The organism is Marinilactibacillus sp. 15R (genome assembly GCF_001895285.1).
In the GTDB taxonomy this organism is placed as follows: Bacteria; Bacillota; Bacilli; order Lactobacillales; family Carnobacteriaceae_A; genus Marinilactibacillus; species Marinilactibacillus piezotolerans.
This window is the reverse complement of record NZ_CP017761.1, coordinates 1,095,757-1,153,427: the sequence shown is the minus strand read 5'-3', so window position 1 is coordinate 1,153,427 and position 57,671 is coordinate 1,095,757. Positions and strand designations below refer to the sequence as shown.

Genomic DNA, 57,671 nt, shown 5'->3' with positions numbered 1-57,671 from the left:
CCAAAATTGAATTATTAAAAAATCAGATTTTATGTAGTGCTAAAAAATAGTACAAATCTATCTGAGAAGGTATCTATGATGTTCATAAATTTAATCTTTCAAATACTCTGTAAAAAGAATATAATTTAAAACTGTCAAAAAATAATCAAAATTTTTGTTGACAGTGTATTACTTCTCTTGCTATAGTAATGACCAACAGGAAACATTAAATATAAATGCGTGAAAGATAAGTACATTTTGGAAGTCTTCATAGAGAGCCCAGTCTGGTGAAAAAGGGTAAGATGAAAAATCTGGAAAATGGTCTTTTAAAACTTGAAAATGATTTAACTTTCTAAGTTAACGTGGAATGAACGAGTTCTCTGGAATAAGTTCATTACGGCTGCACCCGTTACAGTGCCACAGTATTAAACACAATGATGGTGTCGTACTGTTTGAGGCAATGAGAAGCAATTCCGTTGTAAATCAAGGTGGTAACACGAATTTGACTATTTCGTCCTTGAAGGAGATTCGCAAAAAGCGAATTTCTTTCAAGGACTTTTTTTATATGTAAAATCATATCAAACACTATAGAGATGAGTAAATGTCCTAGCGTAATAACAGAGAGCCTGCAGTCGCTGAAAGCAGGTTTACCCAAAGACATTGAATATGGTCTCTTCCCTGCTGATTCCTTTCAGTCAGTTGTCATAGTGGGATACCGAGTCTATTAAGATAAGGCTATCACGGCTGCATCCGTTATCTTGCACGAGTATAAATCTTTTGTACTTAGTGAGGTAAGATTCGTGAGGATCTTACAAACAAAGGTGGTAACACGACAACATTCGTCCTTTGATTAAACAGCATCAAGCTATTCAGTTAGCGATACGCTGTTTAATCAAAGGACGTTTTTTTATTTCCGTTTATTAGCGATATAGAATACTAGGAGGACAATACATGATAGAGCTTAAAAATATCGATGTTCAATTCAAAACCGAAAATAAAGAAATCCACGCAGTACGAGATGTCTCGATCCAGATCGATAAAGGAGACATATTTGGAATTGTCGGTTATTCCGGAGCAGGAAAAAGTACGCTGGTTAGAACAATCAACTTACTGCAACGTCCTACAAACGGCAGCGTTCGTGTAGGTGAGAAACAATTATTGAATTTAAATCCAAAAGAACTGCGCCAGGCTCGCAAGAAAATTGGAATGATCTTCCAGCACTTCAACTTAATGAACGCTCGGACAGTTGCTGGAAACGTCCTTTACGCTTTGCGTTCAAGTCAATTATCTGAAGATGCAAAAAATAAAAAAGTAGCAGAGCTTTTGGACCTTGTAGGATTAGCAGATAAACATGACGTCTATCCTTCTCAACTTTCTGGTGGGCAGAAACAACGGGTTGGGATTGCCAGATCATTGGCAAATGATCCAGAAGTACTCCTGTGCGATGAAGCAACCAGTGCTTTGGATCCAAAAACAACTCTTTCTATTTTGGAGTTATTAAAAGATTTAAATGAAAAGCTTAACCTGACTATTGTTATTATTACTCATGAGATGGAAGTTATCAAAGAGATCTGCAAAAAAGTAGCGGTCATGGAAGACGGCTCAGTCGTTGAACAAGGTGATGTCGTTTCAATCTTTACAGATCCAAAAAATCCACTTACCCAAGAGTTTATCAATACAGCAACCCATATTGATCAAGCTTTAGAAAAACTAGCTAAACATCCATCCTTACTCAACTTAGATCAAGAAGATACCATCGCCCGGCTATCTTTTGTTGGAGAAAGTACAAACGAACCGCTGATATCCAGTCTATATTCTAAATTTGCAGTTTCAACAAATATTCTTTACGGAAATATTGAAATTCTGCATGATACTCCGATTGGGAATCTGATCGTTGTCTTAAGTGGATCCCCTTCTCAGCAACAACAAGCGATCCGTTTTTTAGAGTCCCAAAACGTAGCAGTGCAACAGCTGGAACACATTCATGTAGACCAGAAAGCAAAAGTAGTTCCTATAAATCAGGAATATGTCATTTAATAAAAGTCTGATAAAAAAGGAGAAAAACTATGAATGGATTAACTGATTTTATTGAAAGTATTGCACCAAACGTTTGGGAAATTCGAGAACGAGTTCTTGAAAGTACTTGGGAAACTATCTATATGATACTCGTTTCTGCTCTTATTGCCGGAATCATTGGAATTATAATCGGAGTCATTTTAGTCATTACAAATAAAAACGGGATAAAAGAAAATGTTGTTTTCTACACCCACTCAGAACGGTTGATCAACACTTTTCGTTCAGTGCCTTTTATTATCCTGCTCGCCCTAATAGCACCTTTCACAAGGCTTGTTGTTGGCACAACAATAGGAACGACTGCTGCAATAGTTCCTATTATTGTAGGGATTATCCCATTCTACTCTCGTCAAGTCGAAAATGCTTTGCTGGAAGTGGATCCAGGGATTGTAGAAGCTGCACAAGCAATGGGTTCATCTCCTCTTGAAATTATATTTGGTGTTTATTTAAAAGAAGGACTTCCTTCTCTTGTCCGTGTATCTGCTGTTTCCATTATCAACCTTATTGGACTGACCACAATGGCTGGAGTTGTTGGTGGTGGCGGTTTAGGAGATCTGGCTATCGCTAGAGGGTACAACCGATTCCAAATGGATGTTACAATCGTCTCCACTCTCTTGATTATGGTTATTGTTTTTATTACTCAGTGGATCGGACGTATATTAATCAAGAGAACATCTCATTAATCAAAAAAAAATTAGAATTGGGGAAATAAAATGAAAAAGAAATTATTAGCATTATTCAGTATTGTATTTACAGTTATTCTGGCAGCATGCGGTAACGACGGTGAAACCGTTCGTTTAGGAGTTGTTGGAGAAAACAATGAGCCTTGGGAACACGTGCGTGATGTAGTAGCGGAAGAAGGAATTGATTTAGAAATCGTTACTTTCTCAGATTATCAAACACCAAACACAGCATTAGCTGAAGGTGATTTGGATCTAAATGCATTTCAGACTGTAATCTTTTTAGATTCCTTTAATGAAGATACCGGATATGATTTAACGCCAATCGCAGATACTACTTTAAATCCTTTAGGAATATACTCTGAACAAGTAGAAGAGGTAACGGACATTCAAGAAGGCGACACGATTACTATCCCAAACGATGCATCAAATGAAGGTCGTGCACTGATTCTGCTTCAATCAGCAGGATTGATTGAAGTCGACCCAGAAAAAGGTAACTACCCTCTTATTGAAGATATCACAAGTAATCCATTGAACTTGGACATTGTGGCAATTGCCAGTAATCAGACGGCACGTTCATTGAGCGATACGACAGCTGCCGTAATCAATGTTGGAATGGCTGTTGACGCTGGCTATATCCCATCAGAGGACGCTATTTTCCTGGAATCAGCTGAAGGAGATACCGAACCGTATATCAACGCAATCGTTGCACGACCTGATGAAACAGAAAATGAAACTTATCAAAAAATCGTCGAAGCTTATCAGACAGACGAAGTGAAAGAAATTATTGCAGAAACAACTCAAAATTCTTCCATTCCTGTTTGGTAATAGAGATAATGATTAAGACCACTTAGCTATGATTTCTAAGTGGTCTTTTATGTATAGATTAAGATAACGTTTAACGATATTAAAGAGCAAACGATTAGTGGTTTGCTCTTTAATTTGCAGAAATTATGCTATATATTTTCTTCATATCTCTTTAACAATTGTTGATAATGAAGGTAAAGCAAAGAAAAGCGGTTGTTACTTTTCTCATTCCACGGTTTAGGCTTACCGCAGAAGTGTAAAATAACCGTATTTTCTGCTACCCAATGTATATTGTAAGCACCAAAACTTCTAGTAAAATAGGCACTACTTTGTCTAGTATCATAATTCCATATTTCTTCAGGAATTTCTTTTGTAAATTCCCCATAAAGATAGTTCATCACATCTTGATCAGGAAGCAGTAAATAATCACTATATTTTCTAATTGTATCGTAAATATCTTCTATTTGAATTTTATTTCTTGCTTGTTTTACATCTATTACCATAATTCCTGAATTAAAATAACCATGACTGATTCCCAGTCGAATATTGTTGATCCCCTTAGTAATATTGGTCAATCCGGAATGTGTCGCAGCAGCCAGTATATTCCCCTCAAGATCCAAATCCCACAGTTCTTGAATCGGGTTGATAATTAAAGTGTCAGGGTCTAAATAAATAACTCTTTTTACATTATCAGGCAATAAACTTCCACAAGCCAAGCGGTAATACATTTCTTTTGGGTAACGCTCAGCTGTGGGCGCGTCAGCAAATAGGTCCAGAGGCACTTTAATGACATTCAATTCCATTCCATAAAATTTTAATAAAGTCTGTAATGCTTGTAGTTTTTCTGAAGAAATTCTTTCATGTATTAGCCAAATTCTAAAATCTATTTGCATATTATTTTGGTGTAATGAAGTTAGCATTACCTTTAAGGGGTCTAAATAATTTTCATCCAACGTGACAAGAATGTCTATTTTTTCTTCCAAGCTAAGTAACCTCTTCCTGTTATAAGATAATTTTTAGTATGTATCAAAATCTTAGGTATCTACTATTTAAAGATATTGAAATATAATCACACTTTCTAGAAACTGTTGAATCCGGGTAAAAACAGTCATTTTTCATAATCTAACTCAGGAATTTTTTGCAATAAGCACTTCTAAAAAGCACCTGTCTCCAAGCATGTTCAGCTGTACTTTCTTGTCGACCAGATTGTGTCCAATCCGTTCTTGTAACGGACTTTATTTCTTTAATAAAACCAAGATACTGGTTTATTTCTGTCACTTTCATACTCCTTTCTGAAACTAATACTTATCACCTCCAAACGAAATCTTCCGCTTTTATCCGTTTAATTATGTATGTATTTGAAACTCCCGTGAACCTATTAAGCATTTTCCAGGTACATCACTAAAATCAAATATACTTTTATACTGAATATTCTTTTATATAAATCGACTACGCTTTTCAGATATTATCTTCATTTTAACTCACTTCAAGTTTTTATGAAAACTGAATAGCTATCGTTTTCCTTTCACCTTCATAAAATACATTCCCCTATTTAGTTCTATCTAAACCATAGAGAATAGTAATAAACTCCTCACCACTATATTCCTTGTCGTTCTCCTTCGATATATGCAGGTATTTATTCATTTGAGAATTGGATAGCAATAGATTGCATTTCACCTTTATAGTTGATATCTGAAAAACTTATCGAACTAAGATCCTTATTCTCATAGGTATCGCCATCAATCTTAAATTCCGTGGCACCTCCTTTAATATAGTCTATTAATGCAACAGCTTCTTCATTAATAATGACATACTCTTCTGGAAAATTATCTTTATAAAACAACGTAGTTTCTATATTCTTCATTTTCATCCCTCCAAAATTTTTTATACACTATTTAAAAAAATGGTTCCCTGTAGGCAAAATCATTATATTTCTAACTACTTTCAAAGTTAAAAGCAGTTAGAAAAAGAGCAGAATAACTATCTGCTCTTTTGTTTATTACTTATTCTAATTTAATAGTAAATTTTTAAACTGGTCAAAAAGTCTCTATATCTTAACGCATAACTGATCCGCCTGATAGGATGATATTTTCTCCTATGATGTTTTCAGCTGCATCAGATAATAGATAAGCAATGGTGTTCGCAACTTCTTCTGCATTTGTAATACGTCCAGTGGGTAGTTTCTCGCTTTCGATTTTAAACTGTTCTTCGAAACTATGACCTTCTCGTTCGCCTTTAGAACGGATCCCGTTTCTTCCCATTTCCGTATCTACATACCCAGGGCAGACACCGTTGACTCGCACATTATGTTCAATCGCTTCCAGTGCAAATGACTGGGTGAATCCATTAAGTGCAAATTTAGATCCCGTATACGCCGTTCCGCCATAGGTTCCTCTTATGCCAGAAAGAGAAGAAACATTCACGATGGATCCTTTTTTATCTTTTTTCATTGTTTTATAGATTCTTTGAGTCAAAAGAATCGGCACAGTGTGATTTAAATACATCACGCGTTCCAGCTCTTCTTGTGTCAACTCTTCTAGAATCCCTCCGCCAATCATACCCGCTGAGTTCACTAATAAGGAAACTGATCCAAATTTTTCTTCTGCCGCTTGCACTAAATTTTCTCTATCAGATGTATCGGTCAAGTCAGCAACATACCGCATAACTTTTGCATTCGGCGTCTTACTTTCGATTTCTTCTTTCAGTTCGTTTAGTACTTGTTCTTTTCTACCTGTGATGGTGACATCTGCACCCATAGAAGCTAGTACTTTCGCTGTCTCACGACCAATCCCGCCGGTTGCCCCTGTAACTAACGCATGCTGCCCTTTAAAAACATCAGATGAAAAAATAGACATAATCTTCCTCCTACAGTGTTTGATTTAGTAATCATTTATACTTAAATTGTGGCATAAAACAAGTCTATTATCTAATATTATGTATCATCCTATGTATTCAATCGTTCAAATCACTTAAACAATTCTTCCCGTCAGGTACCAATTTTACTCAAAGCGAAAAAAGGAGAGGTTCGCTCTAAGACCGAACCTCTCCTATGTTTTTTGAGTAATTGACACTATTATTGATACAACGATGCTCCGTTTGTACCAATTACATCTTTATACCAGTAGAACGATTTTTTCTTGATTCTATCGTACGTTCCTTTACCGTAGTCATCAATATCTACGTAAATAAATCCATATCGTTTTTCCATTTGACTCGTTGAGGCACTAATAAAGTCTGTACATCCCCAAGATGTGTACCCCATGATCTCTACCCCATCTTTAATCGCTTCGTTCATCGCTTTAAAGTGAGATTGGAAGTAGCCGATTCGGTAGTCATCTTGTATTGAACCATCTTCTTCGACAGTATCTTTTGCACCAATTCCATTTTCAACAATAAATAACGGAATACGGTAACGATCATATAAATCTACTAATGATATTCGAAGCCCTCTTGGGTCAATTTGCCAGCCCCAATCTGATGTCTCCAAGTAAGGATTCTTAACACCAGTCGTTAAATTCCCGCCAACTTTTTCACGCTCATCTGCGTGGACAGAAGCAACCATAGACATATAGTAGCTGAATGATAAGAAATCTACCGTATGATTTTTTATGATTTCCTCGTCACCTTCAGCGAAAGTAATGTTAAAGCCTTTTTCTTCCCACTCATTTTTTATAAATGTAGGATACTCACCGAAGACTTGAACGTCAGCATAAAACGAATTTTCTCTGTTTTCTTTTTGAGCCAGCAACACATCTTCAGGATTACAGGTTTCAGGATATGTCATTCGCTTCGTTAACATAGCACCTACTTGACCATTTGGTTGAACTATATGGATATATTCTGTGATCAGTGAACTCGCAACAAATTGATGATGAAGTGCTTGATAGATTGCTTCTTCTGCTTTTTGTTTATTGTCATATTTATCTTCCAGCACTCCAACTGTTGTAAATGGATGACGGAATACACTATCAATTTCATTGAACGTCAACCAATATTTTACTAGGTCTTTATATTCATCTACGACAATTTTAGAGAAATGAACAAAGCTATCTACCACTTCGCGTCCTACCCAACCATCGTATTCATTGACTAGATAGAGTGGCATTTCGTAGTGAGACAGCGTCACTAATGGTTCGATATCCAGTCGATTCATTTCTTCTAGAACATTTCTGTAGAAATCTAGTCCCTTTTGATTTGGCTTTTCTTCAATTCCGTTTGGAAAAATCCTTGTCCATCCTATTGAAATTCGTAACGTTTTAAAGCCCATTTCTTTAAACAAGGCAAGATCTTCTTTATAACGATGATAGAAGTCGTTTCCTCGTCTTTTCGGATAATATACTATATCATCTGTCCGCATCGCTTCTTTTACATCTTCAGAACTGACGTGCCACTGGCTGATATAATCTTCTTTTGAAATATCTGGCTTGAACTTCGCCACATCGGCGACAGACATACCTTTTCCATCAACATCCCAAGCCCCTTCTGCTTGGTTTGCTGCCAGCGCACCTCCCCATAAGAATCCTTCAGGAAAATAACTTTTCATCTCATTAATTCTCTCCTTATACTTCTCTTATTCCTTTTTAGTCAAATGAGTATAGTCTAAATTCTCACCGTTTGTTTTAATAATTTGTCTATAATAGTCATAACTCTTTTTCTTGCGACGTTCTTTTGTTCCTGATCCATCGTTATGTTTATCGACATAGACAAATCCATATCTTTTTTTCATTTCTCCTGTTCCCGCTGAAACGATATCAATCGGTCCCCACCACGTGTAACCAAGAATTGTACAGCCATCTTTAATCGCTTCTTTCATCATTTCAACATGGTCTTTCAAGTAACCCATTCTTTCCGTATCTTCAATCGAACCATCTTCTTGAACTTCATCAACCACACCAATACCATTTTCTACAATAAATAATGGTTTTTGGTAACGATCAGTCAATTCGTTACAGACATATCTAAGTGCGAGTGGATCGATTGGCCATCCCCATTTCGTTTCTTTCAAATACGGATTTTTCTTGCCTAAGATCCCTCCGGTATTTCCAAGAATCTTCATACCTGCCTCATGCAAAGAACTTCTATAAAAACTGAATCCTAGATAGTCACAAGTCCCTTGCTTGATGAATTCAAAATCCTCAGGTTCGGTATCTAATTCTATATTATTCTCATTTTTAATTCGCTCAAAGTAAGCTGGATAGGTTCCTCTAAGCTGAACATCACTATAGAACAAAGATCTTCTACGTAATTCATTCGCTTCAAAAACATCTTCCGGGTTACAGGTAGCTGGGTAGATTGGACTCAAAGAAAGCATACAGCCCACCTGATTCGCTTCATCTATTTCATGTCCAATCAATACTGCTTTAGCACTGGCTACAAACATGTTATGACTTGCCTGATAAATTGCTTGTAATGGATGTTCTGTATCTTCTGTTATCTGGATTCCTGCTCCAAGCAAAGGTAACGTATGTGCATGATTGATTTCGTTGAAGGTCATCCAATAGCGAACGAGTCCCTTATATCTTTCAAAAACTATTCGACAATATTTTTCAAAAAAATGAATCAACTTTCGATTCTTCCATCCTCCATATGCCTTCACTAAATGCAACGGAGTCTCAAAATGCGAGAGCGTGATGATAGGTTCCATTCCGTATTCCTTTAGTGTCTTAAACATCCCTTCATAGAAAGCGAGCCCTTCCTCGTTCGGCTCTAATTCATCTCCATTAGGGAAAATTCTTGTCCACGCAATAGACGTTCGAAAGCATTTCAAACCCATACCTGCTAAAAGTTGAATATCTTCTTTGTACGTATGATAAAAATTAATTGCTTCATGACTAGGATAAAAGACCCCCTCTTTTACCTCTAAAGATAGATTATCGAAGCGGTTGGGTCCTACTGGAAGAATATCCGTCACGCTTAGCCCTTTTCCACCCTCAAGATAAGCACCTTCTGCTTGATTGGCAGCAATGGCGCCTCCCCATAGAAATTCTTTTGGAAATACAGTCACGTTTACACTCCTTTACCTACTAAATCTATGACAACATCTTGATCAGTTGCTGTAATCGGCGCCATAATATTAATTTCTTTCACCAGATCCATATTTGTAATACAGACCATCACAGTTGGATCATATCCTTTTTGTTTAATTAAATCTAAATCAAATTCAACTAGTACCTGTCCTTTTTTCACTTTGTCTCCTTGCTTCACTTTCGTCTCGAAGCCTTCTCCATTTAGAGAAACCGTATCTATCCCAATATGAATCAGGCACTCATAGCCACCTGTCGTCTTGATACCAACGGCATGTCCTGTAGGGAAGACCGTTTCAATTACCCCATCTGCCGGTGCTTTAACCGTTCCATTATCTGGTATAATCCCAACACCATCTCCCATTGCTTTCTGAGAAAAGACGGGGTCATTTACTTCGCTAATAGGAATCACTTTTCCAGAGACAGGTGCTGAGATTGAATGATCATCAGTCTGTCCATTTGTCTTCTTAGTTACTGGTTCTCTATCCGTATCTTCTTTGAATCCTAGAATATATGTTAGTATAGCTGATCCGATGAAGGCACCTGTAATACCAATCAAATAATAGATAAATGTTGGTCCGGCAAATGCTGGAAACGTGGTGATGGCAGGGAAAACATAGACACTAGCTGTTGTCCCCATTGCCCCTATAAATGCTCCGGCAATACCTCCTGCGATTGTCTGCGCAATTAGGGGACGTTTGAACTTAACGGATAACCCATAAACGATCGGTTCTGTAATACCTCCAAGTAAAGCTGGCATCATAGAAGAAATTGCTAAGGCTTTAGTATCTTTATTTTTACTTCTCATGAATACACCTAAAGCTACCCCCGCACTTGCGAACGTTGCTGCAGCTACCATAGGACGAATTGGATCTTCTCCATATAAAGCGATGTTGTTCAACATAATTGGCACGATTCCCCAATGTACGCCTGTCATGACTAAGAAAGTCCATCCAGCTCCAAGAATTGCTCCAGCTAGTAGGCCACTTCTTGCGCTGGCAAAATTGATTAAGCTTCCTATTCCGTCACCTAGGAATACACCTATTGGACCAATCACAATGACCGTTAGCGGAACCATGATCAAAAGCGCTGCCAATGACAAGGCGAAAATCTCAATATTTTTAGGAATAAATTTCTTTAATTGTTTCTCAAGTAATGAATACATATAAACAGATATAATTGCTGGAATAACAGTTGATGTATATGACATGAGATAAGTAGGGATCCCGATAAAATCAACAACTGCTCCCGTCTCAGTGACTAAGCCAGTAAAATTAGGCTCAAGTAAAGCCCCTACTATAGCTACAGATATATACGGATTAGCTTTAAACACTCTAGCAGCGCTGAACGCTAAAAATATCGGAAGGAAATAAAAGACACTATTCCCAGCAGCTGAAAGAATACCGTACGTACTGCTCTCTTGACTCATACCAAGATAGGTTGTACAAAGAACTAATAAGGCTTTTAACATTCCGGCTCCAGCAAGTGCGATAATGATTGGATTGAAAATAGACGAAATGACATTGAAGAAGCGAATAATCGGGTTCCCTTTCTCTCCATGATCGGCAACTTCTTCGGAGTCTGAATCCAGCGCATTGTCAATCGAGTGATTTTTCATGACTGCATCGAACATATTTTCAACATCGTTTCCGATAACAACCTGATACTGCCCGTTCGCTTGTACTACAGATAATACTTCGGGCATAGCATCTAATGTTGCTTTGTCTGTTTTGGAAGTATCCTTCAGCTTGAATCGTAATCTTGTGACACAATGATATAAGTTAATGATATTACTTTCTCCACCAACAGCACTTACAATTTTTTCTGCAGGAGCTGTATAATTTTTCTTAGGCATAATCTTTTCTCCTTTTTATTTTTTCGGTTTCTCGATGGCCAACGTCTTGATATGTTATAGTATAGTGTAGAAACCAAAGAAATTAGGGAAAGTTCGCAAAATGGAAACCGCTTTATTTTCGAGTCATATATTATTTATTACCCTATAACTATAAGGAGAGGAATCATGGGCTTACTCATTCATCGACTGATTACGATATTAAATACGGAAGATCCAGACTCCACCAACTACCATATTGCACTGACTTTAGTCTTGCACTACACAAAAATCAGTCGTTCTTCTATTAAAGAAATTGCCGATCTATGCAGCGTATCTAAATCTACGATTTCAAAATTTGCCCGTACAATTGGTTTCGATGATTATTATCATCTCAAAGAAAGTGCCCCTTTTATCGAGAATCGTTTCCACTTCAATTTTAATTATTTAACGAATATACTTGGTACAATTGATTCCGAAGGATTAGCACCTTATTTTGATGCCATCACTAAAGACATCAATTATTTCAAAGAAAATCTCGATTTAGAAACGATTGATCAGTTAGCAAAAGATCTGGTGAGCTACGATCAGGTTTATGCATTTGGCTTACTGTTCTCTGAGACGGCAGCTGTTGATTTACAGTACAAACTGGCTTACCTACAAAAATTCATTGTTACTCGTCAAGAAGATACAGAACAAGAGCGAATTATTGAGACAGCTAGGGATGATAAATTGATCATCATCTTTTCTAACTCCGGGGAGTACGTTAAGAAACATCAATTAAAACAGCTTTCCCCAAGACAAAAAATCTTCGAGAAGTCTAACGCAAAGATTGTATTAATAACATCCAATCCTGAAATGCTTGAAAATGAAAACATCGATTATTGCATTTTATTTCACCACGAGACAAATATGCAGACCCACCATTTCATGTATCAGATCATCACAGATATGATTGCTTTGAGGTATCGTTACTATTCAACTAAACAAATAAAAGAGTAAAAGCTGGGTAGCTTTTACTCTTTTATATTATCTACAGGTTTGATACTAGTTATGAATTTAATATAGTTCCTTAATAATATGATCCTGTACGTTTTTTGGTATTACAGAATTAACAATTATAGCTGCCAGAATAATGACTGCATTCATAAAAATGAACGTATTACTTAGGTGACTATTCGTCTACCATCTTAGAAGTGTTAATTAACTAACTCTTATACAAGAGAAGACAGAAGCTTTTATAAAAATGACTACTTCAATAATAATTCAAACTTCACAAGTGTTAGCCTATGATTTTTTCTAAAATAGGCTGTAGTTTTCAATGATTTTTTTGATTATATTCGTGTGTAAGAAATTATCTGATGAGGAGGAATAATACAGTCATCATTTATATATATATACTGTTCACTCAATGCGTTATTTGCACGTTCATTTGCATGTGTTAGCATCCATTTTTTCACCTGTATATCATCATCCGGTCTTTCACAATGTTCGTCTAATTCAAAATTAAATCTATGTATTTGATCAAGATTAGCATAAAAATCAATTCGATAGCTTACTGAATTTTCTATCCAATAGTCCTCTACGGATTTTACTTCTGGAAATATCTTCGATAAAGTCATTAAAAATTCTGGTCGCTCATGAATCCTACTAGTATAACCGAATATATTATCATTAATTAAAAAGCCATTTACGCAATAATCATAATACAATCTGTGAGCGACACTTTTTAAATTTTCATCAATTCCGTAAGAAAAATACTTACCACGGTATTTTTCATAATCGATGTCAACTTCTCTTCCACCATAACTTACGATTTTATTATCAATATTAAAAATTATGTCTTGCTTTTTAATCAAAGATGCGAGTATTGTTTTTCTCTTCAAGACTTCTTGTAGATTCATTAATCCTGTACTTTTTATTTCGTTACAATCATCTAACGAACCTACTATATGAAAGGCCAATACTTTGATATCAGATATATCCACATTTTTTATTCTCTCAAAATTTCTATCCATAAACAATTCAAAATCATTTTCACAGATAATATTCAATTCTGCAATATACTCCTCCGGCGACATATTCATAAAGTTCAACACAAAATAGTATGCCGCATCACAAGTACGTAAATCAAATTCCATAAGATCAAATCCTAACACTTTTTTATATTTCCAATCGCTATCTCAAGCTCTTAAAGATCGCTTATTTTGATGTATTGTCGCAGAGTACTGATTGTAAATCCTTAACCAATACTTTAAAACCTGAATAATTCATAACTCTGTATTTTAAGTAAATCTCTTAAAAAAATCATTCTCGCTTTATTTATTTTGATAACTTTTGCCCAAAACAATCTTTTTAAAGATTCTTTTCATTTTTGTAAGTGCCCAAAAATTACTTTTGTATAATTTTGGGCACACTTATCCCTTGGAACTTTTCTCTTAAAAAAATAGTATCCGCTTAGTTTATACCCATGAATGGGACCGCCTCAGGCGGTCGAAGACAGCATAGAATTCTTTATGATAAACGTGATAACTAGACAGTTTAAGATAGACTTGCCTACCTGTTTGGACAAGTTTCCCGGCTACTTTAAGTAATTTCAGTCGTATGGATTGAACAGTCAGACCTTTATCTCGTTCATCAAACCCAATCGTCTTTAAAAAGTTGATGAGGTTATAAGCGAGTAAACTCATTAACATCCTTACATGATTTTCTAAGAAGCGTGGACTATCGGTTTTATCAAAATAAAATCCTGCTTTCGCTTCTTTGATAAAGTTTTCCATCGTTCCACGTTTGGCATAAAGAGAGAATATGACTTCAGGGGATACATTTTTTGATAGATTTGTCGCAATAAATGTATGCTGAAAAAGGAGTTCTCCTCCTTCTCGAACAGAACGAATGCAGAGACGACGAGGTTTTGACCATGACTTAGCTTGATAAGGTACTGAAAAGTACTGCACTTCTCTCTCTTCCCATTTCTGATTTTCACCATATAGAACTGATTTTTCAGCTAGTTGACTCACTTTTTTATTGTTCTTTAAACGAATAACATAGTGGCTATTGTTGGCTTCACAAGCTTCATACACCTCTGGTGTTGCAAATCCACTATCTCCACGAACGAGTATGTCGGTATTCGGTAAGGAGTGATTATAATGCTGCAGTAAAGGTTCTATGAAAGCTTTTACACCTTTAGATGTGTATTGATTTCCTGAACGTAGTTCAGCTTTTAAGAAATCTCCAGTCAGTCCATCAAAGGCAACTAGAGGATGATATCCATAAGTTTGATAGTGGGCATTATAATCGGTTTGTTCTTGATTTCCAAAGGTATCTGAGTGTGTTGAATCAATATCAATGATCAACTCGGTATCATTACGAATCAGACGCGCTTTATCAATTAATGATTGATTTAATGGTAAGCGATGAATAGCTGAGTACCTACAAATAAAAATCGGACACCTCTATAATAAGAAATGTCCGAAGAGTATAATATACTGAATGTCTAGCGACATTCCATCTGCACCTTTGGATTCCATGGCAAATAAGCCTCCAAAGGTGTATTTTGTCGATTTGGAAGATAAGTTAAGAGGTAGTCCAGATATTTTCGTGGATGTAATCCGTTGGATTTGGCCGTCTCGACGAGACTCAAAATAGTCGCAACGGCATGAGCACCCTCAAAAGATTTTGAAAACAGCCAGTTCTTTCTGCCCATAACGAGTGACTTGATGCCACGTTCGGCTAGATTGTTGGATAGCACGAGACGGCCGTCCTTCAGAACGTTCATCATTCGCTCTTTCTGATTCAGCGCATAGTTGATCGCTGTGCCAAGTTTGCCATGCGCAGTTAGGGATTCACACCAGTCAAAAAACGCCTCAAGCTTTGGCTTCACTAGTTCTAAGCGCTGATCATACCGTTCGCTAACAGATAAGTCCTTGAGGGACTTATCCAACGCAAATAACTCGTTACACAGCGTGACTCCCTTATGAGCGACACTCTTACTGGAATAGTTCTTTGGACGGGCGTCATAGAACTTCCGTCTGATATGCGCCAGACAGGCAATCATCGTCATCCCTGGAAGATTGTTGTACCCGGAGAATCCATCACTATGTAGATAGCCAGTGTACTCCTCTAAGAAATCTCTAGGGACAGAGCCACTGCGTGATGGACCAAGCTTGTAGATATGTATGGCACGTTCGCTGTATTTGCCGGTACTGAATAACCACATATAGGACTTTTGTCGGTCTTTGTCATTCAGTACTTTGAATGTCGTTTCGTCGGCGTGTAGAACCTTCTGGTTCAACAGTTCTTGTCGCATTACAGCCACCAGTGCTTCGAAATAATACTGGGACGTTTTAATGTGCCAATTCGCAATGGTATGCCGAGGAATCGGATAGCCAAGTAGATTCCAATAAGCCTCTTGTCGGTAGGCTGGGACTTTTTGCTCGAACTTCTGATACATCGTTTCTGCTATCAGCGACGCAGAGGCGGCTGTATTATTTAAAGGAAGTCTTGGGATTTCAGATTTTGCAAACGGCGTCCGTGTCCCGCTTTTTTCGCAGTTCGCGCAGGCATATGTTTTTTGGAAATGTCTGTGGTTTTCAACTCTTGCCGGGATAAATTTCACTTCCTGACGGATGAGTTGTGTACTGATTTCTTTCATTGCTTCCTTACATGTTGGACACGTGCAAGATTCGATTTCATGAATGTGATCAACAGTAGGAAGAGAAGACAACTGCTTGTCTTTTAAACCTTTACGTTTTTTGCGACGGCTAACGGTTGTGACTATAACTTCTTCTTCGTCGCTTTGGTCACCAGTCTGCTCTGGTTCGCTAAAAAGGCGCTCATTGAAGAGATTGCCTTGATTGGGATCATCTTTCAACGTTTCCTTCTTTGGGCCGTACAATTTCTGAGTTAAGAATTCGATTTGTTCTTTCTGTAAGGAAAGCTCATCATCTTTTTGAGCGATAATGGTCTTCAGTTGTTTGTTTTCTTCTAACAGCTGATCTAACTTTTCAATAATCACTTCAAACTGTTTTTCGCTCTTGATAGACATGTCTGCTTCTCCTCACATAAATAGTACTTAAATTTTACACTAGTCAGAAAAAGAAAACGAGAGAGCCATTGATTTTTTCATCAATTTCTCTCTCATTTCTTAGGCTATACTTCCTTTAACCGCAGGTTTTATGGAGACTTTTTGATTAACAGATAATCCTTCAAGCAGCCAACGCAGCTGTTGCGCACTTAACTTTTGAATCTCGTTCTGGTTACGCGGCCAATTCAATTTCCCATTCTCTAAACGCTTGTATAAGAGAAGGAAGCCGTCGCCTTCCCAGTAAAGAGCTTTGAACCGATCCTTCTTTCCACCACAGAAGAGAAAGAGGGCCTCATGATAAACATCCATATCATATTCTTCTGTGATCGTCGCAGCTAATCCATCAATTTGACGGCGCATATCCGTCTTTCCACACACGATAAAAATATTCTCTACTTGAGTAAAATCAACGAGTTTCATTGAATGACATCTCCGCGAGGAGAACTCTCAATGTCGAGGGTTTGATCCCCTCGTAAATAAGTAGCTCTGTCTGACTATTTTTTAAATGTGCCACCATTTTCTGTGAATGGAACTTCGAAATGTGTCGGCGATCAGTTTTATCGTCATGTAGGGTTATCGGTATGATAGACTGTTTATTCTTTTCCAAATTAAAAACCTCCTGTGTACTTAAGATATCTCAAGTTTAACAGGAGGCCGCTAGGACTCACAGGTACCTAGCTATTCATCGCTTACATTTAATGACTGTAACTGATCTAAGTTCTCTTCTGAAAAACGGTCTAGAAATCGCGAAAGCGACGATTGCGAGGCTAACTGATTTCTACCTAGAATAACTTGAAATACTGGATCATGTCTTAATATATTAGCCGAAGAGTCTGTCGAATAACCAGCCGTTAGCTGCATAATAAGCTGCTCAAAAATTGCTAGATTATCATGTATGAAGTAAGCACGATTTTCTTTTAAGTGAAGTAGTCGTTTAGCTAAATCAGAGAAACCAAAGGTATTCATTAGTTCTTTAACTAAGACCAAACCGGAATCACTAGATAAGCGTCCACCTGTATGCGAAATGGTAATGTTAGAATTGAATTTAATCTGTTTTTTGTGTAAGCTAGTCATTAGAAGAACTCCTTTTCTTATGGTTGGTTTCGACACCTTTACCATATCAGAATGGAGTTCTTTTTTCATCACTTAACAGGTGAAACAATAAAAGTATCATAGTGCCTGCCATTAGGCAGTGTTTCCACGATTCAAGCAAAAGTATGAATTATCTAGGTAAAAACCTAAATAGTAAAAAAATTTCCATAAACCAAGCAAGCACCTATAATCTACATATACTTAGATAATAGTAAATACAATTATAGCTTATAAAAGGTAGCATACGTTGTATTGTTTTATAAATATTGATTAGGCTAATTGTTTATTGAGAATTCATCAAAGCTTCCTAAAAACCCCTATTCTACAATATTAGAGTTAATCTGCCTTTGTTTCTTCTTTGAGTCATAGTTATTCAGGTACCAAGTAATTGTTCTTGTGTCTAAGGTTCAAATCTTTATACTTATTTTATTGGGTTATTCGCTGTAGGTGGAAAGAAAAATGGATTGAACCCAGTCTTATACTCAGTAACTAAATCTTTTGAATACTCTTGATTTATGTCCAGCACTTCGGAATCTTCATCATCAAAGATGAAGATTTGTAAATTCTCTTTTCCTATTGTTTTATAAGCTTCAGATAAAATTTGACCAATAGCACTACTATTTTTTGCATCAAAAGGTTTTGAGATATGATCTATTACTAAAATTGGAATAATAGGGTACTCATTATTCTCAAGTAATATTTTCAAAAAAGCAAGATACCCACATAACTGAATTAATGTATGTCTAGCCATACTCCCAATATAAAAATTTACACTTTCTTCAAAATTTGAAGACTTGCTATCGCCTGAAAGTATCATAGGCTGTAATATGTTTCCCTTTTTCAAATATCTAATCTCAAACCCTTTCTGTTGGATATCATCGGAAACGACAGAAGAGATATCTTTAGCAGAATAGTATAGTTTCGTTGTAAAACTAGACATTTCATCAATTCTTCTGTTATCATCAGAATTTTGTAAAGCTTTTAACTCTTCTCGCAATTTTTTAATTTCTGATGTTTTCTTCTTTATTTTGTTATCATTAGATACAATCTCAATCGACAAATATTCTTTGATAAGAGCGATGGCTTTGGATTTATCTTCTAAATTATATACTTTGAATCTAGAATCGTTTCTACGTATTTCAGTTTTTATTTTCTCACGCTGACTTTTTAACTCTTTGACAGTATTATCATTGATAAGGTAGCTACTAAAAAGAATAGTATTATCGACATTATTGAGTAAGTTTTGCATAGGTTCTACTAAATAATAAAAATCTTCATTTTCATCGATTAAAGCGTGTAGTTTCGTAAGTAATTTCCTTCTATTTTCGTTGTCCCTTTCAAACTGCTTAGCATCAGCTTTATTATTTTCATATACCTTTATTTGTTCAGACAAATTACTATACATTACTTCTAAATCTGAAATATTTCTCTTTTTTTGTGTTCTCTTAGAATCATGCATATCAACTATTGAAGAAATATAGTCTACAATGACATTTGAATTTTTTCCTGTAAACCAAATATTTCCGCCCAATTTTTGTAAATTCTTATTTACTTGATCAACTACAAAGTTATATTTTTGAAACTCATTTTCTAATTCCTTAATTTCTTGTAGCAAATCCTCTATTTTATTTTGCAATATATGTATTTGTTCTAGGTTGTTATTAAAGATAAAGTTTAATATGGGATTGAGTTTTACGGAATATTTGATGTCACTACATTTATCCAAGAAGTCTTGAATTTTTCCTTGTCCTTTCTCCCCTAAGAAGTTAAACATTGTAAATGCTCTATAAGTTAATTCTTCATTTGTGAAGTTTCTAATATCTTGTAATACTTTCTTATCCTGAGCAAAAATAGAATTTAACTTGTTTCTATATTCTCGTAAATCAATCGTTTCTTCGTTTTTCTCTTCAATATAATGTAAATAATTTTGATTACTATTTCTAGTACGTGTCATACTGAAATTATTACCATTGTATTCAAATATCATAGTTGCTTTACTTAAAGAATCCCTATACCAGGGTTTCGCTATAATTTCTTCCGAAGAACCAAACATGAAATCAATGAATAAATAAAACTCTGTTTTACCAGAGCTGTTTTTACCTTTAAAATAATTAATTCCTTCATTAAATTTGTATGTAAATTCCATACCATTCATGTCAAACATTGTAAGTTCTCTGATTTTAAACATTACTAATAACCTCCTTCATAAATTGCTTGTCTGTAAACGTTTTACTTTCTTCAATAACTTTCTTCATAAAATTAGTTTCTTCATAAACTGAATCGGTAGCAAAGTCTTTTGTATTCAGCTTCAATATGTCGTTTTCATAGTATACTATTCCTTTACTAATTAAAAGGTGTATTGCTTTTACTATATAAGGCACACTATTACAAAACCCATCAAAGTCTCCAGATAATAAGGAAATCCCCTTATAAATGATGTCTTGCGAATTATTAGCGGTATATATTTTCCCACCTAAAAATCGATTTTGTTTAATTAAATAAGAAAACGTTACTGTTTTGAAAACGCTTAAACTTTTATGACTAAGTAATATCTGACAAATGATATTGCTATACATCCCTAATTGAATCGATTCCGCTTGCAATTTAATATTATGCATCTTCGTCATCCTTCCAAGATATTTGATTATTCAAAACATCTTTTTTTGTTAAATGTATAGACGCACCGAATTTTATCTGATCATTTTCAGCATAAGAATTGGGATATTTTTTTGTTCTTTCCAGCCTATTGTAGGGTGAATCATTTTTTTCTCTTATCAAAGAAAACTTCACGTTTTCAAATCCTTCAAAGGTTGTATCTTCGATTTCTTCGATTTTATTCAATTTGTTGTTTTCCATATATTTCAATGATGTTTCGTTGTAATACATACCATACAACAAATGTTGTTCAATCAGACTGTCGGGTAATTTGCATGTTTTCAATTGTTTATATTCTCTCGAATTCGAAAGCACACTGTCTTTCAAGTCAATTTTCTTTATTCTTTTGAAGTTACTATAAGATGGGGCCGTTATATCTTTCGTGAATCTATTAGAAATATCTTCAACAATATTTATAAATTCTTGATATGTCAAAATATAAGGCTCTTTGTTTTCAATAGTATTTAATATTTTATATGTTATATGTTGCAAAAACTCTCCTAATCTTTGTTGGAATATTATTACATTAGCAGCTTTCCTAAAATGAAGCGAAGCTTTATCTTCTGTTTTGGCATTAACATCTTCTAAATCAATAAAAGTATATTTGTTATGTATTTGATTATACTTCTGTTCAAATTTCGCAAAGTCTCCTTCAAATAACGCTTTCACTTTAGATACAGTAGCATTCTTATTTTTATTAGATTGCAGTATATCCTTGTACATTTTTTTTACATCCTTAATAAAAATATCATTCTTATTCTGATAATTTTTATCCGTAAAAAGTATATATTCTTCTATATTGTATGCACTACTTTCTAATAGTAACCAATTGAAAATTAATTGTTCTGAGACTGAATTGCTTATAGAAGTATGTTTAACTTGAATGGCTTTATTTTTACTCCCATCGGTAACTCTGCAAATGAATTTGTGACTATTTATATCAATTGTATCTGGAGTAATTGACTTTAAATTTATATCTTCCAAAGTTTCAAATTCTATTTGCATGTTTTCTTTTAAATCAAAAGCATAGTAAGCAAACACTTTAATTTGGTATGCAAATCCTGATAAACTATTTATACCGCTTGAATCCTGTTTATAAGTCATCTACAACATCCCTTTTAATTATTTATACTTAAATTGATAATTCTTTTCAAAATCACGCATAGTCTTATTAAATTTTTTACATATTGTAGCACGATACTTTTAAATTATAATTGCAACTCTATCTCCAAATAGATTTCACATACAAAAAATATAGGAAACTATATTGAACTCTAAATTTACTAATTTGAAGTAAAACTTCTACCTTAATTGTATATTTTTTTATCATTTTTTCAAGAAGAATTGTGATTAGCTCAACAAAGAATTTAATACTTTTCTATTTGAGTAGTTTAGGGCTATTTAAAATTTCATTCTTTAAATATACCAAAAATATTAATAATTTGATATTTAGCTAAAAAAGTCTATCCGTAAAAAAATTTATGTTCTTTAATGGCTTAAAATTAATCATTGATACCTTTTAATACAAACAATGATTAAAGTTAAAAAAGAGATATTGTTTTTACTCAATATCTCCTGTTAAGCCTTTTAAATTAGTAAATACTCGATTCATTGTATTATCAGATCTCTATTTTAAAACATCCTATTCCCACTCTATAGTAGCAGGCGGCTTACTCGTAATGTCATACACTACTCTATTAATGTGATCCACTTCGTTCACGATTCGTGTTGAGATTTTTTGTAGTACGTCAAATGGGATTCTTGCCCAGTCTGATGTCATACCGTCGATTGAGGTTACAGCACGGATTCCGATGGTGTAGTCGTAGGTTCTGCCGTCTCCCATTACCCCAACGGATTTGAATCCTGGTAATACGGTGAAGTATTGCCATACGTCACGTTCTAGTCCTGCATTAGCGATTTCTTCTCTTAAGATGGCATCACTTTCGCGGACGACTTCTAGTTTTTCTTCTGTAACTTCCCCGAGTACACGAATCGCAAGTCCTGGTCCTGGGAATGGTTGGCGCCAGACTAAGCTTGATGGCATACCTAATTCTTCTCCAAGTGCACGGACTTCGTCTTTAAATAGTGTATTCATTGGTTCGATCAATTCGAACTGCATGTCTTCTGGCAATCCACCTACGTTGTGGTGTGATTTGATCGTTTGTGCAGTGGTTGTTCCACTTTCAATAACATCTGTATACAGCGTTCCTTGTGCCAGGAAGTCGATGCCTTCCAGTTTTGTTGCTTCGTCATTGAAGACTTCAATAAATTCATTTCCGATGATTTTACGTTTCTGTTCTGGATCGCTGACGCCAGCTAGTTTGCTCATGAAACGCTCTTTGGCATCAATCCGAATCACGTTCAATCCAAATTTGCCTTCTAAGCTCTCCATTACCTGGTCGCCTTCGTTTTTACGCAGCAAGCCGTGGTCTACAAAGATACACACAAGCTGATCCCCGATGGCTTTATTTAAAAGGACGCCGGTAACACTCGAATCTACTCCACCAGACAATGCTAGCAAGACTTTTCTGTCTCCGACTTGTTCACGGATTTTATCCACTTCCAAGTCGATGAATTGTCCCATATCCCAGTTTCCTTCAAAGCTGCAGACGTTGTATGCAAAGTTGCGCAGAATTTCATTTCCGTGTTCTGTGTGACGAACTTCCGGATGGAATTGTACTGCGTGGAAGTTTTTCGCTTTGTTTTGGATTGCTGCGATCGGGCAATGCGGGTTAACGGCTGTTACTTCAAAACCTTCAGGCAGTTCTGTTACGTAGTCTCCGTGACTCATCCAGACCGTTTCTTCTTGTTCTAAAGTCGTAAACAATTCTGCAGAACGGTTCTTGATTTCAAGTGTCGCTTTACCGTATTCACGAGTACCAGCAGGTTCTACTTTTCCGCCTAAGTTATGTGCCATCAACTGCATTCCATAACAGATTCCTAAGATTGGAATCCCTAATTCAAAAATTTCAGGATCAATTGAAAAAGCTTTTTCATCATAGACACTCATCGGTCCACCAGAAAAGATAATACCTTTAACGTTTGATTCTTTTAATTCTTGTGCTGTAATGGTATGCGGTAATAGCTCAGAAAACACACCAAATTCTCTAATACGGCGTGTAATCAACTGATTGAACTGACTACCGAAATCTAGGACAGCCATTTTTTCTACTTGTTGCGTAATGGATTCGCTCACTAAATCTACACCTCTATTTTAAATTTTAAAGACTCTTTTATCGAGCCGTTTCGTAATGATTTTTACTAGTGTATCATGATTGTTCGCTTTTATGTACCATAATTTCACTTTTTCACCGTTTTCTTTCTAAAATTAAAGAAAAGACAATCATCCAAAAAATGACTGTCCTCAATAAAACCTATTAAAATACGTACATCATACTTATTAAAAGAACTAGTTCATCCCAAAACACGAATAATCATTAGATTTCTAAAGCCTCTAAACCGTATTCAAATAGCGAACAAGGAAATTTTGACATTTGTTCATCTGCCAAACCGAATGAACGTCAACTTAATATAAAAAACCAGTATTCATAATTTATGAGTACTTACGCATGATTCTTACAATATCAAGTCCATATTTATTAGCCTTAGTTTCTCCAAATCCTTCTACTGCTAAAAGGTCATCTTTGGTTATAGGCATCTTTTCAACTAAAGCTTCTAACTGCTTATTAGTGAAAATAGTGTACGCCTTAAAGTTTTCTTCACGACTCTTATTTAAACGATAAGTTTTTAACTCTTCATATAAATTTGTTTTATTTACTGGCGCTGCTTTTTGCATTACAGGCATAGGCTTGTCTTCAGACTTATGGCTAACGACTTTTTTGGTAATTTGTTGATTCGTAGTCACTTTATAGGGTTCGTACTTTTTAGTATAATCTTTTACGTTATCTTTATGTACATCCTTATATGATTGTGCCCACATCAACATATCTTTATCAGAAAACGTTATTCTATTCGATTGATTATAGGTATCTTTTATGTATTTTACTAATTGATCTGCCTCCTAGTACTACCTTTCGACATGTGTAACAAGGATTAACATTACCAATATTTCAACTTAAAAAAATTCATCCAGTTATAACAGAATCGTTAAAAGAGTGGTAAACTATACCTATTCATATCAACCAAAATGAAAGAAGGAAGAAGAAATGACTCAAGTCAGATTAACTACACTCACTACTAAAGGCGGTTGCGGCTGTAAGATTGGTCCAAGTGATTTACGTGACGTCCTTCATCAACTTCCGGTACAAAACAGCAACCCCAATCTTCTTGTCAGTTTAGATACAGGAGATGATGCGGGTGTCTATAAATTGACCGATGATCTAGCTATTGTGCAGACTGTCGATTTCTTTACACCCATTGTGGATGATCCATATGATTTCGGTCAGGTTGCAGCAGCAAATGCTTTGAGTGATGTCTATGCAATGGGCGGAAAACCAATCACTGCACTGAATATTGTAGCTTTTCCCATTCATACATTGGATAAAGCGATTCTTACGGATATCTTACGCGGTGCAAGTGATAAATTAAAAGAAGCAGATTGCGCTCTAGTTGGTGGTCACTCAATTGATGACCAGGAACCGAAGTTTGGACTTGCGGTCACGGGTACAATCCATCCTGATCATATACACACAAATGCCGGAGCTAAAAAAGGCGATAAATTGATCTTAACAAAACCAATTGGCGTTGGGATTTCGACAACAGCTATCAAAAGAGAATTATTGACAGCAGAAGAAACAAAGCATGTGACTCAAGTGATGGCTACCCTTAATAAATCAGCAGCTGAGGTCATGAATCAGTATGACGTTCATGCATGTACCGACATTACTGGCTTTGGACTACTGGGCCACCTCACTGAAATGGCTACCGAAAGTCATCAGGCAATCACCATCATAAAAGAAGACGTTCCTGTCTTACCTCGTGTGCGCGAGCTGGCAGAACAAGGCGTCATTCCTGGTGGTTCACGGAATAATTTAAAACATGTACAGGATGTCGTGCATTTTGAGAATCAACACGATGAAATCGACCAGCTCATTTTGGCGGATGCAGTTACTTCCGGAGGGCTACTGATGGCAGTGAGTGAAACAGATGCTCCCTCCTTACTTGAAGCTTTTAAACTCAAAGGAATGGATGCAAAATTGATAGGTGAAATCTCCAATGGTGATGCTGGTCATATTTATGTTAAGTAAGGAAGGATTCGTTTTATGCTAACTAATATTACACCGCAAGAGCTTTTTCAATCAAAAGAACAAGGGAAGACCATAGTGGTCGATGTTCGTGCACCAAAAGAATTTGAAGAAGCAACCATTCCGGGTGCAATCAATATTCCTCTCTTCACTGATGATGAGCGGGCACAGGTCGGCACAATCTATAAGCAGCAGGGACAGGAAGCTGCAAAAGACCTTGGTTTAGAGATCTTTTCAAAAAAATTACCAGCCTTTATTCAGGAATTCAAGCAACTAAAGGTCCCTGTTACCGTTTTTTGCTGGCGCGGAGGTATGCGAAGCAAAACTGCTGCAACAGTCCTGGATTTAATGGGGGTTCCTGTTAATCGTTTAACTGGCGGGATCAAAGCTTATCGTCAATGGATGCAAGAACAACTCGATACCCTGTCTATTCCATCACTATATGTCTTGAATGGCCACACCGGAAACGGGAAAACTCTCGTTCTTCACCAGCTTAAAGAAGAAGGTTATCCTGTTATCGACTTAGAAGGTATGGCTAATCATCGCGGCTCGATATTCGGTCATATTGGATTAAAACCAAATAATCAGAGAATGTTTGATCTGTTATTGGGGGAAGCTTTGTTACGCTATCAAAACGAACCGTTCATACTGATTGAAGGAGAAAGCAATCGAATAGGTAAAGTCATCATACCAGAGCGCTTTTATCAACTTAAAGAAAAAAGCCCTCAGCTGTTTATTCATCTCCCAATAGAGGAACGCGTAAAAAATATTCTAGCGGATTATTCACCTCATGACTATCACGATGAGTTTGTTGAATCTTTTAAGAGAATCAAACGTCGCATACATACACCTGTAGCAAATGCGACTGATAAATTACTTGAACAGAAAGATTATCCACTCGTAGTAGAGAACCTTTTGACGCATTATTATGATCCTCGGTACACGCACTCATCTGCATGTTCCGAAGATTTAAGTACATTGATCGAAGTAACATCTGTAGAAGATGCGCGGGAGAAAATAAAGCAGTTATTTCCGTTAAAACATTAGCTTTATCATAATCATTTAAATATGTAAATATTCGTCTGAGAATTGAGACTGATCTAACAGATTTAATAAAAAGCTATACCTGAATCAGAAGCCTATCTTTCTTCTGTTTAGGTATAGCTTAGTTTTGATTTTATATGACTTTTAATTCAGGGGAGAAAAACAAGTCAGTTATTTATTAACCTTTATTCGTTTTATATACTTAGCTTATTCATTTGTCGTTGTTTCAGACTCATCCTCTTCTGGTGGTGTTACGCCTTCAGGTGGGGTCATCCCATTAGGTTTTGTTGTTCCTTCAGGTGGGGTCATTCCTCCTGAAGGTCTTTCTCCACCATTACCACCACCGGGCATTTGACCTCCACCCATACCAGTAGCTTCTTGTTCAGTTGTCGCTTCAAGTTCAGCTAACACTGTTCCACTATAATAATCTGCTGTGTCGTATATTCCATTATTTGCTTCACCAGTCAATCCATCAATCATTGAAATTGTATATGTTTCACCTTCCACTAGGTCAGCAGATGAATATACTAGAGACTGACTATCTTCTTGAAGTTCAAAAGTTAAAATCACTTCGTTATTTGAATTTGCTATTTGAATCACGTCTCCTTGTGTTAATGATAGATCGGTTGTGAATAAGCTTGGTTGTTCTGAGGTGGCTGAAGTTGCCATTGCCATTTGTGAACTACCATTTGCAATCAGAGTGCCTCCGGAAACATCAAAGCTTCCATCATAGTCCAGTGCTCCATTTCCGCCATTTTGCGGACCATTGACCACGACTAATCCATCTGTCATTTCGACATTACCGTTACTGTCGATTCCATCTCCATCAGCATTGACATATACTTGACCGCCATTAACCGAAATCGCAGCCGTTCCACCGTCACTTGCAGCATTTAATCCGTCATCTGAAGCATTGACTTCTATTGTGCCTCCATTGATGGTCAATACTCCACTTTCTAACCCTTCATAACTCTCTTGAATTAGAATATTTCCATCTTCTATCGTCAATGCGGTATTTGCATGAATGCCATCATCTCCTGTAGAAAGATCATACTCTCCTCCGTTAACTGAAATCGTCCCATCAGAATGAATCGCGTCATCTTGACTATCAATGACAAATTCTCCACCATTTAAGACCATTGTCCCTGTTGCTTTGACTCCTTTTGCACTTGTCGATTCCTCTGTGTCTTCTTCTACATCAGTAGCATTTTCATCTTGGGACCAGCTACCCCAGTCATTCACTGCAGTTTGCGTTTCAGCATTTGCACTGCCACCATTTGTTGTAATGTTGAATTCTCCTCCGTTGATTTCCAGATCAGTTTCTGCTTGGATACCATCTCCAGAAGCATTTAAATTAAATGTTCCATCTTCAATCAGAATATATCCTTGACCTTCGTCTGTGTCGTTTGTAGACTGAATGGCATCTTTTGCTGCTGTAATATCAAATGTACCCCCGAGAATAACGATCGAGTCACGTCCTTTGATTCCATCTTGAACTGAATCAATCGTGTAGTCCCCGTTTGTAATCGTTACATCATCTTTACCTTTTATGGCATTTTTATAGTTCGCTGTAATGGTCAGACTACCAGAGCCGTTCAATAATAAGTCATCATCACTAAATAAAACTGCATCTGGTTCATCTCCTTCTTCATTTTCAAATGTATACTCTGTTCCGTCTTCTAAAGTATTTTCCACTCCATCTGCCAGCGTAATGATCGTCTTATCAGCATTGACGCCGTAGATGGCCGCTCCTGTTTCATTGGTTATTGAAACTCCATTTAAAACAATGTGTACTTCTGCTTCATCTGCTGCTTCAATTCTGATTTGCCCGTTAGTTAGAGTTCCTTCTAGGACATACGTACCTGCTTCGGTAATCGTTACAATATCTTTACTGACTGCTGCTCCAGAGCCCTCAACTGAGGAATCACCGTCCTTTAACGTGATAACTGTACTTGTTTCCAGGTCCCATTCTTCGTCTTCAGCTGAAACCTCCGTAGCATCCAATCCTAATGTGTCAACCGATACTTCTTCTGCAGTTTCTTCAGCTGTTGTATTTGAATCAGTGTCAGTATTCGAACTAGCTGTTGTTTCTGTACAAGCAGCTAGAAAAAGTAAAGCACTAGCTAACACTGTATATAGCCTTTTTTTAGAATAAAATTTAAAGAATTTTTCCATTTTCCCCGCTCCTCATATTTTTATTATGCATTCAGCTCTCCGTTATAGCTGACTAATGATGCATTTAGTACTCCTTCAGTAGCAAACAGTTCACTCATGAAGGCTGTATCGTTTTCTTTGATTTTAACTTCATAAATCAGTTCTGGCTGTCCATTGACTAATGTTTTCGATTTCAGTTTCAAGCGATTGATCTGTTTTCTTAAGACTTCATTTGCTGCTACTTCCGCTGTTTCATTTTTCAGATCCAGCATTAAAATATAAGATAGTTCTTTTTCTTTGTGTAAAGTAAAGACAAAAAGTACCGCTGCAATAAAGAATGAGCCTCCGTATGCAAGCACATAATACCCTGCCCCCAAAATAATACCTACGCCTATAGACCAGAACAGGAAGACTAGATCGAGGGGATCTTTTATAGCCGTTCTAAATCGAACGATCGATAATGCCCCAACCATTCCCAGAGATAATACAACGTTTGTAGTTACTGCCAGGATGACGAATGTTGTTAGCAGGCAGAGCATGACCAGCGAAGTATTGAAAGGGGTTGAGTACATAACCCCTTTAAATGTCTTTTTATAAATATAATAGATACATAGCCCAATTATTAAAGAGGAGATAAGAGCAAAAATGGCATTGAGAGCTGAAAATTCGCTCATTTCTTCTAAAAAGCTGTTTTTGATAATTTCTGTGTAAGATAACATTTTTCATTTCTCCTTTGATATATTTATTAATTTAAGTTGTCAGCATTCTTGAAATCATGTATTTCGAATGACCACATGAAGTCGTTTCAGCTATCTGTACCAGTTCTCTGATCCATCCTGGTAGATAAGTATCGTATTTGACTTCCAGTACACATGCTACGTCTGATTCTCTATGCATAACTGCTTCAGGTTTCAGAAAATCATGTACTCGATTAGAAGCTTTCATATTGTAGTCAAGTGTTACACGGGTGTTGCCCATTTTGTAAGCAAAGGCTTCGCGATCATATGCAACGATTACTTTAGGCTTCAACAGCTTTGTTCTAGCATTTACATAAAAGTCCTGCTTCAGTGGATCTTGTGAATCTTTTAAAAAGAAGATATCTCCTTTTATCATTTTTTCTGCTTCGTCTTTTGTCAGCATCGTGCTGAGTTTATAACCTGCATTGTATTCTTTTACTTTCTTTTCTAATCGAATAAAATTTAAGTTCTGGTTATAATACCTGATTCGAAATTTCTCTCTTACAGCATTCCCGTCTTGATTATCGTAGTATGCTTCATCTTCAATGTTGTCAAAGTACAAACTTGAGATATGATAATGCGTTCCTATCACATGTTCATCATGAGGAAGAAGTTTCCTCAATCTTTTCATTAAGATTTGCTTGGATAATTCGGATATTTCATGTTTATATTCATGCCTGTAAAATTTTTCTTCCATATCGTTTTCCTCCTTCTTTTCTTGTCCATGTGTTTATAATACGTGATTACTATTTTTCATTCTCCGTAAATTTGATAGAAAATTGCGGTAAAAATACCGCAATTAAAAAATGATTTAGTAAACAAAAAAGTATCGAGTAATTCACCTTTTGTGAACTGCTCGATACTGATATAAGCTGCTTTAAACATTTAATTTATGTGGTTAACTAAGTTTATTTAGAAAAACTGTAAAAGTTGTCCCTGTTGAATTAGAAGATACTTCAATACGACCACCATATGAAGCAATGATGGCTTTTACGATTGAAAGACCAATACCATGTACGCCTTTTTTTCCAAAATAGAACCGATCAAATATATGAGGTAAATCTTTTTCACTGATTGCTTCTCCATCATTATAGACACTTAAAATAATTCTTTCACCTTGTTCTTTGCAAGTTATACGAATGGAATTTTCCGCATATCTTAAGGCATTAGAAAGTAAATTCTGAAAAGTTCGTTCTAACTCTCTTTCATCGTACTTATAAAGAACAGGACTTTCTGAAAAGTCATAACTCACCTGTATATTTTTTTCTTCAAACAGTCGCTTATAACGTTCAGCTGTATAGGATAATGTTTCTCTTAAGTCATTGATACTAGTCAATCTATCCGGTGATTTGGATTCCAGCCTTGAGAGAAATAAAATATCTTCTACCAAATCTGTTAATTTATCTGTTTCTTTTTTAATTGTTTCTGCTCCATTTTTGTCTTCAACTATACCGTATTGGATACCTTCTGCTGTATTTTTGATGATCTGCAATGGGGTTCTTAATTCATGAGAAGCATTTTGGAAAAATGCCCGCTGCTCTGCATCATATTGTCTTAATTTAGTCGTTGTCTCATTCATGGCAAGTTTTAGTTCATGTGATTCTTGATCAGAAAATTCATCATTGATTGTATCATAATTTCCTTCGCCTATTCGTTTAGCGAATACTGCTAAACTTCTCATCGGATTCGATATGCGCAGAGAAATAAAATACGTTACGACCAAGGCTAATACAAGAGTTGTTAGCATGACAAAAAACAAGATAAGATTTAAGTAATTTTCAAGATTGTACAGATCAGTCATATTAATAAAGTAAACCGCCGTTTGTCCAGATTCACTTTCGTCTGCTGTCATTGTGTAATAATAGAGGTTATCATTCCAGTTTAACCTGGCATTCTCCACTTTCTCTAAGGGAACCTCAAGATTCTGTAAACCTTCCACAAAATTCCTGGAGTCAGTATCTTGTTGTATATTGACTGGGAAATCTGCAGAAAAAATGATTTGATAATCCTCAGTGATAAAAGCTCTATTTACTGATACAGCAAAGGCAGGATTATTATCTCTTATGATTTCATCATCGTTAATTCCGAGAGAATCTGTCTCATCTCTTCTAGGTCCCATACTAATATTCTGACTGGACAAAGACAGTAGATCAGTAGCAGTTGTTTCAATATACTGTGTAAATAATAAATTAAAGATTAAAATTACAATAGCAAACGTTACAATCATTAAACTTGTTACCATACTCATTAGTTTGAACTGGATACTTTTTTTACCCGGCTTGGACTTTCTCATTTTCCTATCTCCTTCAGATTGAACCCATAGCCCCATACTGTCTCGATTTTAAATGAGGCGCCTTCCAGTTTCTTTCTTAGCCGTCTAATCGTATCATCACAAGCTCTTGTTTCAATATCCTTTCCGTATCCCCATATTGAATCCAGCAATTCTTCTCTTGAGACTGCTCGATCTTTGTTTTTCATCAAATACAAAAACACATTATACTCATTAGGGGTCAATTCTATGATTTCTTTGCCTACTGTAACTTTCATTGTTTTATAATCTAATGTTACATTCCCCAATACATAGGGTTCTTCATTTGTTTTGTTCTGTATTTGCTGATCCATTTTCACTCTTCTCAGCATTGCTTTGACTCTCATATTGAGTGCAATTGCACTAAATGGTTTAGTAAAGTAATCATCGCTCCCCAGATTGATACCAGTCGCATAATCCAGATCACTATCTTTTGCTGTTAATAAGATGATTGGTACCGCACTGATTTCTCGGATACTTCGAGTAATATCAAATCCACTAGATCCCGGCATCATCACATCTAATATAACCAGATCTGATTCTTCTCTCAAGAACGCTTCGAATAGTAGATCGCCATTTTCAAAATCTTCTACTTCGTAACCTTCACTCTCTAAAAAAGCTTTTACCGTTTTTCTGATGGTTGCTTCATCTTCAGCAACGTATATCTTTTCAGCCACTTTATTTCCCCCTATTCTAGTTATAGTATACAAGAGATTCTGAATAAAATTTACGTTAAAGTGTGGCAATCTTGTTAGAATCCTGTGGACATACAGTAAAAAGTACTTTTATTAAACAATCTATAACCTTGTTTAATAAAAGTACTTGTCTAATTACTATTTATCTCGTCAATTTCTTTTGAAAATCAATTAATTAATAAGAGACTTTTAAGTTAGATACGAGTTCTTCAGCTGATCTGAACAATGACTCAATGATTTCTTTTGCTGGACGGATATCTTTCATCATTCCTGTAATTTGTCCTGCCATTACTGATCCGTTTTCTACGTCACCTTCGTAAACTGCTTTGCTCAATGAACCTAAGGCAATAGCTTCTATTTCTTCTCGCGGAGCATTACGTTCTTCTAATTCTATAAATTTAGTCAGCATTTTATTTTTGATTGAACGAACGGGTGCTCCACTTCTACGTCCTGTCACCACTGTTGCAGTATCATTTGCATCCAATACCGCTTGCTTGAATTCGGGGGGAACTGGACATTCTTCCGCTGTCAAGAACAGTGTTCCAACTTGAACACCTTGTGCACCTAGTGCATACATCGCTGCTATACTGCGTCCATCGCCGACTCCTCCAGCACCGATCACTGGAATATTGACTGCTGAAACAACTTGTGGAACTAAACACATGGTAGTGGTTTCTCCAACATGACCACCAGCTTCTGTTCCTTCAGCAACGACTGCATCCGCACCAAGTTCTTCCATTTTTTTCGCTAATTTAACAGATGGTATGACAGGGATCACTTTTACACCATTTTCTTTAAAAACAGGCATAAACCGTTTCGGCGTTCCCGCACCTGTTGTAACAATGCGTACACCTTCTTCGATCAATACATCCACTAATTCTCCACAGTTCTCCATCATTAACATTAAGTTAACTGCAAATGGTTTTTCTGTCATTGATTTACATTTTCTGATTTCTTCGCGTAATTGCTCTGACGACATACCACCAGAAGCAATAATTCCTAAGCCTCCAGCATTTGATACAGCAGCTGCTAAATCAGCGGTTGCAATGCGTGCCATTGCACCTTGAAATATCGGATACTCTATTCCTAACAATTTACAGATACTCATATTCCATTCTCTCCTTAGATATTATTGATTTTCTAAAACTTGTTTATATTTCTGATAAAACTATATTTTTTCTTTTATTCAATATATATATGATATTTAATACTAATCCGCCCGCTGCAACTATTATGGCTACGTAAAAAGCGTTCGTAAAATCTCCATTAGCTGATGCAGCCATACTTGCTGCAATTTTTGGTGCAAAGTAAGCAGATACTGAGTATCCGATAAATACAATTCCATAATTAACCCCTTGATACCTTGGTCCAAAGTTTTCCATGACTAATGACGGGAATACGCCCATTACACCACCAAAACAAAGTCCTAATCCGATGATTCCTATTGTGAATCCAGCTGTTGAGCGGATAAATATCAGAACAAAAAAGGTCAAAATGATTACACTGTACATAATGTTAATTGTATTTGATCGACCTAACTTATCTGATATTCCACCCCATATTACCCTACCCAATGTGTTGCTCAAGGAATATAAACTAACATACCCGGCAGCTGCAGCAGCGGTTAATCCAAACATACTTTGACCAATTGGAGAAGCATTGGAAGCAATCATCAAACCTGAAAATGCCCCCATTGCCAACATAAACAAAATTAGATAAAAATTGACTGACTGCAGCATTTCTCTCCAATTATTATTTTTAAAATCTGACTTATTCGTATTTCCTTGAATAACAGGCATATTTTTAGGTGTAAAGTCTTTTGGAGCTGCTTTGATAAATAAGCTGCACAAGAAACTAATCAGCGTATACGCAAGTCCCATTCCAATGAAAGTCTGGTGAACACCAACATTTTGAATTAAACTATTTGCGATAGGAGCGGCAATAATTGCTGCTCCGCCCATTCCTCCAGTAATCAGGCCTGAAGCTAAACCGCGTTTATCAGGAAACAATCTAAGTGTATTATTTAAACAACCTGAATAAGCGAATCCTTGTCCAATCCCGCCCATTATTCCATAGTAAAAATAAAGCTGTACCAAGCTAGTTGCCGTCCCTGATAAAGTAAATCCTAGTCCAAATAAAATCCCACCAGCCATAATGCTCCATTTTGACCATCCTTTATCTGTTAGAAATCCACCTAAGATCATTGGAATCGGGCCGACGGCTGCATTGATTGCAAAGGCGATCATGACATTTTCCATTGTCCATCCAGTATCAGCTGAAAGGGGACCAGCAAGAATGCTGAAAGCATATATAGCTCCCGTACACATTAATATTCCCATAGAACTAATTAAAACGATCCATCTGTTCAAATCTTTATGCATGAATGATCTCCTTTTCATCTTCTTTCGGGTTCATTACAATATCTTTTAATTTACCCCAGTGTTCTTCAAACATTGCTGAATCCATCTCTTTCAAATCTTTGCTGATGACTGGTTCAAATTCCATTTGTCCTAAGATATCTTTTTCTAAATCTACTCCTGGTGCGATTTCAATTAATCGCATCTTACCGTCTTTCAAGTCGAAAACTGCTCGTTCAGTCACATATAAGACTTCTTGCTCAACTTCATATGCATATTGTCCACTAAATGTTACTTGTTCGACATCTTGAATGAATTTTTTAGATTTTCCTTCTTGCAAGATTGTCAATTTTCCATCTCGGACCTCTTCTTTTAATCCACCAGCAGTAAAAGTTCCAGCAAAGACTAATTTTTTTGCGGCTTGAGAAATATTAATGAATCCACCACATCCAGAGACCCGGTTGCCAAATTTTGATACATTTACATTTCCATATTGATCGGTTTGAGCTAATCCTAAAACAGACAGATCTAGACCTCCTCCATCGTAATAATCGAATTGAGCATGGTGATCAATGATTGCTTCGCTGTTATAAGCATGTCCAAAGTTACTTAATCCAGCAGGTATGCCACCGATTGATCCCGCTTCGGTAGTTAAATACAATTTATCAGTAATTCCTTCTTCCGCAGCTACAATCGAAACATTTACAGGAATTCCTACACCTAGATTCAAGACAGCTTCTTGTTTCAATTCTGCTGCTGCACGACGTCCAATAACTTTTCTTGCGTCTAGGAGTAGAGATTCCACAGTGTTTAGCGGTACTCTGATTTGTCCTGCAAAAGCGGGATTGTAGTGAGTACTCTCGGTCTGGAAATGATTTTCAGGTTTTGAAACAACAATATAATCTACAAGAATACCTGGTACTTTTACCTCTTTTGCTTTCAATGTTTCAGCAGCTGCAACTGATTCAACTTGCGCTATAACGATTCCCCCTGAATTTTTCACTGCTTGAGCAACCGGAAGAACTTCCATATGTAGTCCTTCTTTTTCGAGTGTCAAATTTCCTTTTTCATCTGCTACAGTTCCTCTGATTAATCCTACATTGATTGGAAAAGTTGGATAATAGAGCCATTCTTCATTGTCGATTTCAATCAGTTTGACAATATCTTCCGTTGTACATTCAGATATTTTTCCACCTTCCAAACGCGGATCCACGAATGTTCTCATGCCTACTTTTGTTATAAGCCCAGGACGTTTAGCCGCAATTTCTCTATATAATTGAGCAATTACACCTTGTGGTAAGTTGTATGCTTCGCACTTGTTCTCAGTAATCAACTCACTGATCTTTGGTGATGCAGAAACAATGCCTCCGATCCATCGTTTAATTAATCCTTCATGTGCTAAGTGGCTCATACCTTTTTCATGACGGTCTCCTACAGCGCTGGCGTGAACCATCGTCAGATTTTTCGGGTGCCCTTCATTTTTGAAGCGTTCCTCGATAGAAATCGCCATTTCTTCATTCACACAAGCTAGACCAAATCCTGTTAATGCCACAGTACTATTGTCTTGTATTAATTTTGCTGCTTGTTCTGCTGTTATAATTTTTGACATACCCATTCTCCTTTGTTAATATTTTCACTAATAAAAATAAAAAAATAATTTATATATTCAATAAGTTTTTAAAACATTTATCAATGGATTACATAAATTAAAATTATAAATCTTGAATTTGTTTGCTCACTTATTAACTATTTGTTTACAAGGAGAATTATATCGATTAAAGACTATAAAATAAAATTCTATTTTATTCATGTATTCAATAACAAAAAAGTTATATAATAAATTCACAATTTTGATGGTTATTATTTTTATATAGTAATTTTTAAAAAAAGAATATTTTTTTACTTTTAGATTATAAGAAAATTCAATTTAACAGTAGTACGGATAAAATTACCGTATCCTGTTAACATTGATTTTATAGATTTCCCTAGACATTTCACGTTGGATTAGATACTATCTGTATAGGGAAGAAGTTCATAAAAAGGAATGAAAAACCATGCATTCAGAAACAATGATTTTATATTTAGAGACACTGATACAAGAAAAAACATTTACTCAAGCTGCTAAAAAGTTATACATTTCACAACCTTATTTAAGTAAATCAATTAGTTCTGTGGAATGTGAACTGAATACAAAACTTGTAGATCGTAACGCTTCTCCACTAAGACTAACATACGCAGGCGAACGCTACCTATACCACTTAAAGAAAATACGTAACCGATATACTGAAATGGTCAATGAACTTTCTTTAGTATCCCAGTTAGATTATGGCAGAATCAGAATAGGTGTTCATGCAATCATGGGGTCCTTTTTACTCCCTTTGATATTACCTGCTTTTCATTCTAAATTTCCTGGGATCAAAATAGAATTAATTGAACAAAACCCTTCTATTTCCGAATCTGATTTGATTGAAAATAAAATCGATTTATATTTAGGAATGGATCCTGCAACAAATAAGAAATTAGCTTACGAAGAACTGACTAGAGATGAATGGTGCATGATTGTGCCAGAATCAAGCTCACTTTATCAGATTGACAAAACAGAAGTAAGTCTTTTTCCTTTTCCAATCTCAACATTAAATAATGAAAAGTATGTTTTGACCGGTAATCACTCTGCCATTCGAAAACAGACAGATCTCTTTTTCGATAAGCATGATATCAGTCCTGATATTGTGCTGGAAAGCAATAATATTGGAACAGTTGCAGCATTAGCTAGACAAGGAATGGGTATCACTTTTCTTCCAAAGAGTGCTCTACTTGAAAATGAATCTTTCAAACATTACAACATCTATGACTTTGAAACAAAAGATTTAATGACAATTTATTTTGCAGCACATAAAAAGAATAAATCCTTATCAGCAAGCGATAAAGCATTCATGGAAAGCTCTCGAGAATCACTAAAAGATATATATGCTCGTTGAAATTTAAATAAAGTTAATAATTAATTAATAGTTTTTTATCTATTTATATCTTAGAGATATGTATACTTCACTTATTAACTACAATACATATGGAGGTTATTTAGAAATATGGGACTATTAAATGTTGGAAGTTTGGTATTCGGTTTACTGGCATGGGGATTACCTCTATTTAATTTGTTCAATCCAAAAACAAAAGCAATAGAATTCTATTGGGACGCAATATGGAGTTTATCCTCCTGTGGTATTGCTTTATGTTTTCAAATTATTTATACAAATTATGTTGTCACAATCGAAGATTGGAGTGCGTTAATGGATACGGCTCAAACTATGGCAGTCGTTTCTTCTACTCTATTAGTTATGACCATTTTGTTGAATTTTACTGCATTATTTATACTAAACAGGAACTTAACAAGATAATAAGAACCGGCTCACTTGGATGCAGCGAGCCGGTTCTTATTTAAGTGCTTATTTATTTTCTTGCTTGCGTTCTTCCAGCAAGCGAACCAGTCGTTCCAGCTTATTATTTTTCTCCTTTGTTAAGTTCACCATGTCATAACATAGTTTCAGAAAAAAGATACTAACTGCTGCTGGAACTGCCAGATAAAGTACAATCATTAATATAGGCATAAATGTAAAGAATAAATCTTCCATAATGACCTCCTTTTAGTGTTTTTTCAATAGTAACTGGTCAATATAGTGATCCGTTGTTTTATGGATGATCATGTCAGCTCTGAATCGAGTTGGTAGAATATATTCTTCTAAATTGGTCAAGTTAACATCACGCCAAACCTCTTTAGCCATCTCAAAAGCTTCTTTTCGATTTCCCATGGCTACATCATAATAATAATTAGTAGGATTCTGAAAAGCCGTATCTAAAAGCAGTCCGAATCGTTCCAAGTACCACTTTTCGATTCTTTCGGGTTCTGCATCTACGTAAAAACTGAAATCAAAAAAGTCGCTGACAAAAATCTTCTCATTCGCTGGAAGTTGCAGAACATTGATTCCTTCGACAATCAAAATATCCGGCTGATCAATTACGGCCTGTTCGTCAGGAACAATGTCATAAAATTTATGCGAATATACAGGGACTTCAATATTTCTACGGCCGCTTTTAACATCTCCCATAAACGTAATTAATCTTTTCATATCATAACTTTCAGGGAATCCTTTGCGGTCCAAAATATTTCTTTCTTTTAATACTTCATTTGGGTACAAAAATCCATCTGTCGTAATCAAATCTACTTTTCTATTCGGATATGCCCGGTCGATCATAGTCTGAAGCAGTCTAGCCAATGTACTTTTCCCTACCGCCACACTACCAGCTATGCCAATAATATAAGGATCATTTTTAGCAGGCTGATTTAGTAATATTTTCATTTCTCGCTGTCGTTCATCATAATATCTGATATGGGTGTGCAGAACTTGAAGAATCGGTACATAGATCTCTTTAACATCTTTCAAAGAAATCCGGTCATTTAATGAACGTAAGGATTCTACTTCTTCATCTGTTAAGGTTAACCTAGTATGTTCGTTTAATGCTTTCCATTCATCTCTTTCAATAATATAAAACGTATCTGATTCTTGCATGCGGTTAAATCCTCCGCTCCTATAGTGTCGATTTCGAGTACAAGTTTACCAAAATTTTTCGTTCTTGACTATCATTATCGTAAAGCGCTTAAAAAATGGTTATATTTTTATCTTTCAAGTACTTTCTATTTTTTTCTCGGTAATCATACTATTTTTTGGTTTCTTTAAGTAATTTTAAACTTAAACTGGTACGATATATTGGAGTATAATAGCCAAATATAGTAGGATTAAACTACACGCATGTGACGGTATATCTGAATTATATTATATAAAAGAACTTATAAGGAGTTGACAGGATGAAAACTCTCTCCGATCAAGCCATTGGAACGGCTCACGGAAAGATTATATTAATTGGAGAACATTCAGTGGTTTATAATGAACCCGCAATCGCTCTTCCTTTCCCGGCTGCTAATGTAGAAGTTCGCATAAAAGCTATTGAAGGAGAAAGCAAAATTTTTTCCAGTTATTATAACGGACCACTAGCAAGTACTCCTGTTTCCCTATATAACCTTAGACGTACAATTGAAACAATTTGCGAAGATTTAAATGTGGATACTTCTGGCATGCTGATTACAGTATCCAGTCTTATTCCCCCTGAAAGAGGAATGGGATCTAGTGCAGCAGTAGCAACTGCTCTAATTCGTGCTTTATATAATTTCTTTGAATGTTCTTTGGACAATGAAACTTTACTTTACTATATTGGAATCTCGGAAAAAATTGCTCATGGAAACCCTAGTGGTTTAGATGCTCGTATTACAAGCGGTACAAAACCTGTATATTTTATCAAGTCAAAATCTCCTGAAACATTCGACTTACAGGTCACTGGTTATCTAATTGCTGCTGACACTGGTTTAAAAGGACAGACACGAGAAGCCGTCCAAGACGTTGCAAAGTTGCTGAGAAAATCTAAAAGAAAAACAAAACTTCTTATTTCATCACTTGGTTCATTGACGGCTCAAGCAAAGTCGGCAATTGAAGAAGATGATATAGCTGCATTAGGCGGGATTCTTTCAAAAGCTCATCGTCATTTATCTGATTTAAGTGTTAGTAATGAAAAGTTAGATCACTTAGTCCAAACTGCTCTAGAGCAAGGGGCGCTTGGCGCTAAACTAACCGGAAGTGGTCGAGGAGGCTGTATGATAGCCTTAGCCAAAACGTTCGATCAAGCTAAACATATCGCAACTGAATTAATGAAGAATGGAGCCGTTGAAACTTGGATCCATTCATTAGGAGTCAATACACATGAGTAAATGGGTACGTGCACATACAAATATTGCATTGATAAAATATTGGGGAAAAGAAAACGAAGAATTCATTATTCCAAAAAATAATTCTCTTTCTTTGACATTAGACGCTTTTTATACAGATACTAAAGTTACATTCGACTCTTCTCTAAAAGAAGATCAGCTGATTCTTGATGGTGAAAAACAAGACAGCATAGCCTTAAAAAAAGTCTCTACTATTTTGGACATTGTCAGAGATAAAGCTGATTTTACTGATTTTGCCCTTGTTGAAAGTATCAATTATGTTCCGACAGCTGCTGGTTTAGCTTCTTCAGCTTCCGGCTTAGCTGCTTTAGCAGGCGCTGCTAGCGCTGCTGCAGGGTTAAATTTATCCTCAAAAGAACTTTCTCGTCTCGCACGCAGAGGGTCCGGATCAGCTTCTAGAAGTATTTATGGCGGATTTGTTGAATGGGAAAAAGGTACAAACGACGAGACTTCTTTTGCACATCCTATTGATAATGCTGACTGGGATATTGGCATGCTTTTTATTATTGTTAAACAAGCGAAAAAAGACGTATCTAGTCGAGATGGTATGCAAAGGACCGTTGCAACCTCCCCTTTCTATGATGGATGGTTAGCTACCCTTGATCAGGATTTGACAGACATCAAGATTTCTATAGCAGAACAAAGCATCAATAAAGTAGGCGCAATTGCAGAACGGAATGCTTTGAAAATGCATGCAACAACTTTAGGTGCTCAGCCTCCTTTTACGTATTGGACAGCCGATAGTATGTTAGCAATGGAAGCAGTTCGTACACTTCGCAAGGAAGGCTATTCTGTTTATTTTACAATGGATGCCGGACCCAATGTTAAGGTTATTTGCAAACAGTCTGAAATGAGTAAAATCAAAAAAGCATTAATGTCTTATTTTGATGAAGAGCAAATTATTTCTGCTAAACCTGGCCCTGGAATCCAAGTGTTAGAAAATGAATAGTCTAGTTTTCTAACATACATATGCATAAACCAAAATCGAATTAGAAAAGGATCGGATCGAATGAATCAAGTAGTAGCCTCGGCTCCTGGCAAATTATATATTGCTGGTGAATATGCAGTGGCCGAACCTGGTCACCCTGCTATATTAGTAGCCGTGGACCAGTTTTTGACCGTTAAAGTAAGTCATTCAGAAACAGTTGGTACCATTCATTCTTCACATTATTCGAATATCCCGTTACAGTGGAGAAGAGAAAATGGGAAGATGGTCGTAGATGAAAGAGAAAATCCTTTTCACTATTTACTGGCCGCTATTGATTATACAGAGCGCTATGTAAAAGAGTGTAAAAAAGAATTGTCTATTTATCATCTTGGTGTAGAAAGCGAATTAGACAGCTCAAACGGGCTGAAATATGGCCTGGGATCCAGCGCTGCGGTTACTGTAGCAACAGTCAGAGCTTTACTTAAATATTATGATTTGGATATAACCGATGACCTCGTATTCAAATTATCTGTTCTCGCTCATCTATCCGTTAAAAGTAATGGATCATTTGGAGATATTGCAGCCGCAACATATACCGGTTGGCTAGCATACAGCAGCTTTGATAGAGAATGGGTCAGAGAAAAGCTAAATACCCATAGCATCACAGCCCTAATTGAATTAGACTGGCCTGCTTTTATGTTGGAACAATTATCTCCTCCCGAAGAATTAAAACTTTTAATTGGCTGGACGGGCTCTCCTGCTTCTACAACTAGCCTAGTTGATCAGGTTAGAGCTAAAAGAGAAGCCAAAGAAGAGAACTATCAATTCTTTTTACAAGAAAGTAAATCATGTGTAGAAAATATGATTCGTGCTTTTAGAGATAAAGATCTCTCTGCCATTCAAAAAGAAATTAGACAGAATCGTCTGCTTTTAAAAAATATGAGTGAAAGTACGAGAGTTCCGATTGAAACTTCTGCGTTACAGACTTTATGTGATTTTGCTGAACAATATAATGGTGCAGCAAAATCTTCTGGAGCCGGTGGAGGAGATTGTGGAATCGCCTTGTTTGATCGTAAAGCCAGTTTGCTTGATTTAGTTTCAAAGTGGGAAGAACATGATATTACCCTGCTTCCTCTACAAGTCTATACTCGTTCATGATAAAATTAATAGTATGTAAATTAAAATATAATTCTAAAAATAATTTGAGCGTTTCAGAAGATTTTTAAACTGACATATTGGAGAAAACACTATGCCAAAACAAAATAATCGTAAAAATGAACATGTATCTCTATCAGAAAAATTTTATGACCAAGGAGTGTCTTCATTTAAAGATGTTCGATTCGTGCATCATTCTTTTCCCCAGATGGATGTAAAAAATGTGGATTTATCCGTAAGCTTCAATGGACTGGATTTCGAAGTTCCCTTCTTCATTAACGCCATGTCAGGCGGTAGCCGCTGGACAGGTAAGGTCAATGAAAAACTTGCTGTTATTGCGCGTGAAACAGGTTTAGCCATTGCTACTGGTTCTGTTAGTGCTGCTTTGAAAGATCCAGAACAAGAGAGTACGTTTAAAGTGGTAAGAGAAACTAATCCCAAGGGGCTAGTTTTTGCTAATTTAGGTGCTGGACATGGTCTGAAAAATGCTAAAAAAGTCGTTGATATCCTTCAAGCTGATGCACTGCAGATTCATATCAATGCACCACAAGAAATCGTGATGCCTGAAGGTGACCGGGAATTCTCTGAATGGATCAGTAATCTTCAAGAGATTGCTGAAGGTCTTGATGTTCCAGTCATCGCAAAAGAAGTCGGATTCGGCATGAGTAGAGAGACGATTCATCTGCTCGAATCTATCGGCATCAAGCTAATTGATATCAGCGGCAGCGGTGGCACAAACTTTGCGCAAATCGAAAACTATAGAAGAACTAATCAGAAACTTGACGATCTTGAATCTTGGGGTCAGACAACTGTCGAATCACTATTAGAAGCCCAAGAAGTCGTTCAGCATGCTCATATCATTGCCTCCGGCGGTATTCGTCGACCAATTGAAATCATTAAAGCATTATCCCTAGGTGCTTCTTTAACAGGACTGTCTAGTCAATTTATGCACATGGCTCTGGAAGATGTAGACCAGACAATCGAAACTATCCTGGGCTGGAAGTCCGAATTAGCTAGTACTATGACTCTTTTAGGGGCCAAATCAGTATCAGATCTTCAAAAAACTGATTTAATCATATCTGGTCAATCATCTCAGTGGTGTGCAGCTCGAAATATCTCAATACAAAAATACGCTTCTCGTTCATAACGAGAAACGTATTTTTTATTAGTTTATTCAGTCTCTTGATTAAGGAAAGGATTCTTATGAAGAAAAGTCTATCTCAAAATAAAACTATCATACTCCTTTGGAGACTGATCTATATTCTTATACAATTCTCATGGGGATTGCCTCAGACGATACTCGGACTTCTACTATATCTTAAATATTATAAACATCCCCATACTTTTTACCATGGTAGTATCCGTACCAAATGGAATAGAACAGACGGTGTTTCTTTGGGTCTATTTATTTTTACACCAAATGAATCAGACCTTGCTCTTTTAAAAGGCAGAGATAAAAAACAATTTCAGCAAAACTGCGAAAGGATGGCCGTACATGAATATGGACATACTTATCAATCCCTCTTGCTGGGTCCATTGTATTTACCGCTAATCGGACTTGTTTCTTTTTCGTGGGCTAGATTACCCAGATATCAAAAAATGCGTAAAAAATATGGTGTCCCTTACTCTTTTTGCTGGACAGAACAATGGGCGAACTATTTAGGAGAAAAGATCCTAAAAAAACCTTCACTCAAATAATCATTACTATACTTTTTTAATTTCAAACTGCTATTTCACTTATGCACTCATTTTTTTATTACTGATTTTCAAGTAAACGAAATAACTAATTACTAGAACACCTAAATAAAACAACTCCGGAAAAGCAAAACCAGGTAATCTACTATCCGTTAAATTAAACAAGTCATAAAGAAAATTACTTAGTAAGAAAAGGAACAGCGTACTCCAACTTTATACAATAGACTTTTGCTTTATGGCTTTTCTACGTTCATCATTATTCGGCCCAATTATATACTCTCTACTCCCTTTAGAGAGTCCGATAAATACTATAAAAATCAACACAATTAGTAATGAAATAATAAACTTCATTTTCCATCCTCTTCTTCATTGATAAAAACTTCATCGATTCTGACATTTAAGTATTTTGCTATATCAAAGGCTAGCTGCAAGCTGGGATCATATTTGTTATTCTCAATCGCATTTATAGTCTGTCTACTGACATCACAAATCAATGCTAAATTAACTTGAGAGATGCCCTGCCATTCTCTTAACTGTTTTATTGTATTTTTCACTATACATTCATGCTCCTTTTTAACAAAGGTGTCAAAAACCTTTGACACCTTTCATAATAAAAAAATCAGCTCCAGATGTCAAATGCTATTGACACCTCAACTGATTTTCTATTGAATTCTAACTAGCCTGTTACATCATAAACCACAGTAAAGTAATACCACCTAACCCTATGGTTATAGACCATAATAAACTTTTCGTTTTATATGCTACCAAAAAAACCAGTATTGAGGGAACCAATTTAATATTAATCCCTGGGTTCACATTAAAAGAACCGTTCCAGAAAAATATGTCTGAAGCAACTAGTGCTGCAAAAATCGAAACGGGTATGTAAGTCATCCAGCGACTAAATGAAGGTGAGATTTCTTTCTTACTGAGCAAAAGCATCGGCAGTAATCTTGGAATATAAGTTACTACTGCCATACCTGCAATCAATGTCCATTGGCTATTCAATCTCATTACTCCCTTCAAATTCTGGTTTTGTATGTCTATTCTTCCTCACTTCTAAATAGTATCCTACAAATGAGGCAAATACGGTTGCAATGATGAGTGAGATATTATGCTTAAATAAGACCATCAAGAGTACTGTAGTCCCTGCTGAAACTATGCCAGCTATTAAATGCTCTCTGGAAACGAATTGCAATACTAACATACAAGCAAACATGGCAATTAATGCATAATTCATGATTACAGTATTGACCTGGAATTGACTACCAATTGCTCCGCCAATGACTGTACTCATTACCCAAGTTCCATAAGTTGATAAACTCATTGCCATCGCTTCATCAGTTGACCAGTTTCCTTCACGAAATTTTGTATAATTCAGTCCATATGATTCATCCGTTAGAACATGGCTGAATAAAGATATAAATCCAAATGATCTTTCTTTTACAAAACTGGATAAACTTGCTGACATTAACACATGTCTTAGGTTCAAAAAGAATACCATTATGATAACTGAAGGAATAGAGGCTCCTAAAACGATCATACTTGCTGCCAGAAACTGTGCAGCTCCTGCATATACAAGCAAACTCATTATGCCAATCCCTAAAACACTCATTCCTGCATCATATAAAACAACTCCACAGGCTATCCCTAAAGCTATATAGCTGATAATGACCGGAGAACTTATTTTCACTCCACTCTTAATTGTTTCTATTTTCATTCAATTCTCCTTTTTCCATATCAGTTTTTTCTTGTAAAAAAAGAGACCTTCAGCAAAGTTTAATAAATTTTGCTTATTCTCTTTTAGAACATAAGGATTAATTTTTTCTTTGAATAATTTCATGAATTAATTTTAAAGGTTCAGCTTTATCCGCAATATGCATGTTTGCTTGAATTGTTTCTTTTACAGTATCATCAATTTGTTTGTTTGAGTACAACGTTGCCAATGATTCACCTGCCGTTACTGAGTCTCCTACTTTTCTATGCAAATATACTCCCGCAGCTAAATCGATTCTGCTATCTTTGGTTTCTCTTCCAGCACCAAGTTTCATTGCAGCCAATCCGATTTGATCGGCTACTATTGTGGAAATGACTCCCGATTTTTCTGCTTGAACTTCTACTTTGTTTGTTGCTTTCGGAAGAACTTCGTCTGTATTTTCTACTACAGTGGAGTCCCCACCTTGTGATTGGATAAATAATTTAAATATTTCAAGTGCTTTCCCGTTATACAGATTCTCTTCCAGTTTTGCGCGAGCTTCTTCAAGAGAATTCCCCACTCCACCAAGATAAGCCATCTGACTTCCGAGAACGAGACAAAGTTCTGTTAAATCTTCAGGTCCATTCCCTTTTAATGTTTCGATTGCTTCTTTTACTTCTAATCCGTTACCAATCGCATTCCCTAAGGGCTGACTCATATCAGAAATAACCGCCATCGTTTGGCGTTCAACAGAATTTCCAATTTCGACCATTGCCTCTGCCAGTTCTTTGGCTTGCTCTACGCTCTTCATAAATGCTCCTGCGCCAGTCTTAACATCTAAAACAATAGCATCTGCTCCAGAAGCAATTTTCTTACTCATAATCGAACTTGCAATTAGCGGAATGGATTCTACAGTACTTGTTACATCTCTTAAAGCATATAACTTTTTATCTGCCGGCGTTAAGTTTCCAGACTGCCCAACAACTGCAACTTTGTTTTTATTCACTAACTTTATAAATTCTTCTTTCGATAATTCAACATGGAAACCAGGAATAGCTTCTAGCTTATCAATTGTACCTCCTGTATGCCCCAGTCCCCGTCCACTCATCTTCGCTACTGGTACTCCAACACTAGCTACGAGTGGTGCTAATACTAACGTTGTGGTATCTCCTACTCCTCCAGTGGAATGTTTATCTACTTTAACACCAGCAATTTCAGACAAATCAATTTGTTCTCCAGAAGCAACAATCGCCATTGTTAAGTTACTACGTTCATCCTTTGTCATTCCATTAAAATAAATCGCCATTGCCATAGCACTCATTTGGTATTCTGGAATACTCTCTTCAGTATATCCCTTAATCATCCAATCAATTTCTTGTTTAGTTAATTCTTTATTATGTTGTTTTTTTTCAATTAAATCGATCATTCTCATATTATATTCCTCCAAGATGATTTAAATATCTTACTGTAAAGAACTAATTATTCTATTATCCAAGCTTAATTTTGCTAACTTATGCATTAAAGTTTGCAGTACCCGATCTGTATTATTGATATTTAAACGTACGAATGAAAAGAAAAACTATTTTGAATTACAGATTTAAAATCCTCTAGAGGATCCGCCGCCTCCGGACATACCGCCTCCACCAAAGGAACCGCTGTTTCCACCACTAGAGGATCCGCCACCGAAACCACCATAATAGCCGCCAAATCTGCCGCCTCGACCTCGACCACCTCTATTGCCACCAATGAAACGACCACCGATCATAATAAGCAGCACCAAGATAATCCAATAATTATTTTCTGAATCAGATGATGATTCCTGTGGTTCAGGTACAAATCCAAGTATATCTTCCTGGTCATAGCCATATTCATCGTTGACGGACTGTGCTATATTTGTAAAGATACCATCTACAGCTGTAGAGTAATCATCAGATTCTAATGCATCCATCTGGTTATCAATCATTCGCCCTGCACTAGCATCCGTAATAGCGCCTTCTAGTCCATATCCGACTTCGATTCGAATCTGTCGATCATTTTCAGAAATCAGCAAGAGTACTCCGTTATCTGTTTCTTCTTGTCCGATTTCCCATTTTGTAAATAATTCAGTTGCATACTCTTCTACGGACAATCCGTTTAGGGACTCAACAGCTGCAACAACGATTTGTGGTTGTTCATCTGTATTTTCATAATTTTGATTGACATTTAATATGAAAGTCTCTACTTCTGAGTCAATAATATCAGCTTCATCGTAGACATAAAAATCAGTTGATGCTTCTGGCAGAGAGCTTGCTGATACGGTCATAAGCGGGTTGAAAATCACAAGTAAAAACCCTACGACTAGTATAATTGATTTTTTCAAAGATGATGATCCTTTCCTTATAAGCAGATTTTAAACCTATTCAAAGTCAACAGTAGGTGCATCTTCAGCACCCTCATTTGCTTCAAAATAAGGACGCTCATCAAACCCTGCAATACTGGCAAAAATAGATGTCGGGAATGATTTCACTTTTGTATTGTACGTACGAACGACTTCATTAAATCGACCACGTTCAGTTGCAATACGATTTTCTGTTCCTGCTAATTCGTCCATTAAAGCTGTCACATTTTCGTTTGATTTCAGCTCTGGATAATCTTCAACAGAAACCATTAAGGATCTTACTGCTGTATCTAATTGCTGATTTGCCTCAATACTTTCATCAACAGTGTCAGCGGAAGCAACCCCCGCTCTTGCATCTGCAATAGCTGTAAATATTTCCTGTTCATTATCCATTGCACCTTGAACGGAGCTGACAAGATTCGGAATTAGGTCATAGCGGCGTTGTAACTGAGATTCAACCTGTGCCCAAGACGAATCCACTTTGCTTTCTGATTCAATTAGACTATTATACGACCCCACTAAAGGAATTCCCATCAAAATCACGGCCAAAATGGCCCCTACAAGTACTTTCATTTTGTTTGACATGAATTAAGCTCCATTCTCTTGTTTGTTTTTTATTTATCATAGATTCTTAGTATCATTGTATTCTAATCTTCTCTCTAGTTCAATTTGTTTTTATTGTACTCATAGAATTCAGTATTAATATGAGTCAACTCGGTGTCCGTACCATATTAAAGTCAGCCATTTATCTATAACAGAAAAATATTAATAAATCATGGTTTTATAATAAATGATGCTAGTAGTAGTTCCTCACCAGCATCATTTATTATAGAATCGAAAAAATAAGCAAAAGAGAACTTAGATCCTTCTCTTTTGCTTATTGATAAATTAAGGTTTCATTTAATTTATAAAATTTAAAATTAACTTCTTACCTTTTCTTCTTTTTCATGATAACTTGCTTCTTTTTTTCTAAGATCAGCTACCTCTGATTCACTACAATATACAAAGTGACCAGGAACGATTTCACGTAATTTTTCGTCTCCATTATTACTTATTCTTGGAACATAAGTTGTACGTTTACGGTTACGTTCATACTCAGGGTCTGGTAGTGGCACTGCAGATAACAGACTTTCTGTATAGGCATGTAATGGACGATTATAAACCTCTTCTGCTGGAGCCAACTCAAGTAATTTTCCGGCATTCATTACGCCAATACGGTCACTGATATATTTAACCATTGACAAATCATGGGCGATGAATAAAAATGTCAGCCCTTGTGACTCTTGAAGGTCCATTAACAAGTTTACAACTTGCGCTTGAATAGAAACATCCAAAGCTGAAATAGGTTCGTCTGCCACAATAAATTTCGGTTTAACAGCTAATGCGCGCGCAATTCCGATACGCTGACGTTGTCCACCTGAAAACTCGTGTGGGTAACGGCTAGCATGATCTGGATTTAAACCAACTAATTGCAGCAATTCAATCACACGATCATTACGCTCTTTTTTAGATGCAGCAAGTCCGTGGATATCGATTCCCTCAGCAATAATATCACGAATTTTCATTTTGGGGTTTAGTGATGCATATGGATCTTGATAGATCATCTGCATATCTCTTCTAAACTGTAATAAATCTTTTTTACTAGAGATTTCGTTTACTTTTGTTCCTTCGAAATCAATTTCTCCGGCCGTAGGATTATACAACCGAATAATTGAACGTCCAGTAGTGGATTTTCCCGAACCAGATTCTCCAACTAGTCCAAATGTTTCACCTTTGAAAATATCAAAGGAAATATCATCTACAGCCCGAACTTCGTTTTTTGTTCCTGCATTAAAGTACTGTTTTAAATTTTTAACTTCTAATATCTTTTCATCCGATATGGCCATTATAAATTGCCTCCTTTACTGTGGAGCGCAGCATATTTTTCTTGATACAGCTTTTGACGTGCTTTAATTTCTGTAGGTGGATCTATTTTCGGCGCATCTTCATGTAATAGCCAAGTAGCTGCATAATGAGTCTCAGAAATTTTAAACATTGGTGGTTCCAGCTCTGTATCAATCTTCATAGCATATTCATTACGAGGTGCAAAGGCATCTCCTTTTGGCGGATCCAGTAAATCTGGAGGAGTACCAGGAATTGCATACAATGAGGTACTCGTTTCTAAAGTTGGCATGGATGCTAGTAAGCCCCAAGTATAGGGATGTTGTGGATTATAGAACACTTCATCTACTGTACCCACTTCTACAAATTTCCCAGCATACATTACCGCAACTCGGTCTGCTACATTTGCTACTACCCCTAAGTCATGGGTAATAAAGATAATGGATGTGTTAATTTTTTCTTGTAGTTCTTTCATCAATTCTAGAATTTGTGCTTGAATTGTAACGTCTAGCGCTGTCGTTGGTTCATCTGCAATCAAAATATCGGGATTACATGCTAAGGCTATCGCAATAACTACACGCTGACGCTGTCCACCAGAGAATTGATGAGGATACTGTTTCATTCTCTTTTCTGCGTCTGGCAAACCTACTAATTCCAATAATTCTAACGCTCTAGCATGAGCTTTTTCCTTGCCCATTTTCTGATGTAATCTTAATGGTTCTGCAATTTGTTTTCCAATCGTCATCGTCGGATTCAACGAAGTCATTGGATCCTGGAAAATCATTGCAATCTTTTTACCACGAATTTTCTGCATATCTTTTTCTGAAGTTTGAACTAAATCTTGTCCATTAAACAAGATTTGTCCCTCTTCAATATTTGCATTTAGAGACAACAACTGCATAATGCTTCGAGTCGTTACAGACTTACCTGACCCCGACTCTCCAACGATTGCTAGTGTTTCACCCTTTTTCAAATCAAAACTGACACCACGTATAGCTTGGACTTTACCAGCGTAAGTGTCGAATGTGATATTTAAATCTTTAACTTCTAATATATTACTCATTCATATTCACCCCGCTAATCTTTCATTTTTGGATCAAATGCATCACGTAGTCCATCAGCTAACAAGTTAAATGAAATCATCAAGATACATAGAACTCCAGCTGGATACCACATCAAGTGTGGTAAGAATCGGAAAGTTTTATATCCATCACTAATCAGCGTACCCAAGGAAGCTAACGGTGCTGGTATACCAATACCGATAAAACTTAAGAAAGCTTCAAAAAAGATCGCTGCTGGAATAGAAAACATCGTTTGAATGATAATGACACCTGATAGATTTGCAATAAGATGCTTGGTCGCAATTTTCCATGGTGATTCACCTAATGTTTGAGCTGCCAAGATATATTCCTGGTTTTTTAATTTCAATGTCTGGGCTCGAACAATACGTGCCATAGGTATCCATCCTGTAATTGCTAAAGCAATTACGATAGATGTGATCCCTGGATCTAAAACGAGTATCATTAAGATAACGACAACTAAGTTAGGAACTCCAGATAGTATTTCTAGAATTCGCTGCATAATGTTATCAACTCTTCCGCCGCTCCAGCCGGAAATCAAACCATATGTCACACCTATAGTTAAATCAAATAATGCTGCTACAAAAGCAATCAGTAATGAGATACGCGTTCCATATAAGGTACGAGAAAGTAAATCCCGACCGAGACTATCCGTTCCTAGAATATAATAGACATCTTCATCAGCATTAACCTGAGCATACTTGTCTATTCTTTCTGCTCCCGGCTGAGCTGTTCCGTTTAATCCATTGATATCAATTCCTGGTATTTTGGGCGGCAAACTTGAGTGCTGAGTAATTTGTGCTTCCGGATTATGTGGAGCAATAATTGGTGCCGAAACGGCAAGCACAATGATAATACATATAATGACCAAACTGACCACTGCAGCTTTATTTTTCTTTAATCTTCTCCATGAATCTTGAAGAAAGCTTAAAGACGGCGCTGAAATTTTTTCATTATCTTCTGTAGCTGATCCGCTAACTTGTTCGAACATATCAGAAGAAAATTTAGTGTTTTGGTCTACTATTGGATTGTTTTCTTGCGTTCCCATGCTTAATTTCCTCCTTCTGATGATACACGGATACGAGGATCAATGATTCCATATAATATATCTACTACTAATATAATAAATACAAGCATAGCAGAATAAAGTATAGTTACACCCATAATTGTTGGGTAATCGTTTGTAGTGATTGATTTAACAAATTGCTCTCCGATTCCAGGAATCGCATAAATATTTTCTACTACTAAAGATCCTGTCATTAATGCAACTGCCATCGGTCCTAGAAGTGTTATTAATGGGATTAATGCATTTCGCACCCCATGCTTGAAAGCTACACCCCATCGGCTGAGACCTTTAGCTCTAGCAAGTTCAACGTAATCACTGCCTAAGACATCTACCATTTCCGTACGAATGAAACGAGCTGAATCCGCAAGCGGCGCAATAGCTAAGGCTAATGTAGGCAATACGGATGATTTAAACCCACCATCCCACAAAGCAATCGGTAGCCATCCTAACTGAACAGCAAATACTAGTTGAAGTAAAACGGCAAAAACAAAGTTTGGAATAGATCGTCCTAGAATCGCTACAAGAGTAGAAAGAGTATCAACCCAAGTATTTTGTTTCATAGCTGATATAACTCCTAAAACAATACCAAAAAATGTTCCTAAAACAACTGCTTGAAACCCTATCTGAAGAGAAGGTCCTACTCTGGTAGACAACAATTGTGATACTGGAGTATTATCGAACTGGAAAGATGTTCCTAAGTCTCCAACAAATAAGCCCCCAATATATGATAAATACTGAACCGGTACTGGATCATTTAGTCCATACTGTTCATTCATAATAACAATTTGTTCAGCTGAAAGTTTTTCTTGGTTTGTATACGGTGTACCCGGTAATAGCTTCATTAAAAAAAACGTAATCGATGCAATCAAAAATAAGGTCAGCAGCATGTAAAACACACGCTTTCCAAAATACTTCATGTAATTTTTCATCGATTCAACACCTCCATCATTAATTGTGATTCAAAAAAATAATATATTCTATAGGATATGCTTTCCTGGTCAGAAATGCAAAATTTTTTTTTGCTTTTTTCTGAAAAAATAATCCAACATGTTAAAAATCTAAAAATCCCATTACTATTTAAATTAATCAATCGTCCTTAAATATTTCATTTTGTATTTTATTGTGATCTAAATCATTTTGATGTACATTATTGAATAGAACTTTTTATATTAAAGGAGAATGAATCATGCAAAAAAAATCAAATGTACTTACTATCAGTATTACTTCAATCATTTTAATCTTTATACTTGAATTTATTTTATATAAAGAAATCAGTTTTTTTCACACTACAAATGTTTTCTTTTATCCGGCAGGAATTTGTCTTATCATTGGCTTATTTAGCCTTGTCATTCGATCTGGAGCTTTTGATTTCTTTTATTATAGTTTTAAAAAAGCAACTCGTCGTTTAAGAAAAAATAATTTAGAAGACGAAAGTAACTTATCTGTTTCTTATCTATCAGAAACATTTGGAACTTATTACCTTTTCTTTATTAAAGTAGGTTCCATCTTAATGACAATCTCTTTAATGGCATTAATTGGCCATTACCTTTTTTAAAAAAGATATATTTCTTCACGCTAGAAAGTAAAAATTTCTAGAATTAGAGTATTAATCTTTTACCTATCTTGCCTGCTTGAATTGATCATATAAACTTACCATCAAAGAAACTCTCGTTAAGAAAAAAAGTGAGTAATATAAAGCCAGTTAAACACTCAAAAAAAGAGTGGATTTGGATGTCCACTCCATTTTTGCGGTGTTAATATTTATTGTCTGTGCTTTTTATTACTCTTTACCTTCAATATAAGTCCATTTGTATGAGTAATCTGCCCCTGTAAGATGTGCTACGATATCTTTAACATAAGGTTTTTCAAGAACTGCATATGAACGTTGGTAAATTGGAGCAATACCAGCTGTATCCATCAAGATTTTCTCTGCTTCAAGCATATCTTGCCAGCGAGCTTCCATATCATCTACGTTAGATTGTGCACTTTCAATTAATGCATCATATTCTTCATTGCTGTATCCTGATTTGTTATTACCATTATCTGAATGGAATAATTCTAAGAAGTTGATAGGATCTGCATAATCTGCTCCCCAACCAGCCATTTGAATATCATAATCTTGGTTAGTATCAGCATCAAGACGAACTTTGAACGGTACGTTTCTCAATTCGATACTTAATCCAGGTAGGTTACTTTCAAGTTGTGCTTGCATAAATTCAAGAGATTTTTTAGAGTTTTCTGAATCATCACCAAGCATTTCTAGTGTAAGTGAATCTACTCCAAGTTCTTCTAAACCAGCTTCCCAGTAATCTGCAGCTTGAGCAGTATCATATGATAACAAGTCGCCGCTTTGCTCGCGGAAGTCTTCTCCTGATTCAGGGTCTACTGATAACCCTTCAGGAACTAGACCATCTGCAGGTACTGAACCATTTTGCAATACTGTATCAGCAAAGCCTTGTTTGTCAAATGACATTGCAATAGCTTTACGGATATTTTCATTTGCTAAAGGTGTTTCTTCTCCATTACGCTCTTGGTTAAGTTTAAAGTAGAATACTGAAGAAGTAGGTTCCGTAAGTAATTCTGGATCCCCTTGTTTTGTCTGAACATAATCGCCTGAAAGTCTCATGCGATCAACTTCACCGGCATCATATAAGTTAAGAGCAGTTGAAGTTTCTTTTACTACGTCAAAATCAATGCGGTCTAATTGAACAGTTTCAGCATCCCAGTAGCTTTCGTTTTTAACTAATGACCAAGTTAAACCTGTTCCGTCCCATTCTGATAGTTCAAATGGTCCGTTATACAATAAAGTATCACTATTTGTAGCATAGTCACCTTCATGTTCTGTTACGTATTCTTCATTTTGTGGCAAGTACATTGCCAGTGTTAGTAGACTTTCAAAATAAGGTACAGGTTTCTCTAATTCTACTACTAATGTTTTGTCATCTGTTGCAGATACACCTAATTCAGATGGATCCATTTCTCCAGCTAGAATAGCTGTTGCATTTTTGACAACTCCATCAATCATGTATGCATATTCAGCAGCTGTTGCTGGATCTGCTAAACGAGTCCAAGAATAAACAAAGTCATTTGCAGTTACAGGATCTCCATTAGACCATTCAGCATCTTCTCTGATTTTGAATGTATAAGTTAATCCATCTTCGCTGATTTCTGGTTCTTCAGCAGCCATACCTAATACTAAGTCATTATCCTGACCTTGACGGTATAAACCTTCATTAACATTATTTAAGACATTGAAACTTACAGCATCTGTTGTTAACGCAGAATCCATAGTAGGAATTTCTGCACTTTCAACTACATGCAGTACTTGTTCTTCTTGTGCACCCTCTGAGCCTTCGTCTCCAGAAGTTGTATCTTCAGCAGAGTCGCTGTTACCACAAGCTGATAGTACTAAGGCACTTGTTAAAGTAATACCTAAAGTACTCCATAATTTACTTTTTCCCATTCGTTTTTTCCCCCTGTTATTAATATCTTATTATTTTGAAACAAAATAAGTAGTAACAAATTAAATTAGTTTACTCAAAATATTCTATCATCTATTTATCATCTTTGCAATACCTCCTCTTGATTTTTTAACTTTTCTCATCTTTATTAATGAACGATAGGTTACCCTTTCAAAATCTTTGAGAAATACTGTGTACCAATATGTACTCGCTATTTCCTATAAAAATTAATATGAGTGAGAGAGAAATAAAGAAAATCAAACGGGACTTTAATGGTTGCTTCAACTGACCTTAAAAGCATGTTATACTTAAGCAGTATAATTTAAAGATAGTAGTAGTTCGATTGGATGAAGATTAATCTTTAATAGTTAAATAAAGATTCTATTAATAATTAAGGAGCGATTATATGACAAGCCACAAATTAAATATCTTTCTAGAAAAAAATTTAACAGAATTAAAAGAGAACGGACTCTATAATGAAATTGATACATTAGAAGGGCCTAACGGTTCAGAAATCACAATTAATGGTAAAACTTTAATCAATATGTCTTCTAATAATTACCTTGGTTTTGCAAATGATTCAAGATTAAAAGAAAAAGCTAATGCTGCTACTGATAAATTCGGTGTAGGTGCTGGTGCTGTTCGTACTATCAATGGAACACAAAGTATTCATGAAGAATTAGAAGCTAAAATTGCCGACTTCAAGCAAACTGAAGCTGCTGTAGCTTTCCAATCTGGTTTCAACTGTAATATGGGAGCTATTTCAGCTGTCATGAACAAAAAGGATGCCATTCTTTCAGATGAATTAAACCATGCTTCTATTATTGATGGGTGTCGTTTATCTGGTGCCAAAATTATTCGTGTTAATCATCAGGATATGGATGATTTACGTGCTAAAGCAAAAGAAGCTACCGAAAGTGGTCAATATGAAAAAGTGATGTATATTACTGATGGTGTTTTTTCTATGGATGGAGATGTTGCCAATTTACCTGAAATTGTAAAAATCGCTGAAGAATTCGACTTGATCACTTATGTTGATGATGCACATGGATCTGGCGTAATGGGAAAAGGTGCTGGAACAGTTAAACATTTCGGGCTTCAAGACAAGATAGACTTCCAGATGGGGACTCTTTCTAAAGCCGTTGGTGTTGTGGGTGGATATGTTGCAGGAACACAGAATCTGATCGACTGGTTAAAAGTTCGTGCCCGTCCATTCTTATTCTCCACTTCCTTGACTCCCGGAGCTGCAGCTGCTTGTATAGAAGCTATTGATATTATGTCAGCTTCTACCGAAGAACATGATAGATTATGGGAAAGTGGTCGTTACCTTAAGGAAGGGTTAAATAAATTAGGGTTCAACATTGGAAATTCACAAACCCCTATTACCCCTTGCATTATAGGCGACGAAAAATTAACACAGATATTCTCTAAGCGTTTAACAGAAGAAGGTGTATACGCAAAATCAATTGTGTTTCCCACTGTTCCAAGAGGCACGGGCCGCGTTAGAAATATGCCAAGTGCTGCACATACAAAAGAACAATTAGACCAGGTACTTGCCACTTACAAAAAAGTCGGACTTGAATTGAATGTCATTTAATTATTCTTTATTTTAAAAGGATACAGCAGTTGAATATACTGGGTTAAGATCAGATAATGGCGGTCACAAATCCAGTCAACTGCTTTTTCTTTTGCAATAATAATCAGATTAACGGAGGGACTACCTTGAAAAAAATTTTAATTACAGGTGCATTAGGTCAGATTGGAACGGCACTAACCAC

Annotated in this window: 53 protein-coding genes and 2 pseudogenes (1 of these 55 running past the window's edge); 16 read left to right on the top strand and 39 right to left on the bottom strand. The window is 36.1% G+C overall.

All coding sequences use genetic code 11. From position 1 onward, the window contains the following. The first annotated feature begins 930 nt into the window (after positions 1 to 930). The 3 genes from BKP56_RS05625 to BKP56_RS05615 are packed head-to-tail and all read left to right on the top strand — an operon-like array spanning position 931 to position 3,560. The gene (locus BKP56_RS05625) at positions 931 to 2,016 is read left to right on the top strand and encodes a methionine ABC transporter ATP-binding protein (protein ID WP_072694190.1); all 1,086 of its coding nucleotides are present in this window, start codon (positions 931 to 933) and stop codon (positions 2,014 to 2,016) included. A gap of 29 nt (positions 2,017 to 2,045) precedes the next feature. Continuing rightward, complete coding sequence (locus BKP56_RS05620) at positions 2,046 to 2,735, top strand: methionine ABC transporter permease (protein WP_072694189.1); 690 nt, start codon at positions 2,046 to 2,048, stop codon at positions 2,733 to 2,735. Between the two features lie 30 nt (positions 2,736 to 2,765). Further along, a complete protein-coding gene (locus BKP56_RS05615; protein ID WP_072694188.1) occupies positions 2,766 to 3,560 on the top strand; it encodes a MetQ/NlpA family ABC transporter substrate-binding protein in 795 nt (264 codons plus the stop codon). Positions 3,561 to 3,688: 128 nt separating this feature from the next. Here the strand turns inward: BKP56_RS05615 and BKP56_RS05610 are convergent, their stop codons facing one another. From BKP56_RS05610 to BKP56_RS05585, 7 genes are all read right to left on the bottom strand, one after another. After that, positions 3,689 to 4,522, bottom strand: coding sequence for a glycosyltransferase family 8 protein (locus tag BKP56_RS05610; protein ID WP_072694187.1), 834 nt, complete (start codon positions 4,520 to 4,522; stop codon positions 3,689 to 3,691). Between the two features lie 139 nt (positions 4,523 to 4,661). Beyond that, positions 4,662 to 4,817: an HD domain-containing protein gene (locus BKP56_RS13780; protein ID WP_156849225.1), complete on the bottom strand. Its 156-nt coding sequence runs from the start codon at positions 4,815 to 4,817 to the stop codon at positions 4,662 to 4,664. Positions 4,818 to 5,175: 358 nt separating this feature from the next. Beyond that, positions 5,176 to 5,403 (bottom strand): hypothetical protein, encoded by a 228-nt coding sequence (locus BKP56_RS05605; protein WP_072694186.1) that lies wholly within the window; start codon positions 5,401 to 5,403, stop codon positions 5,176 to 5,178. 190 nt (positions 5,404 to 5,593) lie between these two features. Next, positions 5,594 to 6,394 carry an SDR family NAD(P)-dependent oxidoreductase gene (locus BKP56_RS05600; protein WP_072694185.1) on the bottom strand — a complete coding sequence of 267 codons (801 nt, stop codon included), beginning with the start codon at positions 6,392 to 6,394 and terminating at the stop codon, positions 5,594 to 5,596. A gap of 218 nt (positions 6,395 to 6,612) precedes the next feature. Further along, positions 6,613 to 8,082 carry a glycoside hydrolase family 1 protein gene (locus BKP56_RS05595; protein WP_072694184.1) on the bottom strand — a complete coding sequence of 490 codons (1,470 nt, stop codon included), beginning with the start codon at positions 8,080 to 8,082 and terminating at the stop codon, positions 6,613 to 6,615. A 27-nt stretch (positions 8,083 to 8,109) separates the two neighbouring features. After that, positions 8,110 to 9,543, bottom strand: a complete 1,434-nt coding sequence (locus tag BKP56_RS05590) for a family 1 glycosylhydrolase (RefSeq protein ID WP_072694183.1) — start codon at positions 9,541 to 9,543, stop codon at positions 8,110 to 8,112. Positions 9,544 to 9,545: 2 nt separating this feature from the next. Then, entirely contained in the window at positions 9,546 to 11,417 is a 1,872-nt protein-coding gene (locus BKP56_RS05585) for a beta-glucoside-specific PTS transporter subunit IIABC (protein ID WP_072694182.1), read from the bottom strand. Positions 11,418 to 11,582: 165 nt separating this feature from the next. Here BKP56_RS05585 and BKP56_RS05580 point away from each other — a divergent pair, with 165 nt between their 5' ends. Then, positions 11,583 to 12,395, top strand: a complete 813-nt coding sequence (locus tag BKP56_RS05580; protein ID WP_072694181.1) for a MurR/RpiR family transcriptional regulator — start codon at positions 11,583 to 11,585, stop codon at positions 12,393 to 12,395. Positions 12,396 to 12,727: 332 nt separating this feature from the next. On the opposite strand, the gene BKP56_RS05575 is transcribed toward BKP56_RS05580, so the two are convergent. The 10 genes and pseudogenes from BKP56_RS05575 to BKP56_RS05525 all read right to left on the bottom strand — a co-directional run bounded on the left by BKP56_RS05575 (position 12,728) and on the right by BKP56_RS05525 (position 24,172). After that, positions 12,728 to 13,534: a hypothetical protein gene (locus BKP56_RS05575; RefSeq protein WP_072694180.1), complete on the bottom strand. Its 807-nt coding sequence runs from the start codon at positions 13,532 to 13,534 to the stop codon at positions 12,728 to 12,730. A gap of 321 nt (positions 13,535 to 13,855) precedes the next feature. Further along, positions 13,856 to 14,800 (bottom strand): annotated as a pseudogene (locus BKP56_RS05570) (IS1380 family transposase); the annotation flags it as partial. A gap of 89 nt (positions 14,801 to 14,889) precedes the next feature. Beyond that, positions 14,890 to 16,440: an IS66 family transposase gene (gene tnpC / locus BKP56_RS05565; protein WP_083540463.1), complete on the bottom strand. Its 1,551-nt coding sequence runs from the start codon at positions 16,438 to 16,440 to the stop codon at positions 14,890 to 14,892. A gap of 99 nt (positions 16,441 to 16,539) precedes the next feature. Further along, positions 16,540 to 16,899 (bottom strand): IS66 family insertion sequence element accessory protein TnpB, encoded by a 360-nt coding sequence (gene tnpB, locus BKP56_RS05560; protein WP_072693819.1) that lies wholly within the window; start codon positions 16,897 to 16,899, stop codon positions 16,540 to 16,542. A 267-nt stretch (positions 16,900 to 17,166) separates the two neighbouring features. Further along, positions 17,167 to 17,553 (bottom strand): annotated as a pseudogene (locus tag BKP56_RS05550) (transposase); the annotation flags it as partial. Between the two features lie 439 nt (positions 17,554 to 17,992). Further along, positions 17,993 to 19,759: a hypothetical protein gene (locus BKP56_RS13875; protein WP_072694178.1), complete on the bottom strand. Its 1,767-nt coding sequence runs from the start codon at positions 19,757 to 19,759 to the stop codon at positions 17,993 to 17,995. After that, positions 19,752 to 20,189, bottom strand: a complete 438-nt coding sequence (locus tag BKP56_RS05540) for a hypothetical protein (protein ID WP_072694177.1) — start codon at positions 20,187 to 20,189, stop codon at positions 19,752 to 19,754. The genes BKP56_RS13875 and BKP56_RS05540 overlap by 8 nt, the downstream gene beginning before the upstream one ends. Beyond that, positions 20,182 to 21,330 (bottom strand): hypothetical protein, encoded by a 1,149-nt coding sequence (locus BKP56_RS13870; protein WP_072694176.1) that lies wholly within the window; start codon positions 21,328 to 21,330, stop codon positions 20,182 to 20,184. Before BKP56_RS13870 ends, BKP56_RS05540 begins: the two co-directional genes overlap by 8 nt. 538 nt (positions 21,331 to 21,868) lie before the next feature. Beyond that, a complete protein-coding gene (gene guaA, locus BKP56_RS05530) occupies positions 21,869 to 23,389 on the bottom strand; it encodes a glutamine-hydrolyzing GMP synthase (protein ID WP_072696002.1) in 1,521 nt (506 codons plus the stop codon). Between the two features lie 390 nt (positions 23,390 to 23,779). Continuing rightward, positions 23,780 to 24,172: an HRDC domain-containing protein gene (locus BKP56_RS05525; protein WP_083540484.1), complete on the bottom strand. Its 393-nt coding sequence runs from the start codon at positions 24,170 to 24,172 to the stop codon at positions 23,780 to 23,782. 220 nt (positions 24,173 to 24,392) lie between these two features. Between BKP56_RS05525 and selD the strand changes: the two genes are divergently transcribed. Together selD and mnmH are read left to right on the top strand one after the other, a co-directional pair. Continuing rightward, on the top strand, positions 24,393 to 25,433 hold the full coding sequence (gene selD / locus BKP56_RS05520) for a selenide, water dikinase SelD (RefSeq protein ID WP_072694174.1): 1,041 nt from the start codon (positions 24,393 to 24,395) through the stop codon (positions 25,431 to 25,433). A gap of 15 nt (positions 25,434 to 25,448) precedes the next feature. Next, positions 25,449 to 26,477, top strand: coding sequence for a tRNA 2-selenouridine(34) synthase MnmH (gene mnmH, locus BKP56_RS05515; RefSeq protein ID WP_072694173.1), 1,029 nt, complete (start codon positions 25,449 to 25,451; stop codon positions 26,475 to 26,477). A 204-nt stretch (positions 26,478 to 26,681) separates the two neighbouring features. On the opposite strand, the gene BKP56_RS05510 is transcribed toward mnmH, so the two are convergent. The 8 genes from BKP56_RS05510 to BKP56_RS05475 all read right to left on the bottom strand — a co-directional run bounded on the left by BKP56_RS05510 (position 26,682) and on the right by BKP56_RS05475 (position 36,334). Further along, positions 26,682 to 28,649 carry a carbohydrate-binding domain-containing protein gene (locus BKP56_RS05510; RefSeq protein WP_072694172.1) on the bottom strand — a complete coding sequence of 656 codons (1,968 nt, stop codon included), beginning with the start codon at positions 28,647 to 28,649 and terminating at the stop codon, positions 26,682 to 26,684. 23 nt (positions 28,650 to 28,672) lie between these two features. Then, complete coding sequence (locus BKP56_RS05505) at positions 28,673 to 29,347, bottom strand: DUF4956 domain-containing protein (protein WP_072694171.1); 675 nt, start codon at positions 29,345 to 29,347, stop codon at positions 28,673 to 28,675. Between the two features lie 31 nt (positions 29,348 to 29,378). Next, positions 29,379 to 30,062 carry a polyphosphate polymerase domain-containing protein gene (locus BKP56_RS05500; protein WP_072694170.1) on the bottom strand — a complete coding sequence of 228 codons (684 nt, stop codon included), beginning with the start codon at positions 30,060 to 30,062 and terminating at the stop codon, positions 29,379 to 29,381. 201 nt (positions 30,063 to 30,263) lie between these two features. Further along, a complete protein-coding gene (locus BKP56_RS05495) occupies positions 30,264 to 31,658 on the bottom strand; it encodes a sensor histidine kinase (RefSeq protein WP_072694169.1) in 1,395 nt (464 codons plus the stop codon). Continuing rightward, complete coding sequence (locus BKP56_RS05490) at positions 31,655 to 32,350, bottom strand: response regulator transcription factor (RefSeq protein WP_072694168.1); 696 nt, start codon at positions 32,348 to 32,350, stop codon at positions 31,655 to 31,657. Before BKP56_RS05490 ends, BKP56_RS05495 begins: the two co-directional genes overlap by 4 nt. Positions 32,351 to 32,543: 193 nt before the next feature. After that, positions 32,544 to 33,476 (bottom strand): nitronate monooxygenase, encoded by a 933-nt coding sequence (locus BKP56_RS05485; RefSeq protein WP_072694167.1) that lies wholly within the window; start codon positions 33,474 to 33,476, stop codon positions 32,544 to 32,546. A gap of 43 nt (positions 33,477 to 33,519) precedes the next feature. Next, positions 33,520 to 34,749: an L-lactate MFS transporter gene (locus tag BKP56_RS05480; protein WP_072694166.1), complete on the bottom strand. Its 1,230-nt coding sequence runs from the start codon at positions 34,747 to 34,749 to the stop codon at positions 33,520 to 33,522. Beyond that, on the bottom strand, positions 34,742 to 36,334 hold the full coding sequence (locus BKP56_RS05475) for an acyl CoA:acetate/3-ketoacid CoA transferase (RefSeq protein WP_072694165.1): 1,593 nt from the start codon (positions 36,332 to 36,334) through the stop codon (positions 34,742 to 34,744). Before BKP56_RS05475 ends, BKP56_RS05480 begins: the two co-directional genes overlap by 8 nt. A gap of 445 nt (positions 36,335 to 36,779) precedes the next feature. Here BKP56_RS05475 and BKP56_RS05470 point away from each other — a divergent pair, with 445 nt between their 5' ends. Further along, the gene (locus BKP56_RS05470) at positions 36,780 to 37,703 is read left to right on the top strand and encodes a LysR family transcriptional regulator (RefSeq protein ID WP_072694164.1); all 924 of its coding nucleotides are present in this window, start codon (positions 36,780 to 36,782) and stop codon (positions 37,701 to 37,703) included. Between the two features lie 108 nt (positions 37,704 to 37,811). Next, a complete protein-coding gene (locus BKP56_RS05465) occupies positions 37,812 to 38,120 on the top strand; it encodes a hypothetical protein (protein WP_072694163.1) in 309 nt (102 codons plus the stop codon). Between the two features lie 48 nt (positions 38,121 to 38,168). On the opposite strand, the gene BKP56_RS05460 is transcribed toward BKP56_RS05465, so the two are convergent. Both BKP56_RS05460 and coaA read right to left on the bottom strand, forming a co-directional pair. Continuing rightward, on the bottom strand, positions 38,169 to 38,354 hold the full coding sequence (locus tag BKP56_RS05460) for a hypothetical protein (protein ID WP_072694162.1): 186 nt from the start codon (positions 38,352 to 38,354) through the stop codon (positions 38,169 to 38,171). 12 nt (positions 38,355 to 38,366) lie between these two features. Then, a complete protein-coding gene (gene coaA, locus BKP56_RS05455) occupies positions 38,367 to 39,290 on the bottom strand; it encodes a type I pantothenate kinase (protein WP_072694161.1) in 924 nt (307 codons plus the stop codon). Between the two features lie 296 nt (positions 39,291 to 39,586). Between coaA and mvk the strand changes: the two genes are divergently transcribed. From mvk to BKP56_RS05430, 5 genes are all read left to right on the top strand, one after another. Further along, positions 39,587 to 40,540: a mevalonate kinase gene (gene mvk, locus BKP56_RS05450; RefSeq protein ID WP_072694160.1), complete on the top strand. Its 954-nt coding sequence runs from the start codon at positions 39,587 to 39,589 to the stop codon at positions 40,538 to 40,540. Further along, positions 40,533 to 41,507, top strand: coding sequence for a diphosphomevalonate decarboxylase (gene mvaD, locus BKP56_RS05445; RefSeq protein ID WP_072694159.1), 975 nt, complete (start codon positions 40,533 to 40,535; stop codon positions 41,505 to 41,507). The genes mvk and mvaD overlap by 8 nt, the downstream gene beginning before the upstream one ends. A 60-nt stretch (positions 41,508 to 41,567) precedes the next feature. Next, the gene (locus tag BKP56_RS05440; protein ID WP_072694158.1) at positions 41,568 to 42,644 is read left to right on the top strand and encodes a phosphomevalonate kinase; all 1,077 of its coding nucleotides are present in this window, start codon (positions 41,568 to 41,570) and stop codon (positions 42,642 to 42,644) included. A gap of 91 nt (positions 42,645 to 42,735) precedes the next feature. Then, complete coding sequence (gene fni / locus BKP56_RS05435; RefSeq protein WP_072694157.1) at positions 42,736 to 43,788, top strand: type 2 isopentenyl-diphosphate Delta-isomerase; 1,053 nt, start codon at positions 42,736 to 42,738, stop codon at positions 43,786 to 43,788. Between the two features lie 56 nt (positions 43,789 to 43,844). Continuing rightward, positions 43,845 to 44,339 carry a hypothetical protein gene (locus BKP56_RS05430; protein WP_072694156.1) on the top strand — a complete coding sequence of 165 codons (495 nt, stop codon included), beginning with the start codon at positions 43,845 to 43,847 and terminating at the stop codon, positions 44,337 to 44,339. Positions 44,340 to 44,549: 210 nt separating this feature from the next. Here the strand turns inward: BKP56_RS05430 and BKP56_RS13770 are convergent, their stop codons facing one another. From BKP56_RS13770 to opp3b, 11 genes are all read right to left on the bottom strand, one after another. After that, positions 44,550 to 44,687, bottom strand: coding sequence for a hypothetical protein (locus tag BKP56_RS13770; protein ID WP_156849224.1), 138 nt, complete (start codon positions 44,685 to 44,687; stop codon positions 44,550 to 44,552). Beyond that, positions 44,684 to 44,890, bottom strand: a complete 207-nt coding sequence (locus BKP56_RS05420) for a helix-turn-helix transcriptional regulator (protein WP_072694155.1) — start codon at positions 44,888 to 44,890, stop codon at positions 44,684 to 44,686. Before BKP56_RS05420 ends, BKP56_RS13770 begins: the two co-directional genes overlap by 4 nt. A 130-nt stretch (positions 44,891 to 45,020) precedes the next feature. Further along, on the bottom strand, positions 45,021 to 45,341 hold the full coding sequence (locus tag BKP56_RS05415; RefSeq protein ID WP_442914826.1) for an AzlD domain-containing protein: 321 nt from the start codon (positions 45,339 to 45,341) through the stop codon (positions 45,021 to 45,023). Beyond that, the gene (locus BKP56_RS05410) at positions 45,334 to 46,053 is read right to left on the bottom strand and encodes an AzlC family ABC transporter permease (RefSeq protein WP_072694153.1); all 720 of its coding nucleotides are present in this window, start codon (positions 46,051 to 46,053) and stop codon (positions 45,334 to 45,336) included. Before BKP56_RS05410 ends, BKP56_RS05415 begins: the two co-directional genes overlap by 8 nt. Positions 46,054 to 46,150: 97 nt before the next feature. Then, entirely contained in the window at positions 46,151 to 47,461 is a 1,311-nt protein-coding gene (locus tag BKP56_RS05405; RefSeq protein WP_072694152.1) for a pyrimidine-nucleoside phosphorylase, read from the bottom strand. Between the two features lie 165 nt (positions 47,462 to 47,626). Next, a complete protein-coding gene (locus BKP56_RS05400; protein WP_232226929.1) occupies positions 47,627 to 48,388 on the bottom strand; it encodes a TPM domain-containing protein in 762 nt (253 codons plus the stop codon). Positions 48,389 to 48,424: 36 nt separating this feature from the next. Next, on the bottom strand, positions 48,425 to 48,991 hold the full coding sequence (locus tag BKP56_RS05395) for a LemA family protein (protein ID WP_072694150.1): 567 nt from the start codon (positions 48,989 to 48,991) through the stop codon (positions 48,425 to 48,427). 335 nt (positions 48,992 to 49,326) lie between these two features. Continuing rightward, the gene (locus BKP56_RS05390) at positions 49,327 to 50,292 is read right to left on the bottom strand and encodes an ABC transporter ATP-binding protein (protein WP_072694149.1); all 966 of its coding nucleotides are present in this window, start codon (positions 50,290 to 50,292) and stop codon (positions 49,327 to 49,329) included. Then, on the bottom strand, positions 50,292 to 51,350 hold the full coding sequence (locus tag BKP56_RS05385) for an ABC transporter ATP-binding protein (protein ID WP_072694148.1): 1,059 nt from the start codon (positions 51,348 to 51,350) through the stop codon (positions 50,292 to 50,294). Before BKP56_RS05385 ends, BKP56_RS05390 begins: the two co-directional genes overlap by 1 nt. Before the next feature lie 14 nt (positions 51,351 to 51,364). Beyond that, on the bottom strand, positions 51,365 to 52,357 hold the full coding sequence (gene opp3C, locus BKP56_RS05380; protein ID WP_269466210.1) for an oligopeptide ABC transporter permease: 993 nt from the start codon (positions 52,355 to 52,357) through the stop codon (positions 51,365 to 51,367). A gap of 59 nt (positions 52,358 to 52,416) precedes the next feature. Continuing rightward, positions 52,417 to 53,361 (bottom strand): oligopeptide ABC transporter permease, encoded by a 945-nt coding sequence (gene opp3b, locus BKP56_RS05375; RefSeq protein ID WP_072694146.1) that lies wholly within the window; start codon positions 53,359 to 53,361, stop codon positions 52,417 to 52,419. Positions 53,362 to 53,618: 257 nt separating this feature from the next. Between opp3b and BKP56_RS05370 the strand changes: the two genes are divergently transcribed. Continuing rightward, on the top strand, positions 53,619 to 53,987 hold the full coding sequence (locus BKP56_RS05370) for a DUF3899 domain-containing protein (protein ID WP_072694145.1): 369 nt from the start codon (positions 53,619 to 53,621) through the stop codon (positions 53,985 to 53,987). 225 nt (positions 53,988 to 54,212) lie between these two features. Here the strand turns inward: BKP56_RS05370 and BKP56_RS05365 are convergent, their stop codons facing one another. After that, complete coding sequence (locus tag BKP56_RS05365; RefSeq protein WP_072694144.1) at positions 54,213 to 55,895, bottom strand: peptide ABC transporter substrate-binding protein; 1,683 nt, start codon at positions 55,893 to 55,895, stop codon at positions 54,213 to 54,215. A 404-nt stretch (positions 55,896 to 56,299) separates the two neighbouring features. Here BKP56_RS05365 and BKP56_RS05360 point away from each other — a divergent pair, with 404 nt between their 5' ends. Next, a complete protein-coding gene (locus tag BKP56_RS05360; RefSeq protein ID WP_072694143.1) occupies positions 56,300 to 57,490 on the top strand; it encodes a glycine C-acetyltransferase in 1,191 nt (396 codons plus the stop codon). A 125-nt stretch (positions 57,491 to 57,615) separates the two neighbouring features. After that, positions 57,616 to 57,671: the 5' portion of an L-threonine 3-dehydrogenase gene (locus BKP56_RS05355; protein ID WP_072694142.1), read on the top strand. 898 nt of this gene lie beyond the right edge of the window; 56 of the gene's 954 nt are visible here — the first part of the coding sequence; it begins with the start codon at positions 57,616 to 57,618; its stop codon lies beyond the right edge, outside the window.

What these genes read in the sequence shown, in the direction of transcription:
- BKP56_RS05365 (WP_072694144.1), bottom strand. Translation starts at nt 55,895, where the DNA reads ATGGGAAAAAGTAAATTATGGAGTACTTTAGGTATTACTTTAACAAGT.
- BKP56_RS05470 (WP_072694164.1), top strand. Translation starts at nt 36,780, where the DNA reads ATGCATTCAGAAACAATGATTTTATATTTAGAGACACTGATACAAGAA.
- BKP56_RS05475 (WP_072694165.1), bottom strand. Translation starts at nt 36,334, where the DNA reads ATGTCAAAAATTATAACAGCAGAACAAGCAGCAAAATTAATACAAGAC.
- BKP56_RS05575 (WP_072694180.1), bottom strand. Translation starts at nt 13,534, where the DNA reads ATGGAATTTGATTTACGTACTTGTGATGCGGCATACTATTTTGTGTTG.
- BKP56_RS05500 (WP_072694170.1), bottom strand. Translation starts at nt 30,062, where the DNA reads ATGGAAGAAAAATTTTACAGGCATGAATATAAACATGAAATATCCGAA.
- coaA (WP_072694161.1), bottom strand. Translation starts at nt 39,290, where the DNA reads ATGCAAGAATCAGATACGTTTTATATTATTGAAAGAGATGAATGGAAA.
- opp3b (WP_072694146.1), bottom strand. Translation starts at nt 53,361, where the DNA reads ATGAAAAATTACATGAAGTATTTTGGAAAGCGTGTGTTTTACATGCTG.
- BKP56_RS05485 (WP_072694167.1), bottom strand. Translation starts at nt 33,476, where the DNA reads ATGAGTATCTGTAAATTGTTAGGAATAGAGTATCCGATATTTCAAGGT.
- BKP56_RS05595 (WP_072694184.1), bottom strand. Translation starts at nt 8,082, where the DNA reads ATGAAAAGTTATTTTCCTGAAGGATTCTTATGGGGAGGTGCGCTGGCA.
- BKP56_RS05625 (WP_072694190.1), top strand. Translation starts at nt 931, where the DNA reads ATGATAGAGCTTAAAAATATCGATGTTCAATTCAAAACCGAAAATAAA.
- BKP56_RS05615 (WP_072694188.1), top strand. Translation starts at nt 2,766, where the DNA reads ATGAAAAAGAAATTATTAGCATTATTCAGTATTGTATTTACAGTTATT.
- BKP56_RS05385 (WP_072694148.1), bottom strand. Translation starts at nt 51,350, where the DNA reads ATGAGTAATATATTAGAAGTTAAAGATTTAAATATCACATTCGACACT.
- BKP56_RS05480 (WP_072694166.1), bottom strand. Translation starts at nt 34,749, where the DNA reads ATGCATAAAGATTTGAACAGATGGATCGTTTTAATTAGTTCTATGGGA.
- BKP56_RS05430 (WP_072694156.1), top strand. Translation starts at nt 43,845, where the DNA reads ATGAAGAAAAGTCTATCTCAAAATAAAACTATCATACTCCTTTGGAGA.
- BKP56_RS05505 (WP_072694171.1), bottom strand. Translation starts at nt 29,347, where the DNA reads ATGTTATCTTACACAGAAATTATCAAAAACAGCTTTTTAGAAGAAATG.
- BKP56_RS05540 (WP_072694177.1), bottom strand. Translation starts at nt 20,189, where the DNA reads ATGCATAATATTAAATTGCAAGCGGAATCGATTCAATTAGGGATGTAT.
- tnpB (WP_072693819.1), bottom strand. Translation starts at nt 16,899, where the DNA reads ATGAAACTCGTTGATTTTACTCAAGTAGAGAATATTTTTATCGTGTGT.
- BKP56_RS05370 (WP_072694145.1), top strand. Translation starts at nt 53,619, where the DNA reads ATGCAAAAAAAATCAAATGTACTTACTATCAGTATTACTTCAATCATT.
- fni (WP_072694157.1), top strand. Translation starts at nt 42,736, where the DNA reads ATGCCAAAACAAAATAATCGTAAAAATGAACATGTATCTCTATCAGAA.
- mnmH (WP_072694173.1), top strand. Translation starts at nt 25,449, where the DNA reads ATGCTAACTAATATTACACCGCAAGAGCTTTTTCAATCAAAAGAACAA.
- selD (WP_072694174.1), top strand. Translation starts at nt 24,393, where the DNA reads ATGACTCAAGTCAGATTAACTACACTCACTACTAAAGGCGGTTGCGGC.
- BKP56_RS05440 (WP_072694158.1), top strand. Translation starts at nt 41,568, where the DNA reads ATGAATCAAGTAGTAGCCTCGGCTCCTGGCAAATTATATATTGCTGGT.
- mvk (WP_072694160.1), top strand. Translation starts at nt 39,587, where the DNA reads ATGAAAACTCTCTCCGATCAAGCCATTGGAACGGCTCACGGAAAGATT.
- opp3C (WP_269466210.1), bottom strand. Translation starts at nt 52,357, where the DNA reads ATGTTCGAACAAGTTAGCGGATCAGCTACAGAAGATAATGAAAAAATT.
- guaA (WP_072696002.1), bottom strand. Translation starts at nt 23,389, where the DNA reads ATGGCTGTCCTAGATTTCGGTAGTCAGTTCAATCAGTTGATTACACGC.
- BKP56_RS05465 (WP_072694163.1), top strand. Translation starts at nt 37,812, where the DNA reads ATGGGACTATTAAATGTTGGAAGTTTGGTATTCGGTTTACTGGCATGG.
- BKP56_RS05360 (WP_072694143.1), top strand. Translation starts at nt 56,300, where the DNA reads ATGACAAGCCACAAATTAAATATCTTTCTAGAAAAAAATTTAACAGAA.
- BKP56_RS05580 (WP_072694181.1), top strand. Translation starts at nt 11,583, where the DNA reads ATGGGCTTACTCATTCATCGACTGATTACGATATTAAATACGGAAGAT.
- BKP56_RS13875 (WP_072694178.1), bottom strand. Translation starts at nt 19,759, where the DNA reads ATGTTTAAAATCAGAGAACTTACAATGTTTGACATGAATGGTATGGAA.
- BKP56_RS05525 (WP_083540484.1), bottom strand. Translation starts at nt 24,172, where the DNA reads ATGTTGATGTGGGCACAATCATATAAGGATGTACATAAAGATAACGTA.
- BKP56_RS05390 (WP_072694149.1), bottom strand. Translation starts at nt 50,292, where the DNA reads ATGGCCATATCGGATGAAAAGATATTAGAAGTTAAAAATTTAAAACAG.
- BKP56_RS05405 (WP_072694152.1), bottom strand. Translation starts at nt 47,461, where the DNA reads ATGAGAATGATCGATTTAATTGAAAAAAAACAACATAATAAAGAATTA.
- tnpC (WP_083540463.1), bottom strand. Translation starts at nt 16,440, where the DNA reads ATGTCTATCAAGAGCGAAAAACAGTTTGAAGTGATTATTGAAAAGTTA.
- BKP56_RS13770 (WP_156849224.1), bottom strand. Translation starts at nt 44,687, where the DNA reads ATGAAGTTTATTATTTCATTACTAATTGTGTTGATTTTTATAGTATTT.
- BKP56_RS05495 (WP_072694169.1), bottom strand. Translation starts at nt 31,658, where the DNA reads ATGAGAAAGTCCAAGCCGGGTAAAAAAAGTATCCAGTTCAAACTAATG.
- BKP56_RS05605 (WP_072694186.1), bottom strand. Translation starts at nt 5,403, where the DNA reads ATGAAGAATATAGAAACTACGTTGTTTTATAAAGATAATTTTCCAGAA.
- BKP56_RS05620 (WP_072694189.1), top strand. Translation starts at nt 2,046, where the DNA reads ATGAATGGATTAACTGATTTTATTGAAAGTATTGCACCAAACGTTTGG.
- BKP56_RS13870 (WP_072694176.1), bottom strand. Translation starts at nt 21,330, where the DNA reads ATGACTTATAAACAGGATTCAAGCGGTATAAATAGTTTATCAGGATTT.
- BKP56_RS05460 (WP_072694162.1), bottom strand. Translation starts at nt 38,354, where the DNA reads ATGGAAGATTTATTCTTTACATTTATGCCTATATTAATGATTGTACTT.
- BKP56_RS05510 (WP_072694172.1), bottom strand. Translation starts at nt 28,649, where the DNA reads ATGGAAAAATTCTTTAAATTTTATTCTAAAAAAAGGCTATATACAGTG.
- BKP56_RS05600 (WP_072694185.1), bottom strand. Translation starts at nt 6,394, where the DNA reads ATGTCTATTTTTTCATCTGATGTTTTTAAAGGGCAGCATGCGTTAGTT.
- mvaD (WP_072694159.1), top strand. Translation starts at nt 40,533, where the DNA reads ATGAGTAAATGGGTACGTGCACATACAAATATTGCATTGATAAAATAT.
- BKP56_RS05410 (WP_072694153.1), bottom strand. Translation starts at nt 46,053, where the DNA reads ATGAAAATAGAAACAATTAAGAGTGGAGTGAAAATAAGTTCTCCGGTC.
- BKP56_RS05395 (WP_072694150.1), bottom strand. Translation starts at nt 48,991, where the DNA reads ATGTCAAACAAAATGAAAGTACTTGTAGGGGCCATTTTGGCCGTGATT.
- BKP56_RS05585 (WP_072694182.1), bottom strand. Translation starts at nt 11,417, where the DNA reads ATGCCTAAGAAAAATTATACAGCTCCTGCAGAAAAAATTGTAAGTGCT.